49 protein-coding genes (1 of these 49 only partly in view) are annotated in these 57671 nt (G+C 35.9%); 34 read left to right on the forward strand and 15 right to left on the reverse strand.

Going from position 1 to position 57671, the window contains the following annotated elements:
• Window positions 1-1979: the 3' portion of a choice-of-anchor L domain-containing protein gene (locus KYG33_RS21675; protein ID WP_077415294.1), read on the forward strand. It extends 379 nt beyond the left edge of the window; only the last 1979 of its 2358 coding nucleotides appear in the window; its start codon lies off the left edge, out of view; its stop codon occupies window positions 1977-1979.
• Window positions 1980-2111: 132 nt separating this feature from the next.
• Here KYG33_RS21675 and rsmA read toward each other — a convergent pair whose 3' ends face one another.
• Window positions 2112-2882, reverse strand: a complete 771-nt coding sequence (rsmA, locus tag KYG33_RS21680; protein ID WP_180565480.1) for a 16S rRNA (adenine(1518)-N(6)/adenine(1519)-N(6))-dimethyltransferase RsmA — start codon at window positions 2880-2882, stop codon at window positions 2112-2114.
• 91 nt (window positions 2883-2973) lie between these two features.
• Here rsmA and KYG33_RS21685 point away from each other — a divergent pair, with 91 nt between their 5' ends.
• The 6 genes from KYG33_RS21685 to KYG33_RS21710 all read left to right on the forward strand — a co-directional run bounded on the left by KYG33_RS21685 (window position 2974) and on the right by KYG33_RS21710 (window position 8320).
• Window positions 2974-3873 (forward strand): cell division protein FtsX, encoded by a 900-nt coding sequence (locus tag KYG33_RS21685; protein ID WP_077415290.1) that lies wholly within the window; start codon window positions 2974-2976, stop codon window positions 3871-3873.
• Window positions 3874-3875: 2 nt separating this feature from the next.
• Window positions 3876-4172: a DUF3098 domain-containing protein gene (locus KYG33_RS21690; protein ID WP_180565481.1), complete on the forward strand. Its 297-nt coding sequence runs from the start codon at window positions 3876-3878 to the stop codon at window positions 4170-4172.
• Window positions 4173-4281: 109 nt separating this feature from the next.
• Window positions 4282-5100 (forward strand): undecaprenyl-diphosphate phosphatase, encoded by an 819-nt coding sequence (locus tag KYG33_RS21695; protein ID WP_077415286.1) that lies wholly within the window; start codon window positions 4282-4284, stop codon window positions 5098-5100.
• Between the two features lie 24 nt (window positions 5101-5124).
• A complete protein-coding gene (gene truB / locus KYG33_RS21700; RefSeq protein WP_219072402.1) occupies window positions 5125-5829 on the forward strand; it encodes a tRNA pseudouridine(55) synthase TruB in 705 nt (234 codons plus the stop codon).
• Window positions 5830-6210: 381 nt separating this feature from the next.
• Window positions 6211-6933 carry a 23S rRNA pseudouridine(2604) synthase RluF gene (rluF, locus tag KYG33_RS21705; RefSeq protein ID WP_077415282.1) on the forward strand — a complete coding sequence of 241 codons (723 nt, stop codon included), beginning with the start codon at window positions 6211-6213 and terminating at the stop codon, window positions 6931-6933.
• Between the two features lie 166 nt (window positions 6934-7099).
• Window positions 7100-8320: a YncE family protein gene (locus KYG33_RS21710; protein WP_180565483.1), complete on the forward strand. Its 1221-nt coding sequence runs from the start codon at window positions 7100-7102 to the stop codon at window positions 8318-8320.
• 84 nt (window positions 8321-8404) lie between these two features.
• Here the strand turns inward: KYG33_RS21710 and KYG33_RS21715 are convergent, their stop codons facing one another.
• Entirely contained in the window at window positions 8405-9667 is a 1263-nt protein-coding gene (locus tag KYG33_RS21715) for a helix-hairpin-helix domain-containing protein (RefSeq protein ID WP_077415278.1), read from the reverse strand.
• A gap of 602 nt (window positions 9668-10269) precedes the next feature.
• Here KYG33_RS21715 and KYG33_RS22655 point away from each other — a divergent pair.
• From KYG33_RS22655 to KYG33_RS21740, 6 genes are all read left to right on the forward strand, one after another.
• Window positions 10270-11400: an RHS repeat-associated core domain-containing protein gene (locus tag KYG33_RS22655; protein WP_411267034.1), complete on the forward strand. Its 1131-nt coding sequence runs from the start codon at window positions 10270-10272 to the stop codon at window positions 11398-11400.
• 6 nt (window positions 11401-11406) lie between these two features.
• The gene (locus KYG33_RS21725; protein WP_219072403.1) at window positions 11407-11880 is read left to right on the forward strand and encodes a hypothetical protein; all 474 of its coding nucleotides are present in this window, start codon (window positions 11407-11409) and stop codon (window positions 11878-11880) included.
• A gap of 407 nt (window positions 11881-12287) precedes the next feature.
• Window positions 12288-12536, forward strand: a complete 249-nt coding sequence (locus KYG33_RS22660) for a hypothetical protein (RefSeq protein ID WP_411267035.1) — start codon at window positions 12288-12290, stop codon at window positions 12534-12536.
• Complete coding sequence (locus KYG33_RS22665) at window positions 12523-12957, forward strand: RHS repeat-associated core domain-containing protein (RefSeq protein WP_411267036.1); 435 nt, start codon at window positions 12523-12525, stop codon at window positions 12955-12957. The genes KYG33_RS22660 and KYG33_RS22665 overlap by 14 nt, the downstream gene beginning before the upstream one ends.
• A 59-nt stretch (window positions 12958-13016) precedes the next feature.
• Entirely contained in the window at window positions 13017-13439 is a 423-nt protein-coding gene (locus KYG33_RS21735) for a hypothetical protein (RefSeq protein WP_219072404.1), read from the forward strand.
• On the forward strand, window positions 13439-13876 hold the full coding sequence (locus KYG33_RS21740) for a hypothetical protein (protein WP_219072405.1): 438 nt from the start codon (window positions 13439-13441) through the stop codon (window positions 13874-13876). The genes KYG33_RS21735 and KYG33_RS21740 overlap by 1 nt, the downstream gene beginning before the upstream one ends.
• Window positions 13877-14153: 277 nt before the next feature.
• Here KYG33_RS21740 and KYG33_RS21745 read toward each other — a convergent pair whose 3' ends face one another.
• Window positions 14154-14498 (reverse strand): MerR family transcriptional regulator, encoded by a 345-nt coding sequence (locus KYG33_RS21745; RefSeq protein WP_047383183.1) that lies wholly within the window; start codon window positions 14496-14498, stop codon window positions 14154-14156.
• A 210-nt stretch (window positions 14499-14708) separates the two neighbouring features.
• Between KYG33_RS21745 and KYG33_RS21750 the strand changes: the two genes are divergently transcribed.
• Entirely contained in the window at window positions 14709-15590 is an 882-nt protein-coding gene (locus KYG33_RS21750; protein ID WP_077415260.1) for an AraC family transcriptional regulator, read from the forward strand.
• Between the two features lie 143 nt (window positions 15591-15733).
• Here KYG33_RS21750 and ccoG read toward each other — a convergent pair whose 3' ends face one another.
• Window positions 15734-17176: a cytochrome c oxidase accessory protein CcoG gene (gene ccoG / locus KYG33_RS21755; RefSeq protein ID WP_077415258.1), complete on the reverse strand. Its 1443-nt coding sequence runs from the start codon at window positions 17174-17176 to the stop codon at window positions 15734-15736.
• A gap of 256 nt (window positions 17177-17432) precedes the next feature.
• Between ccoG and KYG33_RS21760 the strand changes: the two genes are divergently transcribed.
• On the forward strand, window positions 17433-18326 hold the full coding sequence (locus KYG33_RS21760) for an SMP-30/gluconolactonase/LRE family protein (protein WP_077415256.1): 894 nt from the start codon (window positions 17433-17435) through the stop codon (window positions 18324-18326).
• A 75-nt stretch (window positions 18327-18401) separates the two neighbouring features.
• On the opposite strand, the gene KYG33_RS21765 is transcribed toward KYG33_RS21760, so the two are convergent.
• Both KYG33_RS21765 and KYG33_RS21770 read right to left on the reverse strand, forming a co-directional pair.
• Entirely contained in the window at window positions 18402-19709 is a 1308-nt protein-coding gene (locus KYG33_RS21765; protein ID WP_077415254.1) for a DEAD/DEAH box helicase, read from the reverse strand.
• An 85-nt stretch (window positions 19710-19794) separates the two neighbouring features.
• Window positions 19795-21069: a carcinine hydrolase/isopenicillin-N N-acyltransferase family protein gene (locus KYG33_RS21770; RefSeq protein ID WP_219072406.1), complete on the reverse strand. Its 1275-nt coding sequence runs from the start codon at window positions 21067-21069 to the stop codon at window positions 19795-19797.
• A 278-nt stretch (window positions 21070-21347) separates the two neighbouring features.
• Here KYG33_RS21770 and rpsA point away from each other — a divergent pair, with 278 nt between their 5' ends.
• From rpsA to KYG33_RS21790, 4 genes are all read left to right on the forward strand, one after another.
• Window positions 21348-23138 (forward strand): 30S ribosomal protein S1, encoded by a 1791-nt coding sequence (rpsA, locus tag KYG33_RS21775; protein WP_077415250.1) that lies wholly within the window; start codon window positions 21348-21350, stop codon window positions 23136-23138.
• A 383-nt stretch (window positions 23139-23521) separates the two neighbouring features.
• Complete coding sequence (locus KYG33_RS21780) at window positions 23522-26149, forward strand: T9SS-dependent M36 family metallopeptidase (RefSeq protein ID WP_232539081.1); 2628 nt, start codon at window positions 23522-23524, stop codon at window positions 26147-26149.
• 125 nt (window positions 26150-26274) lie between these two features.
• On the forward strand, window positions 26275-27261 hold the full coding sequence (locus KYG33_RS21785) for an EamA family transporter (RefSeq protein ID WP_219072407.1): 987 nt from the start codon (window positions 26275-26277) through the stop codon (window positions 27259-27261).
• Between the two features lie 80 nt (window positions 27262-27341).
• Window positions 27342-28334: an alpha/beta fold hydrolase gene (locus tag KYG33_RS21790; protein ID WP_180565490.1), complete on the forward strand. Its 993-nt coding sequence runs from the start codon at window positions 27342-27344 to the stop codon at window positions 28332-28334.
• A 136-nt stretch (window positions 28335-28470) separates the two neighbouring features.
• Here the strand turns inward: KYG33_RS21790 and KYG33_RS21795 are convergent, their stop codons facing one another.
• Window positions 28471-29613: an MFS transporter gene (locus tag KYG33_RS21795; protein WP_219072408.1), complete on the reverse strand. Its 1143-nt coding sequence runs from the start codon at window positions 29611-29613 to the stop codon at window positions 28471-28473.
• Window positions 29614-29688: 75 nt separating this feature from the next.
• On the opposite strand from KYG33_RS21795, the gene KYG33_RS21800 reads away from it, so the two are divergent.
• A complete protein-coding gene (locus KYG33_RS21800) occupies window positions 29689-30471 on the forward strand; it encodes an AraC family transcriptional regulator (RefSeq protein WP_219072409.1) in 783 nt (260 codons plus the stop codon).
• Between the two features lie 200 nt (window positions 30472-30671).
• On the opposite strand, the gene rplS is transcribed toward KYG33_RS21800, so the two are convergent.
• On the reverse strand, window positions 30672-31028 hold the full coding sequence (rplS, locus tag KYG33_RS21805) for a 50S ribosomal protein L19 (RefSeq protein ID WP_047376947.1): 357 nt from the start codon (window positions 31026-31028) through the stop codon (window positions 30672-30674).
• Window positions 31029-31321: 293 nt separating this feature from the next.
• On the opposite strand from rplS, the gene KYG33_RS21810 reads away from it, so the two are divergent.
• Entirely contained in the window at window positions 31322-34060 is a 2739-nt protein-coding gene (locus KYG33_RS21810; protein WP_219072410.1) for a fibronectin type III domain-containing protein, read from the forward strand.
• A 200-nt stretch (window positions 34061-34260) separates the two neighbouring features.
• Here KYG33_RS21810 and KYG33_RS21815 read toward each other — a convergent pair whose 3' ends face one another.
• Window positions 34261-35790 (reverse strand): membrane-binding protein, encoded by a 1530-nt coding sequence (locus tag KYG33_RS21815; RefSeq protein WP_219072411.1) that lies wholly within the window; start codon window positions 35788-35790, stop codon window positions 34261-34263.
• 371 nt (window positions 35791-36161) lie between these two features.
• Between KYG33_RS21815 and KYG33_RS21820 the strand changes: the two genes are divergently transcribed.
• Window positions 36162-36863 carry a CoA transferase subunit A gene (locus KYG33_RS21820; RefSeq protein ID WP_047423619.1) on the forward strand — a complete coding sequence of 234 codons (702 nt, stop codon included), beginning with the start codon at window positions 36162-36164 and terminating at the stop codon, window positions 36861-36863.
• 49 nt (window positions 36864-36912) lie between these two features.
• Here the strand turns inward: KYG33_RS21820 and KYG33_RS21825 are convergent, their stop codons facing one another.
• Window positions 36913-38715 carry an ABC transporter ATP-binding protein gene (locus tag KYG33_RS21825; protein ID WP_180565495.1) on the reverse strand — a complete coding sequence of 601 codons (1803 nt, stop codon included), beginning with the start codon at window positions 38713-38715 and terminating at the stop codon, window positions 36913-36915.
• A 122-nt stretch (window positions 38716-38837) separates the two neighbouring features.
• On the opposite strand from KYG33_RS21825, the gene KYG33_RS21830 reads away from it, so the two are divergent.
• The gene (locus KYG33_RS21830; protein ID WP_047376943.1) at window positions 38838-39491 is read left to right on the forward strand and encodes a CoA transferase subunit B; all 654 of its coding nucleotides are present in this window, start codon (window positions 38838-38840) and stop codon (window positions 39489-39491) included.
• Between the two features lie 339 nt (window positions 39492-39830).
• On the opposite strand, the gene KYG33_RS21835 is transcribed toward KYG33_RS21830, so the two are convergent.
• Window positions 39831-40640, reverse strand: coding sequence for a DUF4197 domain-containing protein (locus KYG33_RS21835; RefSeq protein ID WP_219072412.1), 810 nt, complete (start codon window positions 40638-40640; stop codon window positions 39831-39833).
• Window positions 40641-40874: 234 nt separating this feature from the next.
• Here KYG33_RS21835 and KYG33_RS21840 point away from each other — a divergent pair, with 234 nt between their 5' ends.
• The 6 genes from KYG33_RS21840 (at window position 40875) to KYG33_RS21865 (ending at window position 47465) form a co-directional block, all read left to right on the forward strand.
• Window positions 40875-43139 (forward strand): family 20 glycosylhydrolase, encoded by a 2265-nt coding sequence (locus KYG33_RS21840; protein ID WP_219072413.1) that lies wholly within the window; start codon window positions 40875-40877, stop codon window positions 43137-43139.
• 18 nt (window positions 43140-43157) lie between these two features.
• On the forward strand, window positions 43158-43799 hold the full coding sequence (locus KYG33_RS21845) for a Crp/Fnr family transcriptional regulator (RefSeq protein WP_180565499.1): 642 nt from the start codon (window positions 43158-43160) through the stop codon (window positions 43797-43799).
• A gap of 275 nt (window positions 43800-44074) precedes the next feature.
• Window positions 44075-44869 (forward strand): sulfite exporter TauE/SafE family protein, encoded by a 795-nt coding sequence (locus KYG33_RS21850; RefSeq protein ID WP_219072414.1) that lies wholly within the window; start codon window positions 44075-44077, stop codon window positions 44867-44869.
• An 84-nt stretch (window positions 44870-44953) separates the two neighbouring features.
• Window positions 44954-46378: an MBL fold metallo-hydrolase gene (locus tag KYG33_RS21855; protein WP_219072415.1), complete on the forward strand. Its 1425-nt coding sequence runs from the start codon at window positions 44954-44956 to the stop codon at window positions 46376-46378.
• Between the two features lie 11 nt (window positions 46379-46389).
• Window positions 46390-46953, forward strand: coding sequence for a YeeE/YedE family protein (locus KYG33_RS21860; RefSeq protein WP_219072416.1), 564 nt, complete (start codon window positions 46390-46392; stop codon window positions 46951-46953).
• Between the two features lie 29 nt (window positions 46954-46982).
• Window positions 46983-47465 carry a DUF6691 family protein gene (locus KYG33_RS21865; RefSeq protein ID WP_219072417.1) on the forward strand — a complete coding sequence of 161 codons (483 nt, stop codon included), beginning with the start codon at window positions 46983-46985 and terminating at the stop codon, window positions 47463-47465.
• Between the two features lie 50 nt (window positions 47466-47515).
• On the opposite strand, the gene KYG33_RS21870 is transcribed toward KYG33_RS21865, so the two are convergent.
• From KYG33_RS21870 to KYG33_RS21885, 4 genes are all read right to left on the reverse strand, one after another.
• The gene (locus KYG33_RS21870) at window positions 47516-48916 is read right to left on the reverse strand and encodes a TolC family protein (RefSeq protein WP_219072418.1); all 1401 of its coding nucleotides are present in this window, start codon (window positions 48914-48916) and stop codon (window positions 47516-47518) included.
• Window position 48917: 1 nt separating this feature from the next.
• Window positions 48918-50075 (reverse strand): HlyD family secretion protein, encoded by a 1158-nt coding sequence (locus tag KYG33_RS21875; RefSeq protein WP_077415222.1) that lies wholly within the window; start codon window positions 50073-50075, stop codon window positions 48918-48920.
• A 5-nt stretch (window positions 50076-50080) separates the two neighbouring features.
• On the reverse strand, window positions 50081-50446 hold the full coding sequence (locus KYG33_RS21880) for a DUF3302 domain-containing protein (RefSeq protein WP_077415220.1): 366 nt from the start codon (window positions 50444-50446) through the stop codon (window positions 50081-50083).
• 224 nt (window positions 50447-50670) lie between these two features.
• Window positions 50671-51276: a Crp/Fnr family transcriptional regulator gene (locus KYG33_RS21885; RefSeq protein WP_077415218.1), complete on the reverse strand. Its 606-nt coding sequence runs from the start codon at window positions 51274-51276 to the stop codon at window positions 50671-50673.
• Between the two features lie 109 nt (window positions 51277-51385).
• On the opposite strand from KYG33_RS21885, the gene KYG33_RS21890 reads away from it, so the two are divergent.
• The 5 genes from KYG33_RS21890 to KYG33_RS21910 all read left to right on the forward strand — a co-directional run bounded on the left by KYG33_RS21890 (window position 51386) and on the right by KYG33_RS21910 (window position 57298).
• Window positions 51386-52384, forward strand: coding sequence for an isoaspartyl peptidase/L-asparaginase family protein (locus tag KYG33_RS21890; RefSeq protein WP_077415216.1), 999 nt, complete (start codon window positions 51386-51388; stop codon window positions 52382-52384).
• Between the two features lie 47 nt (window positions 52385-52431).
• Window positions 52432-52986 carry a hypothetical protein gene (locus KYG33_RS21895; protein ID WP_077415214.1) on the forward strand — a complete coding sequence of 185 codons (555 nt, stop codon included), beginning with the start codon at window positions 52432-52434 and terminating at the stop codon, window positions 52984-52986.
• A 20-nt stretch (window positions 52987-53006) separates the two neighbouring features.
• Entirely contained in the window at window positions 53007-53669 is a 663-nt protein-coding gene (locus KYG33_RS21900) for a copper homeostasis protein CutC (protein WP_219072419.1), read from the forward strand.
• Between the two features lie 114 nt (window positions 53670-53783).
• The gene (locus KYG33_RS21905) at window positions 53784-56252 is read left to right on the forward strand and encodes a beta-mannosidase (RefSeq protein ID WP_219072420.1); all 2469 of its coding nucleotides are present in this window, start codon (window positions 53784-53786) and stop codon (window positions 56250-56252) included.
• 137 nt (window positions 56253-56389) lie between these two features.
• Window positions 56390-57298, forward strand: coding sequence for an AEC family transporter (locus KYG33_RS21910; RefSeq protein WP_077415208.1), 909 nt, complete (start codon window positions 56390-56392; stop codon window positions 57296-57298).
• Window positions 57299-57671 lie beyond the last annotated feature (373 nt).

Raw genomic sequence — 57671 nt, forward strand, 5'->3', positions numbered from 1 at the left:
TTGAAGGTGGACTGAGTGATGTCAATGGTGGGGGATCAGATGCTGATCTTGCACAGATAATTGGAGTAGTGGAAAGCAGATTGAACGATGCCGTTCTTCTGGAATTCGACTTCGTTCCCACTACATCGCAGATTAAATTTAACTATTTGATTGCCTCCGAAGAATATACAGGTTCATTCCCTTGTACTTTTGCTGATGCATTTGCCATCTTATTGAGACCTACCTCAGGAGGACCTTATGTAAATATGGCTGTGCTTCCCGGAGGTGCAGGACCTGTAAGTATTACGAATATCCACCCTGCAATAGCAGGTAGTTGTGGTGCCGTAAACGAACAATATTTTGCCGGATACAACACAGGTAACGTGGAAACCAACTTTAACGGAAGAACAATTCCATTGACTGCTACAGCAACCGTAGTAGCAGGACAGCAATACCACTTCAAAATGGTAATTGCCGATTATAGTGACCATAGTTATGACTCTGCAGTATTTTTGGAAGGAGGATCTTTCAATATCGGAGTAGACCTTTTGGATCCAGCAGGTACAAAACTACCTTCTGATATCAACGTGTGTGATAATGTACCTCAGGTAATCACCGCTTCTGTAAGTGATCCTAACCTTGTATATCAGTGGTATTATAATGGTACACCGGTACCCAATGCTACAACCAACACTATTACGGCTATACAGCCGGGTACTTATACTATCGAAGTAAGTGTTCCGGGAAATCCATGTCCGGGTAAAGCTACGATTCAGATTCATGGAGGAACAACTCCGCTGGCTCAGGATGCTACATTGCTGCTTTGTACCACACCGGATATTACTACTTTTGATTTAAGTACAATTACATCTACTATCAGCCCGACACCGGGAGCTATTTTTAAGTTCTACGTAAATCAGGCAGATGCAATAGCACAGAATGACAATTATATTCAGACTCCGTTAAACTATAACGGTAATGATGGCCAGATTCTCTATGTTGTGGTTTCCAATGGTAGTTTCTGTAGTAAAATGGTTGAATTGACATTGCATAAAGAAGTAACCCCAACTGCCAAAGTAAAAGCTTCCAGAATAAAAATCTGTCCGGGAGAATCTGTAACCCTTACTGCTGAAGGGGGAGATACTTACGAATGGAGCAACTTTATGGGAACAGGAAATATACAGACTGTTACTTTATATCAGACGACAACATTTACAGTATATGCAATTGGAGCAAAAGGCTGTAAATCTCTTAATCCGGCAACAATAAGAATCGAAGTTACTCCTGAAATCACTTCACCATTAAAAGATGTTGAAATGTGTATCGGTGATAAAGTAACTCTTGATGCAGGAGCAGGAGATGGCTTTAAATACCTTTGGAGTACAGGTGCTACAACACAGAAAATTGATGTAGACCAATGGGGAATCTATTCCGTAGAAATTGATAACGGAATTTGTAAGAAAGTTTTTGAAGCCAAAGTAATGGGTGCAGCTACTCCTTTTGTGACTGGATTAAACTATGAAAGCATCAAGAAAACAGTAACGATCACGGCTGAAAACCCTCCAATGAACAATATGCCAAGTACTTTGGAATATTCTATTGACAACGGAATCAGCTGGCAGGATTCAAACGTGTTTACTAATCTTTTAGACAATACAAATTATACCGTGTTGGTAAGAAGAGTAGGTACACATTGTGTAGGATCTCTTGAATTCTTTACATTGCAGATCAATAACATTATTACTCCAAACGAAGACGGAATCAATGATGTTCTGGATCTTAAAGCTCTTGGAGAGTTTAAAAACTTTACGGGTTCTGTGTATGACAGATATGGAGTAGAGATGTTCAGATTCTCAAAAGAAAATCCTATCTGGGACGGAACAGTTGGAGGTAAGAGACTTCCTACAGCAACCTACTGGTATAAGTTCAATTTTGAGTATCCAAAATCAAAAGCTCAGATGAACTGGTCAGGATGGATCATGCTGAAAAACAGAAACTAGAATTGAATTGATAATGTAATATAAAAGAAAGCCTTTCAGATTTATTTTGAAAGGCTTTCTGCTTTTTTAGGAATAAAGGTTGTTATTAATTCAACAGAAAAGCTCCTTTATCAGAAGCTTTATTATTGAAGTTTATTGATTTTCTTTCCAGAGATTGGCGAAGTGTATAAAATCTGATACACTAAGTTCTTCCGCTCTTTTATCCAAAAACTCATGGCCTTTTAAAGCTTCAGGAATAGTTAAGGATTTCAATGCATTAGATAATTTTTTTCTTCTCTGGTTGAATCCTGTTTTTACAATCTGCTTAAAGAGAATTTCGTTGCCCGCAAGACCATCCTTAGGATTTCTTGTAAGACGAATTACCCCTGATTTTACTTTCGGAGGTGGATTGAAGACGTTCTCATGTACCGTAAACATATAAGATACATCATAATAAGCCTGTATCAGGACAGAAAGAATACCGTAATCTTTAGTTCTCGGAACGGCGGCCGTTCTCTCAGCCACTTCTTTCTGGAACATTCCTACCATTTCCGGGATCAGCTGATAATGATCTACAATCTTAAATAAGATCTGTGATGAGATGTTATATGGGAAATTACCGATAATAGTAATCTGATCATCTTTGATAAAACTGAAGTCCTGTTTCAGGAAATCTCCCACAAAAGTCTCTTCAGTAACCTTTGTATAATTTTTTTTCAGGTATTCGATAGACTCAGTATCGATCTCTGCAAGGTAAATGTTCTGATCTTTTTCAAGAAGATATTTGGTAAGAACTCCCATTCCGGGACCTACTTCCATAATATTATTATAGTTCTCAAAACTAAGACCTTCTACGATTTTTCTTGCGATGTTTTCATCTGTCAGGAAGTGCTGTCCAAGATGTTTTTTTGCTTTTACACTCAAGGTTTTTTATGATTTTATTAACAATGATTTTCTTTATTTCGTCCCAAATTTCGGAAGTTTTTTTCTATTTTAGCCAAAAATTTTAATATTAATGGCTAAATCTGTAGATGAATTTAATAAGAAAAGGCTTCGGTCCAGCAATATTACAGTAGTGATAAGTATTGCCTTAGTGTTATTTTTGTTAGGATTAATGGGGCTTATTTTAATTAATGCCCAGAAGTATTCTGACTATATCAAAGAACAATTGGTGGTAAACGCCTACTTTGATGAAAATTATGATGCTAAAGATTCTGTAAAAATTGCAAAACTGGAGGAAGAAACTTTTAAAAAGGTACAGACTCTAGCTCCAGTAAAAAAAGCAACCTATATTTCAAGAGACATGGCTGCAAAAGAAGCCAAGAAAAGTATGGGAATTGACAGTGATGCATTGTTCGAAGAAAATATCTTCCCTTCTTCTATTGAAGTTGCTCTAAAACCGGAATTCGTAGATCCAGCAAAAATTGATGAGGCTATTAAAGAGATCAAATCAGTTCCCGGGATTAGCGATGTTAAAAATGACAGTACCTTGATGGTGGATGTTTACAATAACCTGAGCAGAATCTTAAAGTGGATCTTAGGATTTTCAATTTTGTTTCTGGTATTGGCTGTTGTATTGATCAACAACTCTATCCGTCTGAAAATATTCTCGAAGAGATTTATTATTAAAACAATGCAGTTGGTAGGAGCGAAAAGAAGATTTATTCTTAAACCTTTCATCATAGAAGCTATCATTTTAGGAGCTATTGGTTCTGTAATTGGTCTTATTGCTTTAGGTGGTGTCTGGTATTATTTCACAAGCCAGATTGGTTCTGCTTTCGTACAGGACAACAACCAGTATTTCTGGTTAGTGATCTTGGTACTGGGAGTAGGAGTTTTTATTTCTGTCTTAAGTACAGTTTTCGCTACATGGAGATTCTTAAAATCAAACGTTGACGATTTATATTACTCTTAACAATGAGCAAAAAAACAAATAAATTCTCCGCTTCAGACTTTGGACATGAAGCTGAAGTACCACAGGAAAACGCTTTCTATTTCGGACCGCAGAATTTCAAGTGGATGCTGATAGGACTGGCATTTATTGTCGTAGGATTTCTACTGATGATGGGCCCGGATGCCAATACAGTAGATGGTAAATTTGACCCGAACTCATGGAATGATGAGATATTTTCTATCAGAAGAATCAGGATAGCACCTCTGTTTGTTGTTATAGGATTTGTAATAGAAGTATACGCTATCTTAAAAAGAAAATAAATAAAATAATTTTTAAGGATTAAAAAATTTAAGAATTGAAAGATTTAAGCTAAAGAGCCAGTCTTTTTTAATTCTTAAATCTTTTAATCTTTTTAATTTTTAAAAGAATATGGATTTAATCAAAGCAATTATTATTGCCATTGTAGAGGGATTGACAGAATATCTTCCGATTTCTTCTACTGCACATATGGGATTTACGGCCAACCTTATGGGGCTTGAAGAAACAGAATTTTTAAAAATGTTTCAGGTATCCATTCAGTTTGGAGCTATTTTATCAGTGGTAGTGGCATACTGGAAAAAGTTTTTTGACTTAAATAATATTCAGTTCTATTTTAAACTCGCTTTTGCTGTAGTTCCGGCTCTGGTTTTAGGATATTTATTCGATGATAAAATTGAAGCTATACTTGGAAATCAGATTGCTATTTCTTCAGTTTTGGTTGTAGGAGGGGTTATTTTACTGTTTGCTGACAAATGGTTTAAAAATCCTAAAATTGATGATGAAAAAGGAATTACCATAAGAAATGCAGTAACCATTGGTTTCTGGCAGTGTCTTGCAATGATGCCGGGTACAAGCCGTAGTGCGGCTTCTATCATTGGAGGTATGGCACAGGGACTTACCAGAAAAGCTGCTGCAGAATTTTCTTTCTTTCTTGCTGTACCTACGATGCTGGCAGTAACTATGTATTCAGTTTTTGTTAAAACATGGGGGAAAGAAACGGCAAATCCACAGAAAGGATATGAAATGATTATGGCTTCACAGGATCACATTATGATCTTTGTGATAGGAAATGTTGTTGCGTTTATTGTAGCACTTATCGCTATCAAGGCTTTCATCGGTGTGCTTAATAAATACGGATTTAAACCTTGGGGCTGGTACCGTATTTTTGTTGGAATTGCTCTGTTGATTTATTTTTATTTCTTTAAATAAGAAATCACTCATTTATACCCATTCATGACTGCTGAAGAACTGAAATCAGGATACATTTTTTTATTGGATAAGCCTTTGGACTGGACTTCCTTCCAGGCTGTCAATAAAATGAAATACAAACTTAAAAGGGAATTTAATCTTCCTAAAAATTTTAAAATCGGGCATGCAGGGACTTTAGATCCCAGAGCAACAGGACTTCTTATCGTATGCTGCGGAAAATTCACCAAGAAAATTCCGGAAATCCAGGATGCTCCCAAAGAATACTGGACGGAGATTAAGATCGGAGTGCAAACAGAATCCTACGATACTGAAAAGCCTGAAATCCTTCATCAGGACATTACTCACATTTCTGAAGAACAGGTACAAGAAGTTCTTGAAAAGTTTGTGGGCGAAATTGAACAGAAACCACCCATTTATTCAGCCATTAAAATTGATGGTGCAAGAGCTTACAATCTTGCAAGAGCAGGTGAAGAAGTAGAAATGAAGGCCAGAAAAACGACCATTCATTACATTAAAGATATTAAAATAGATTTTCCTTTAGTAAGCTTCGTGGTAGGCTGTTCAAAAGGAACCTACATCAGAAGTCTTGCACATGATATCGGGCAGGAATTGGGAGTGGGAGCCTATCTGACTCAATTAAGACGTACCAAAATCGGTGACTATACTATTGAAAGTGCTACAGATCAGTTTTTAAATAATGAGTACAGGTTTGAAAATCTGTTAAAATAAAAGAATTTTTATCTCTTCATTCAGTATTTACACAATAAAGTTAACTGCGGAATTACAGTAGTAGGCAAATGTATTTTTTTGCCTAATTTTGCATTGGAAATTGGATTGAAATATTGTTTTAGATAATAATGATGATCTGTTGTATTGGGTAATACAGCTCAAATTTTATTTTTTGTTCTGATGAAAGGCCCTTTTACAAGTTCCAACTATAACTTTTGAAGAATAAGGCTAAGAAATTAGTTTTGTTCGAAAGAATCAGTCAGGAAAGCAGAATTATGTTAGAAGTTCACAATTTCCCAAAATCTAGTGTTGCTTTTATAGGCTAAAGCTATAAAATTACATTTTCAGTAATAAAAATTATACCGGTTACGGAGAAAAATAATGGAAAAAACACGTATCAATAAATATTTATCAGAAGTAGGGTACTGTTCAAGAAGAGCGGCAGATAAGCTTTTAGAAGAAGGCAGGATCAAAATAAACGGGAGAATTCCAGAGATGGGAACAAAAGTTTCCGATGAAGATCTTGTGGAGGTAGATGGAAAGCCAATCAGAGAACCCCAGGAAAAGCCGGTATATATTGCTTTTAATAAACCGGTGGGAATTGTATGTACTACGGATACAAAACGTGAAAAAAATAATATTGTAGATTATATCAACCACCCAAAAAGGATTTTTCCTATCGGAAGATTGGATAAACCAAGTGAGGGATTAATCTTACTTACAAGTGACGGTGATATCGTTAATAAAATTCTAAGAGCCCGCAACAATCACGAGAAAGAATATATAGTTCGTGTAGATAAACCGATCAATCCTAGATTTTTGGAAAAAATGCGAAATGGAGTTCCTATTCTGGATACCGTAACAAAAAAATGTGAGGTAGAAAAGATTGATGATATGAATTTCAGAATTGTTCTTACCCAGGGACTCAACAGACAAATCCGAAGAATGTGTGAATATCTCGGATATGAAGTGAAAAAACTGAAGCGAATCCGTATCATGAATATCAAACTAGATCTCCCAATTGGAAAATGGAGAGATCTTACAGAAGATGAACTAAATGCATTGAATTCTATGCTTACAGATTCCAGTAAAACATTCAACTAAAATTTATACTATACTTTAACGGTTTACTTTCTATACTTTCCAATATCAATTATTGGAAATAGTATAAATTATTTTTATTTCATAATTTTTCACATATTGGTGTAATATATTTTATTTTTCACTAAAAATATTTTATATTTATAATAATAACTATAACCTGAAAATAATGAAATTAAATTTCAATGGAGTTCTTTTGTTTGTGACTTTGGTAATTCTTACCAGTTGTCTAAATGAACACGATCCGGATCATTCACATGATTCTTCCTTTTACATTGATTATAGAAGCTTAAAAGGATTGTCAGACGGAATTGCCGTTATAGAACTTGATCCTGAAGCCCCGGATTTTGGAAATATCAGCAGCAGACTTGAACTGGGTGTTGGTGTATTGCCACATCATATTTATTACAATCAGAATGCAAAAAAAATGTTCACAACTGCTTTGGGAGGTAGTTATCTCTATGAGATAAAAACAGGAGAGGACCAAAACGGGCTGCCAAAATTAATTGATGCAACGCCTATTGATACTGGTGAGAATACAGTAGGAGAAAATTTATTTTTCACGAATGACGGAAGATATTTTATGACCTTTATGGGAGGAGCAGGAGGCCCGAAGGATGGTAGCATAGGTGTTTTTAACGCTAATAATAATCAGCTTATCAAAACTATTAAAGCGCCAATTCAGGCTAATCCGAATCAATTTATAATGTATCCACATGGTATTTCAGTTAATGAAGAAAAAGGATTAATGATGGTAACCTCTACCATTCACCCGGATCTTACTACGGGATTAGGAAATACCTGTACTTTATTAGATCTCAATACCTATGAAATTAAGGAGACGTATCGGGTAGCGGACTCACCAACAGATATGTCCGCTCCTGTTGAGGTTTTACTGCTGCGTGGAAAATTTCCGCAATATGCACTTGCTACAACAATGATCGGGGGTGATATCTGGATTGCACCATACAATACTACCACAAAAAAATATGATGCTTTTACCAAGCTTTTTGACGGGAGTACACAAGGGCTGGGCTGGGCACTCGAAATGTATATTGATGATTCAAATAAGCTGTATGTGAGTTTTGCAGATCCTGGAAAGGTACTTGTCTTCGATTTAAGTAATCTTCCCCAGCTAAAACTTTTGAAGACTTTCGATGCTGATAAAGGGGCACATCACATGGCTTTCTTTAAAACCAAGTCAGGAAAAGAGGTTGTAGCAGTACAAAATAATTTATTGGATCTCCCTAATCTGAACTCAGGAACCATTAGTGTAATTGATATCAACACCGGAAAAACCTTAGGTACAGTCGATTTGCGTAACCGTTATGGAATACTGCCGGAATCCATTGAAGGAACCAATGGCCCGAGCAATTATATGCATCACTAGAATTTAGAATATTGTTTCATAATATGAACTGTTCCAAAATATTATTTTTGGAATGGTTGATGTTGTTTTTTATCTGAGCTTAAATTATTTTACATATAATCTCATTCTTTCTTCATACTCAGGTTTCAGTTTTAAAAGTTTCCATATTTTTCTATCATCAGGATTACTGATCCGGTAGAAAATGATTTTGTCTGCAGAATATTTGAAATAGGGATGATTTTTAAGCCATTCCTCAGGAGCATCCACTAATGAATATCTGGGTACATCTGAAGCATTCAAAGGTGCTGTTGAGATCAGCTTCTGAACAAGATCCTGATCAATATTGTATGTACTTAAAATCTGTTGCTTATTGATAAAGCCTCCTAACTTTTTTCTGAAGCCAATAATAGAACCGGCACTCCTTTCATCCAGACCAAACTCTATTAGCTGTCTGAAAGTAATCGTATTGAGATCTGTTTTTGAAAAATCTGTTTTTTCCTGTTGCTTTTCCTGAATTCTGATATAAGGTTTCATTTCCTGAAATTTCTCTGCAGAAATCACAAAACATTTCTGCAGATCTTCTATACTTTTAAAACTTCCCCGTAGATTTCTATCCCGGTAATTAATGATGGTAATGGCTTGTTTTTCTGAAAACCCAAAAGCTTTCCAGCCCTCCAGGTCCTGTTGATTAGGATCAAAAGAATGGTATTGGATTTTGGTTTTGGCAGTATTATTCTTTGTGGAATTTTGGAAAGTTTCGGGAGTTTTCACTGGCAAAAGCAAATAAGATTCAAGTTTGCTGTAATTTTCAGGAGAGATGATGAAACACTCTTTAAACTTCTCCTTGCTGATAAAGCTTCCTCCCAGATAATTCCTGTATTTTAAAATAGCTTCTGCCTGTCTTTCACTGAAACCCATTTTGAGCCAGTCATTGGCAGAAAACCTATCAGGATTGAATTTTCCTGAAATAATAATTTCTTTCTTTCCATATGCATTGTGTCCTTCTAAATTCTTTCTCTCTGCTGTTTCAGGAAGTAGAATAGATGATTCCAATTCACTGAATTTTTCTTCAGAAATAGCGTAACATTTTTTCAACTGTTCTTTTGAATTAAATTTTCCTCCTACAATATCTTTATACTTGAGAATTGTAGCAGTCTGTTTCTCTGAAAATCCAAGTTTCTGCCATTGTTCTTTGTTCAGTGTATTGGGATCAAAATCTGATAGATCCACAGAATTTGAAGAACTTGCAATGAACTTTACATCAGGGAAAGGTTCTTTTTCCCGACTGGTGTACTTTTGGTAGGCCAGTAAAATAGTCAGCAAAGTGACCATAAATGCTAATTTTCGGTAATAGTTTTTTCTCATCATATGGTAAAAATATCAATAAAAATAAAGTGTGTCAATACTTGATAATGAAATGATTAAAGATGATATGCAGATTGTGTTTAATGCTTAAAAAGGAAATGGAAATTTGATATTTTATAAGATATAATTTCGTAATTGAGCGTGAATTTTTTTTGATTAATGTTGATCTTTTTGTTTGTAATGCGACAAGTTTTGTCGTTGTGTATAGATAATTTTGCATCAGTAAAATGAAAATATCAATATAAATTAAGAGGATTTAATAATAAATAGTATGATTTACAGCATACCACATGAAAGTCATTCTCGTGTCTTAAAAAGTGTTAAATTCGCACAGTTTTAATAAACTAATTACTAACTCAGAAAACAACATTGGAATGAAAATAGTGAACAAAGTAATAAGCTATCTTATCTTAAAGAAATCGGAACCGGAAATGCAATAAGCGGGTACCCTTTGGCATCAGGAAGTACTATTCTTATGATATCAATGGAAATATGAAGACTCAACTGGATAAAGGGATTTCCTCCATCCAATATAATTATTTAAATTACCAGGAAAGATTACTCAAAACTCCAAAGTAACAGACTATATTTACAGAGCAGATGGCGTGAAAGTAAGAAAAGTTTTTGGGACAGAAACAACTGATTATCTGGACGGCTTTCAGTATACTAATTCCGTATTGAAATTCTTTCCAACGGCAGAAGGATATTTTAATGTTGAGACCGGAAAGTATGTGTATAACTACACAGATCACCTTGGAAATGTTAGATTAAGCTATGCTAAAAATGGAGCAGGAACAGAGATCATTGAAGAAAGTAATTATTATCCGTTTGGATTGAAACATGAAGGATATAATGCATTAACAGGAAATCCAGCATATAAGTATAAGTACAACGGTAAGGAATTGCAGGAGAGTGGAATGTATGATTATGGAGCAAGGATTTATATGCCGGATATTGGAAGATGGGGTGTTGTTGATCCGTTGGCGGAGAAGTCAAGACGATGGTCAAATTATACCTATACTTATAATAATCCGATTATGTTTATTGACCCGACAGGAATGATTGGAGAATTGGCAACTTGTCCAACCTGTCCTAATACATCGGAATTTAAACCATACATTGATGACCCGAAGAATGTATATGTTTATGATCCTAAAACGAAAACTGCTGAAAAAGAAATTCAAATTGACGAAGTTAAATTACAAGGATCTTCTTCTTGGAATGTAGGAACTAGAGCTTTAGGAGGTTTACAAATGATTGGAGGAACAGTTGAGGCTATTGTCGGAGGAGCTGGAGGTATTCTTACGGCAGAAACAGGGGTTGGTGCTGTAGCTGGCTGGTTTGTATTAATGAATGGAATTGATAATGCAACAACAGGAGCGCAACAGTTATGGACAGGAGAAGACGAAGAAACCTTTTTGCATCAGGGAGTTGAAGAAGGTTCATTAGCTTTAGGTGCAAGTGAAGAGACCGCTGAAAATATTGCAACAGGAGCAGATGTAGCAACAATTTTAGTTGGTAGTGGAAGCAGTTTAAAAAGTGCCAAAAACCTTAAACCAATGTACAAAAACACAAAAGGGTTAAAGCAGATTGGACTAAGAGCCACTAATACTAATAAACAATTTAGAATAGAAAGGCACGCATTACAAGGTACTGGAAGAAGGCTAACAAGAACCCATGTAATTATGGTCTGGGTGGTAAGAAACATAAGTTTTTCAAAAATGCAAAAGAATTAAGACAGTATGTTAAAGAATGATTTTATAGGGTTACTAAGTAAATATAGTTATGCAAACCGTTCTTTATTATATCAAAATCTTTTATCATTTTTAATTTCTAAATTTCTGAATTTTAAAAATGATTTTGATTTTCATTTAGAAGGAGATGAAAAATATATAAATATTTGTATAGATAACAATGGTTTATTTCTTTTTATTGATTTAGATGAAGATTCAATGAGTATAAGATATAATCAAAGCGAGTTCTATATTTTTATAAATGAAATAGCTTTAGATGAATTGAAAATGTTATTAGAGAATTTTTTTGAAGGAAAATATTTAATAAAGTCGTTTGTTGATAAAGATTTGATTGTAAAACAGGAATTGTTATTTACTAATCAATGTTTAAAAAAGTATAATCAAGTTGATATATATAGTAATAAAGATAGTACTACAATATTTGAGAAAGAAGGTTATAATTGGATTAGGAGCTTCACCTAATAGTGAAAGCCTCCGCTGGCGCTAGCAACTCGCTCGTATCCACAAATAAAACAAAACCACTGTAATCACAGTGGTTTTTTAGTATCTTGGTCAACAAAAAAAGAAAAAATGATAAAATATTTATTTATTCTTTTTCTATGTACAATTGTTTCTATTCAGGGGCAGCAAAGCATGTCAGCAATTGCTAAAACCCCCGCTGCGCAAAGTCTTCAGACTTTGAGCTTATTAAATAAACTTACCCTCTGGTTTTCAAGGTAGCATAAATAACAGCCCTTGCAAATATGGCAAGGGTTGTTCATAAATAAGGTTCTATTAATTATATTTCCATCCAATATAATTATCTAAATTTACCCGGAAAGATTACCCAAAAATCCAAAGTAACAGATTATATTTACAGAGCAGATGGAGTGAAAGTAAGAAAGGTTTTCGGAACAGAAACCACCAATTATCTGGATGGCTTCCAATATACAGATTCGGTATTAAAATTCTTCCCAACGACAGAAGGGTATTTTAATGTTGAAACCGGAAAGTATGTGTATAATTATACTGATCACCTTGGAAATACCAGATTAAGCTATGCTAAAAATGGAGCCGGAACAGAGATCATTGAAGAGAGTAATTATTACCAGTTTGGATTAAAACATGAAGGGATATAATGCATTAACAGGAAATCCAGCATATAAGTACAAGTATAACGGAAAGGAGCTGCAAGAGACGGGAATGTATGATTACGGAGCGAGGATGTATATGCCAGATATCGGGAGATGGGGGGTGATAGACCCGTTAGCTGAGACTTCTCGTAGATGGTCTCCTTATACTTACGCCTATAATAACCCTATTCGATATATAGACCCGGATGGAAGATTTGCGATTCCTCCTGATGATTATATAGATGCTTCTACTGGAAAGTATTTGGGAAGTGATGGGGCTGCAACAACTAATGCCAGGGTAATATATAAAAGCGATTGGAATAGCATTACTTCTGAAAAAGGAGGTTCTACATCAGTAGATGCTACATCAGCTTTACAAGCAAGCAGTTCTGTAATTACAGTCAATAATACTCAAATTCTGATATAAATAACGCCAATAATGAAACTATTAAAGACCAGACAAAGGAACGACAAGTTTGGGTTGGTATGGAGGTTACAAGAGGTGATACTCCTACAGCGCAAGTAACCTCTGTTAGAGGGCCAGATGGGATAGATGGAAAAACTACAACATCTATAACATCTCTTACGGATAAATCAGGAGCTACAGTAAAACAAACTTTTGATGGTACAAAATTAATCCCTGTTGCTCAAGTGCATACGCATAATACTTCGCAAAATCCTAGTCTAGTAAATATACCAGGGACATCTGCTATGGATAAATCAACATCTAAGAGTTTTAATATTCCTGTGTATGCGGTTGATTCTTATACGGGAACTCAATCAACTGGAAATGCAATACATAGAGTTATGCCAAATGGTACACAAACAAATAATATTGGAACTACTAATACTAACAATATAGGACAGGCAGCTCTAAAACATTTTATAGATAAACAAAAAACTCCATAATGAAAAAGATTCTATCAATATTATTATTGAATTTTTGCTTGTTTAGTTGTTACTCGCAAAAATCAAATTCAGATATAATATATTTTTTACCTTCTTCCGTTAATGAAATTCTTAGTAAAGAGCTTCAAAAAAGAGGGCAGAATAATGAAACCTATATAGTTTTAGATAAAGAGAATACAGATACCTATACCATATACTTGAATAGGCTCTCTAATTCTTCAGAAAATTTTTGGGTAAAACATAGCAATAGATCTGTATTTATACAAGGAAAACTAATACCTCTTTATTTTTATTCTGATGAATACTTTTCATTTGCAGAGAAAGGTGAAACAGTATTAAAGAAGTTAGGCACAGAAGAAGTAATTAAAAAGACTATTAATATCCGGGAGAATACATTTTTTATAAAATTTAAACTCGATGGAGAGATAGTAAAATAAATACAAACCCCGCTCATTGAGCGGGGTTGTTATGTTATAAAATGCTTCAATCGCATCCAATATAATTATTTAAAATTTACCAGGAAAGATTACCCAAAACGCCAAAGTAACAGACTATATTTACAGAGCAGATGGTGTGAAAGTAAGAAAGGTTTTTGGTACAGAAACAACTGATTATTTGGACGGCTTTCAGTATACTAATTCCGTATAAAAATGTATTTTTACAAAAACTCCGCTGCAATTAATTGCAGCGGAGTTTTTTATATTTTCAAAGAAGTTATTCTTCCTCTCTTTCTCCCAAAGACTCCTTCAGTTTAATAAGCTCAGCTTTTACAAACTCAAGTCGGTCGATAAGAGTGATGGTTTCGGAGATTTTACTGTTTGTGGTCAGAGCAATACGGGCTCCGTCCAGCGTGTATCCTTTTTCTTTTACCAGATGGTAGATCATCTGAAGGTTTTTGATATCCTCAGGAGTGAAATATCGGTTGCCTTTCCTGTTTTTTTTAGGCTTGATAATTGGGAATTCCTGTTCCCAGTAACGTATTAATGAAGTGTTTACGTCGAATGCTTTTGCCACTTCTCCTATAGAATAATACAGTTTATCAGCTAAATTTATTTTCATTTTTCAACTCCTAAACTTCAAAGATAAAAATTTTTTAAAGTTTCATCCAAAATATATTACAAAAAGTGCAGTCAGACTTTATGTAAAGGGAAAATATAAAGATAAAGCGGTCATGAAATACCTCTGTTTATATAACAGATAGGAAAGGCTGCAGTATACCAGTTCTTTTTTGTCTAAATTTGTGAATCCTTACCATACATAATATAAGTGATGAATCCTATCTCTGTTCTTCATATCGATCTTTTCCAGGCAGGTAAAAATACGTCAGATTTTTATTTTAATACGATGAAGAATCATTTGGTGGTAGGACATCGTCATATAGAAAAGCCCCACAGACATGATTTCTACGCTGCTGTTCTTTTTACCAAAGGAGCAGGGGTACATGAAATTGATTTTCAGAAGTATGATGTTTCTGAGGGAAGCCTTTTCTTTCTATCGCCGGGGCAGATTCACAGCTGGGAGCTTTCAGAAGATATCGATGGTTATATTTTCTTTTGCTCTCAGGAGTTCTATGAAATGCATTATGTGAATCAGAAACTGAGAAACTTTCCCTTTTTCGGATCGGTGTCTTTTCCTAGAAAACTTCAGCTGGATAGTTTGGAACTGAAGAAAAATATAACTTTATTTCAGGAACTCGGAGAAGAACATCGGGCTAAAAATATAATGAAAGAAGGTCTTATTCTGTCATTGATGTCGCAGATCTTTATTAATTCCAGCAGATTATTTTCAAGAGATTTTGATACACAGGCTTCTGCTGCCGGACTTTCTTATTTTAAACATTATCAGGATTTTGAAAATTTGATTGAACAGCATTTTGCAGAACATAAATCGATTGCCTATTACGCTTCTTTATTAGGTGTTTCATCCAAACATCTGAACAGGATTGCACAGACTGTTGTTCAAAAAACAGCTACAGATGTTATTACAGAAAGAGTAGTGTTGGAAGCCAAAAGAATGTTGATGTATCTGGATGAAAGCCTGGTTGAAATTGCTTTCAGATTAGGATATGAAGAATATTCCTACTTTGTAAGAGTATTCCGGAAAAACTCCGGAATGACTCCCACCCAGTTTATGAGGAAATATAAAGCTTAATGAGTTTAAAGTTTATGGTTTAAAGTTGCTGGTTGCCATGTATTTGATTTTAAATACTTCCTATCAATATTTCACAGAGTATTTTCCCTAATCCCTAATCCCTAATCCCTAATCCCTAATTCCTGCAACCTATCATCTGCCACCTACAAAGCTAACTTAAACGGTCCTTCAAAAGTCGTTTCAAACGAATCTACGAGTTTTCCCTTTTCATCAAAAACTCCGATGACCATATTTTGTTTTGAAAACTTAATGTCTTCTTCAGGGAAGGAAATATTAATGTTCCCTTTCAGGATCTGGTCTCCTTTTAAGATGATTGTTTCAGAGCCGAAATAAGTGATTTCAGCATTCAATGGGGTGATAACTTTGATGTTCAACGTCTTTTTTTCATTAGATTTATTAAGAAGAGTATAAATAAAGGTATTGGTGATTTTACCGTTTTTAACGAAAAATGTAGAGCCTGCCGGTTTGATAAATTTCGCTTCCATAGAACCGCGATCATACATTAAAAATCCAAGGAATCCGATCAGCAATGCCAGAATAACGGTCGTTGCCTTCATTCTTGGTGTAAATCTGAACTTTTCGCGGTTTTCAATTTCTGATTCTGTAGCATAACGAACTAATCCTTTAGGTAAACCTACCTTTTCCATTACTTCATCACAGGCATCAATACAAGCTGTACAATTCACGCACTCCAGTTGCTGCCCGTTTCTGATGTCAATTCCCGTAGGACAGACAACAACGCATTGGTTACAATCAATACAATCTCCCTTACCAGCAGCTTTTCTATCTTCATTATTTCTCCATTTTGAACGGCCTTCTCCTCTTTTAAAATCGTAATATACGTTGATTGTCTGTTTATCAATCAGAACTCCCTGAAGCCTTCCGTAAGGGCAGACCAGAGTACATACCTGCTCGCGAAGCCATGCAAAAACAAAATAGAAAGTCATCGTGAAAAAGATCATCGTAATAAACTTTAAAGGATGTTCTGAAGGCCCTTCAAGCATAATCTGGAAAACCTGTTCATAGCCTACGATATACATAAACATAAAAGTAGAGCAGAGCAGGGAAATCAAAATAAATACGGACCATTTTGTAAGTCTCTTCCTTATTTTTTCAGCATCCCATTCCTGTCTGTCAAGTTTCATCTGTTTATTTCGGTCTCCTTCAATCCAATATTCTATTTTACGGAAAACCATTTCCATAAAAAGAGTTTGAGGACAAAGCCAGCCGCAGAATATCCTTCCGAAAACTACCGTAAATAACATCACAAAAATAACGGAAGTTACTGCTCCCAATGCAAGGATAAAAAAATCCTGCAGATAGAAAGGCTGCCCGAGGATAAAGAATTTCCTGTCGATAACATTGATGAGCAGAAAAGGATTGTTGTTGATCTTTACAAAAGGCAGTCCGAAAAAAAGGGCAAGAAGAAAATAGCTGGTGTAATTCCTGTAATTGGTGTATTTTCCTTTAGGCTTTCTGGGGAATATCCACTTCCTTTTTCCGGTTTCATCCATTGTTCCCACTGAATTTCTGAAATCTTCACTTTCAATTTCCAAAGACTTGATATTGTTGGACTCTGCGCTCATTATTGTATGCTATAAAAGTATTTTGGTACTATTTTCAACAGGATCATTCTCATTTTTTTAATTGATTTTTCATTTAAAAAAGTGATCAATCCTGTTACTGCAAAGCTCCGGATTATATCTCTGCAGTACTAATATGATCTACTTCAAAAATAGGATAATTGGGACATTTTGTGTTTTTGATTTTTATTGTATCAAAACGGGAAAATATTTTGAAACCTGTAGGTCATATTGTAAATTGCAGGTTTAAAAATGAAGTATGAAGAATATATTTAAAATAGGCATGATTGGTTTGGTTTTCGCATTGGTAAACTGTCAATCAGTAAATTATAGTAAAATGTTGTATGAAGGAGTAAAGCCGGAAATGGTTTCTGATACGTTCAGTTTCACAGAAGGACCATCAGCAGATAAAGAAGGGAATGTTTACTTTACCGATCAACCCAATGATAAGATCTATTATTGGGACTGGAAAAGCAATAAGGTAATAGAGTTCTTAGACAAGACGGGAAGGGCAAACGGAACACACTTTGATAAAGACGGATATTTGATTACCTGCTCGGATGATCAGGGAGAGATCTGGAAAATTTCCAAAGACAAGAAAGTAGAAGTTCTGCTTAAAGGTTTTGAAGGAAAAAGGTTGAACGGTCCCAATGACGTTTGGAATGATGAAGCCGGAGGAATGTACTTTACAGATCCACTGTACGAAAGAGATTATTGGATCGGTTTTAAACAGGAACTGCAACACAAAAGCCTTTATTACAGAGATAAATCAGGGAAAGTTATCAAGCTGGATACATTTACCCAGCCAAATGGAATTGTAGGCAGTGAAAAACTGAAAAAATTATACCTTTCTGATATTGATGCCGGGAAAACTTATGTATATGACATATTGGGTGAAGGGAAATTGTCAGAAAAAAGACTTTTCTGTGAAATGGGATCAGACGGAATGGAGCTGGATAAGCACGGAAACCTTTATCTTACAGGAGATGGAGTACATGTTTTTAACCGTTCCGGAAAGAAAATTTACCATATTCCTATCCCTGAAAAATGGACTTCCAATGTAACTTTTGGTGGAGAAAATAATGATATACTTTTCATTACCGCCTCAAAATCTGTGTATACTTTTCCTACCAAAGTAAGAGGAATAAAATAAGATGAATGTCATTGCGGAAAGCGATCTCTGCATTTCGCAATGACATATATATTGTTTGTCTAAAGAATCATATTTTTAATAAGCAACTTCCATTTTTACTTTCTTTCCTTTCAGCTTTTCGTTCTGAAGCTTTCTTAAAACAGCATTTACTTTGCTTCTGGAAACAGCAACATAAGAAGTTGTATCCTTTACTTCAATCAAACCGATATCTTCTTTCTGAAGTTCTCCTTTTTTGATAAGATATCCCACAACATCCACTTTGTTGACCTTATCTTTTTTTCCGGCACTGATATAAATAGTCTGGAAAGGTGTTTTTTCCGGAACTTTAGTAAATCCGGCAACACTTTCTTCAGGAGTATTATTTTTAATGAACGGGAAGTTTTCGTCCTCTGTCATGATCAGATATACAAAACCTTTGGCATTCATTCTTGCAGTACGCCCGTTTCTGTGGATGAAAGCATCTTCTTTGGGAGGAAGCTGATAATGTACAATAGATTCTACTTCCGGAACATCAAGTCCGCGGGCAGCAAGATCTGTAGTAATAAGAATTCTTGCAGAATCATTTCTGAATTTCAGCAATGCACGTTCTCTTTCGTCCTGCTCCATACCGCCATGGAAGGTTTCTCTGTCGATTCCCATCTGATGAAGAAGTTCAGAAATTCTGTCAACAGCCTCACGGTGGTTACAGAAAATAAGAGTCCTTTTATTTCCTATTTTACAGATTAAATTAAACAAAGTATCCAGCTTTTCCTCAGAAATTGTCATTACTTTTCGCAATTGGATATCTGGTTTTACTTCACTTAGTTTTAAAAAATCGATGGTTTTTTCATTTTTTAGACCAGTAAACGATGGAATTTCATCCATTGTCGTAGCTGATGTTAAAATTCTTTGAGAAAGGCCTTTTAATGAGCCTGCAATAAACTCCATATCTTCATGAAAACCTAGCTCCAGAGCTTTGTCGAATTCATCAAGAACGAGTGTTTTAATCGTTTTCGGATCAAAATTATTATTTCTTACGTGGTAAGCAACCCTTCCCGGAGTTCCTATTAAAACAGCAGGAGCTTCAATTAAATTGTTAACCTCGATTTTTTTATCATGTCCACCATAACAAACAGATACTTTAAAATCCGTTCCCATAGCTTTGAAAACCTGCTCAATCTGTAAAGCCAGTTCTCTGGCCGGAACCAATATCAATGCCTGAACTCCCTGAACATTTTTTTTCAGATTCCGAAGAACCGGGAATAAAAAAGCAAGAGTCTTTCCAGATCCTGTAGGAGAGAGTAAAACAATGTCTGTATTGTTTTCAGACGCATTATAAGTAGATTTCTGCATCTGATTCATATCCTGAATCTGCAGCTTCTGGTAGATTGATTGTAGTTCCATGGTGCAAAGGTAGTGAATTTTGAAGGTTTTAGAGTTGAGGATATCAGGGTTTATAAGTAATACAGTTTCCCCAATTTTCCTTTTCTTACTTTTTTATATCCTTCATTCTGTTAAGTATTTCTTTTCCCCGGATTAATGTTACACTATAGGCTTTATCGGGATTAGTTACTGCTTTCTCATAAAATTCTTTTGCCAAAATTTTGTCTCCCTGCGTAAGATTGATAAACCCAATCATTTCATACATGAAATTCTGAAGTTTAAGATCTGTAGTTTCCTTGGAAGATAAATACTTTAAAAGTTTTTCTGCTGAAGTAAGTTTTGTGTCTTTGTATTGCTGTACATCATATCCATAAGGTTTACTGAACCAATAGTACCACATACTGCCATTATTGTGCTCGTTCCAGGAATATTTAATGAGCTGTAATGCTGCTTCCAGCAAGGCAGAATTTAATTTTTCATTTTTTGGAGATAATTTTTCACTTTCTGAAATATAATGGTCGATTGTTCTATCTATACCTTTATTTTTCATCTCCTGAAAAATAGATTCTTTAAGGTATAAAGAATGGTTCTTTGAAAAATTTTCATAAGCAAAAGAAGCTGGGAAATGATCCGCAAGGTTTTCTATTCTGTATCCTTTTTTTAATTCAGTTTTCAGATCAATAATATAGACTGTATTATAATCATGGAAAAGATAGACATAAATAATGCCTTTTTTTAAATCGAAGATTGTAGAGTATAATGTATTGAGTTCACCTTCCTGATGGGTTTTATCCAAAATTTTTTTTAGAAATTCCACACTGTTCTCTTTCGATCCGGAAAGCATTTCATTAGCAATTTCTGGCCGCCTGCATGATAGCTTCCCATTAATCATATTGCAGTTTGAATTCACTTGAAAGTCTCCATTCTTTTCAGTTATTCCTTTGGGGCTAACTAATACAGAATTACCATACTTATCCGCTATTAGAGCTTGGGAGTAAGATATGTAGTCATATTTTTTTAATATAACAATGGCTTCTTTTACAGTTTTGCATGTTCCTAGGATTTCCCACATGATATCTCCGGGATAGGGATTGGTCAGGTTCAATTGGGTGAAATCATAATTCGCTGCTGCAAAATCAAAGAATAGTCCGTATTCATTCATGGCTGCGGCTACCTGCATGTCAGGGGCTCCGAAGCAAACGGAGGCATAGCGATTTGAGCTGGCTGGGTTATACCAAATTCTGGTAAAGGGAGTGGTATCGTCTTCGTTGGCTGCAACAAATGTTTCACCTCCTCTTGAACAGGAAAAAATTGTACAGGCTTTTATATTGATGGTATAGAAAAGGATACCAATTAAAATAAAAATATTTTTTTTCTGCATAGCTATTTTGTTTATCAGATCTCTTGAATTTGATACTATTTAATTATTAAACAATTCTGCTGATCAATCTATTACATTCATTTTAAAGATTCGATTGATTTTAATTAAATATGAATAAAGCTTCATTGTTGATGTTAAATAAAAAGTGTATCTTTGCATCCACTTTTGTGGCGAAAAGGTTTGATGGGTAAATTACTTAAAATTAATTACTTCCGTATTTTTTAATCCGCATTTATTCAAACCGTTAAAAAAGAAGGAATACAAATTTTTATTAGAAAATGTCAAAAGAGACAAATTCAGCAGAGGTTTTATTAAACCAAAACGTAGCACCGGAACAATTTGATTGGGATTCTTTCGAATCAGGTCTTGATGCAGATGCGAGAAAAGAAAAAAGCGATTTAGAAGAAATCTATAACGGATCTCTTAACAGCCTAAACGATAATGACGTTTTAGTTGGTAGAGTTGTAAGATTAACTGACAAAGAAGCTATCGTAGACATCAACTTCAAATCTGAAGGTGTTATTTCTCTTAACGAATTCCGTTACAACCAAGGCCTAAAAGTAGGTGACGAGGTAGAAGTAATGGTTGACAAGAGAGAAGACAAAACTGGTCAGTTACAATTATCTCACAGAAAAGCTAGAACGCTTAAAGCTTGGGATAAAGTAAACGAACTTCACGAAACTGGAGAAATCGTTAACGGTTTTGTTAAATCAAGAACTAAAGGTGGTATGATCGTTGACGTTCACGGAATCGAAGCATTCTTACCTGGTTCTCAAATTGACGTTAAGCCAATTAAAGATTACGATCAGTTCGTAGGAAAAACTATGGAGTTCAAAGTTGTGAAAATCAACCCTGAGTTCAAAAACGTAGTTGTATCTCACAAAGCATTGATCGAAGCAGATATCGAAGGTCAGAAAAAAGAAATCATCGCTCAGCTTGAAAAAGGTCAGGTTCTTGAAGGTACTGTTAAGAATATTACTTCTTACGGTGTATTCATTGACTTAGGAGGTGTTGATGGATTGATCCACATTACAGACCTTTCTTGGTCTAGAGTGAACCACCCATCTGAAATCCTAGAGGACGGACAGACTGTAAAAGTTGTAATCCTTGATTTCGATGATGAGAAAACAAGAATCCAATTAGGTATGAAGCAATTAGAAGCTCATCCTTGGGATGCTCTTTCTGCTGACTTGAAAGTAGGTGACAAAGTAAAAGGAAAAGTAGTAGTTCTTGCTGACTATGGTGCATTCGTAGAAATCGCTCCAGGTGTAGAAGGATTAATCCACGTTTCTGAAATGTCTTGGTCTACTCACTTAAGATCTGCTGGAGATTTCGTAAAAGTAGGTGATGAAGTAGAAGCTGAAGTATTAACTTTAGATAGAGAAGAAAGAAAAATTTCTCTTGGTATCAAGCAATTGTCTAAAGATCCATGGGAAAACATCGAAACTAAGTATCCTGTAGGATCTCAGCATGTAGGAACTGTAAGAAACTTCACTAACTTTGGTGTATTCGTAGAGTTAGAAGAAGGTATCGACGGATTAATCTACATCTCTGATCTTTCTTGGACTAAGAAAATCAAGCACCCATCTGAATTCTGTGCAGTAGGTGATAAATTAGATGTTGTAGTTCTTGAATTGGATATCCAAGCTAGAAGATTATCTCTAGGTCACAAGCAATTGACTGAAAACCCATGGGATAAATTCGAAACTAAATATGCTGAAGGAACTATCCACGCTGGTAAAGCTGTAGAAGTTCACGATAAAGGAGCTTCTGTTCAATTCGAAGATGCTGAAGTAGAAGCATTCTGCCCTTCAAGATTATTAGAGAAAGAAGATGGATCTAAAATCAAAAAAGGTGAAGATGCTCAATTCAAAGTAATCGAATTCAACAAAGAATTCAAGAGAGTAGTAGTATCTCACACAGGTATCTTCAGAGACGAAGAAAAGAAAAACGTTAAAGAATCTTCTTCTAGAAACGTATCTTCTTCTTCAAACAACGAAGAAAGATCTACTCTTGGAGACATCGATGCATTAGCAGAGTTGAAAAGAAAAATGGAAGAAGGTAAATAATCTTTGAACCATTGATACATAAGGAGCCGCTCGTTTGAGCGGCTTTTTTTATCTAAATATATATGATAAATATAAAATTTGATAATAGAAAAGAATAAATTATAGAGCTTTTTCAAAAAAAATATTACATAAGTCAATAATTGTTAAAAAATATACATTGATGTAAGATTTGTTTAATGAAATAACCACATCAAAAATATATTAAAGCGGGATAAATATAATGTGGTAGGAGTAAATTTATGGTGACGTTCTCTTTATTGAGAAATATGTAAAGTCGTATTAATTCGATGGTTTTTCAAGTATTCATTTATTTTTAAATTTTAAATAAAAAAAATATTGAAGATTTGTGAATTATTTGTAGATTAGCGGCTTTAATAATGGATATGAAAAATAAAGCTCTACCTCTTTTATTTGCGGTATTTTCTGCATTTCCAACAGTATTGTTTGGACAGGATAATGAAAAACTGATTAAAGATTATATTTCTCAAAATAAAATAAGAGAATATAAAAAATCTGATCTTAATAATATCATTGTTGATAATGTAGATCCGTCAAAATCATTGAATGGTAATGTTGTTAAATTTCTACAGACATATAATGGTTTACCCATTTACAGCTCTGTAGGTACAGCATTGATTAAAGACAGTAAAATTGTTTATTATACAGATAATTTTGTAAAAGACTATACTGCATCTACATCGGGCACGGCTGTTATTAATAAAAATACAGCTCTTCAAAAAATTGCTGAAGACCTGAAAAACCCTGATATTGCAAATTTTACAATTCTTGAATATCTTGAAAAGACTCAGAAAAAAGCAACATCAGCCAATCAAAGACTTGTATATACCAACGACGAGAGTGGAAACCTGCGTTTGGCTTATGAATATACCTTAACAGAACCAAAGTCTCCAAATTTCTGGAATATTTTAGTAGATGCCAACAATGGGAATATTCTGTTAAAAAATAACCTGACTTTATCTTGTAATTTCAATCATGATGCTTACAGCTCAGATGCTGATTATAGCCATGCTGATCATTTTGAAAATACCCTAATGGGGCCTCAAAATAATGTAGCACAGAATAACATTCCGTTACTTTTACCGGATAATGCATCATATAATGTATTTCCATTGCCTATTGAAGCACCTACTTTTGGTTCAAGATCAATCATTACTAATCCTTGGATATTAAGTGCTTCTCCTGAAGGATGGCATTCTGATGGTACTAATCATTATACTGTCACAAGAGGAAATAATGTTTTTGCTTATGAAGATGCTGCAGGAACAGCTTTAACAGCGCCTGATTATCTTACAGGAGCTCCGGCAGATGGTGGGGCCACAAGAAATTTTGATTTCCCTTTTAATATCAATGAAACTCCGTTAAGCAACAGGAATGCTGCTATTACGAATTTATTTTATCTGAATAATAGAATTCATGATGTTTTCTACAAATTTGGATTTACAGAATCTGCCAGAAACTTCCAGCAGAACAATTTTGGTAATGGACCTGTAGGAGGAGATGATGATTCTGTATATGCAGAGGCGCAGGATGGCAGCGGATTAAATAATGCGAATTTCTCTTCAGGGCAGGATGGTTATAATGGTAAAATGCAGATGTACCTTTGGTCTCCAGTTGGAAGGGTATTCTACTATAATGCACCTACTGCAGCCGTTTCCCGTACACCGGGAGCTGGAACTGCACAGTTTGGTGCTCCATTACCTATGAGCGGAATAACAGGAGATGTAGCTCTTTCATCAGTTTTGGATGGTTGTACAGCTTTGCCTGTAAGTTCATTGACTAATAAAATAGGACTGGTTGAGAGAGGAACATGTTCTTTTGCTATTAAAGTGAAAAACCTTCAGGATGCCGGAGCTAAAGCGGCTATTGTATATAATAACGCAGCGAATGGAGCTACTATAGGTAATATGGCAGGGAATGATCCAACAATTACAATTCCTTCAGTACTTATTACCAATGCAGAAGGAGAATATATCAAAACTCAGATGGCAGCAAGTACAACTGTAAATGTTACCCTAAAAGGAAATATGACTCCTGATGGAAGCTTTGATAATGGAATCGTAACTCATGAATATGGTCACGGAATATCCAACAGAATGACAGGTACAGGATATAACTGTCTGAATGCAGGAGTGAGTAGAGAACAGATGGGAGAAGGATGGTCTGATTTCTTCGCTTTAATGCTGACTAATAAAGCTGGAGATAATGCTACTGTAGCAAGAGGTACAGGTACTTATGCATTAGGTCAGGCGATAACAGGTGCTGGTATCAGACCTGCAAAATATTCAACAAGTCTTGCTGTTAACGGATTTACATATGGAGATACAAATGGAATGGAATACAATAATGGATCAGCAATCGTTCCCGATGTACACTCTATTGGTTTCGTCTGGGCTACTATGCTATGGGATCTTCACTGGAAATATGTTGAAAAATATGGTTATTCTTCAGATGTATTATCTACAACGCCTAACGGAAGTACAAAAGTATTACAGCTGGTAACAGATGCTCTGAAGCTTCAGACATGTAACCCTAGCTTTATTGATGGAAGAAATGCAATATTAGCTGCTGAGTTGGCAACAACTGGAGGTGTTGACAAATGCATGATCTGGGGCGTTTTTGCAAGAAGAGGTTTAGGAGTGAATGCATCAGCAGGAGTAAAAAATAATATTAATGATCAGGTTCAGGACTTCAATGTACCAGAGACATGTTTATTGGCTACTAATGAAGTGAATGGTGATAAGAATAAGAATATTTCTATCTATCCAAATCCTGCTAAAGACGAGTTTTATATCAACTTCCCAAGCAATACTCTTGGAAAAGTAAGTGTAGAACTTTATGATATGTCAGGTAAATTGGTTTCTTCTGAAGATAAAATTTCACCGGATGCTAAGAAAGCAATTTCTACAAGCAATCTGGTAAACGGAACTTATATGGTTAAAATCAAAGGACTTGGTTTTGAAGCAGCTTCAAAAGTAATGGTTAAAAAATAATTTACTTATTAATTAATTTCAAAATCGCCGCAAGCTTGCTTGCGGCGATTTTGTTTATCTATCATTATAACACTTCAGATAGGTTTAATTTATATGTTGTACCTTTGCAGGCTGTTAAAAAAATTATGAAGAAGAAAAATATACTAAAAGGTGTTTTATTTGTAGGGATTGGAGCTAGTATATACGGTATGTTGGCCACTTTTGTGAAAATGGCATACCATGATGGTTTCACCACTTCGGAAGTAACGACTTCCCAGTTTGTATTAGGTTTGACAGGACTTTTGATCCTCAATCTTATTCAGACTCTAACCTCAAAACAGAAGTTATCGCTGCCAAATTCTAAAGAAGTCAGAATGCTACTGCTTGCCGGAACTTCTTTAGGAGGAACAAGCTTATTCTATTATATTGCTGTACAGTATATCAATGTTTCAATTGCTATTGTATTGTTGATGCAGTCGGTATGGTTCAGTGTAGTGGTGGAAAGTATCATTACAAAAAAACTGCCTAACGCGAGGAAAGTAGTTTCTGTAGTTATTGTATTGCTGGGAACAGTTTTGGCAACTAATCTTATTAATATGGAGATAGAGCTAGACTGGCATGGGGTTTTCTGGGGATTAATGGCAGCCGCTTCATATACCTTGACGATGTTCACATCCAATACACTGGCTACCCATCTTCCGGTTTTCAGAAAAAGTATTATCATGTTGGCTGGTGGTTCTGTAGTGGTTTTTGCATTTTTATTCTTTGCTCAGATTGGGCCTATGTATTTTGATGGTTTAAAATCATTATACTTAAATTTTATAGAAAATACAGAGCATATTCACTCATTCAATTATTCAATATTCCTGACATATGGATTTGTGTTGGCTCTTTTTGGAACCATTATCCCACCGATTTTATTCAATGTAGGATTTCCGAATGCAGGATTGGGACTGGGAAGTATTGTTTCTTCACTGGAACTTCCGGTTTCCGTAACGATGGCCTTTGTTTTACTGGGTGAGAAAGTATTTCTGATCCAATGGATAGGAATTACCCTGATCCTTTTTGCTATTGTTCTGATGAATTTACCGTCAAAGAAAGAAAAAGCAGTTTCAATGGCAGAATTGTCTTAAAAATATTTAAATAAAATAATAGTTGAAACCGTTCCTTTTGGAGCGGTTTTTTTAATTTTAATCCTTTAAATAAAAGTTTCATGAAATATTTCAGAAATATAATGGCCGCTTTTACATTGACGGTCTCAGGTTTTATGTTTTCACAGGTAAAACCTCTGGATGCAATGCTGTCTGATTATCAATATCCCTATGAAGTTCATTTTTTTAATTTCAAGTCGCAGGGCGAAGAGTTGAAAATGGCTTACATGGATGTAAAACCACAAAAGCCTAATGGAAAAACAATAATGCTTCTCCATGGGAAAAACTTCAATGGGGCTTATTGGGAGAGGACAGCGAAAGATCTTTCTGCTAAAGGATTCAGAGTGGTGATTCCTGATCAGATAGGATTTGGAAAGTCTTCAAAACCCCATGATTACCAGTTTTCTTTTTCACAGCTGGCAGAAAATACGAAAGGAATTCTTGATGAACTAAAGATTGATAAAGCAATCGTTCTGGGACATTCAATGGGAGGAATGGTAGCGACCAGATTTACATTACTATATCCAGGGAAAGTACAGAAACTGATTCTTGAAAACCCGATCGGACTTGAAGATTATAAAACTTTTGCTACTTATCAGACCATTGATCAGGCGTATCAATCTGAACTTAAAAATACATCGGAAACCTATAAAAGTTATCAGCTGAAATTCTATTATGATAACAAATGGAAAGAAGAATATCAACCATGGCTTGACTTAATTGCAGGGTGGACGCTTCATAAAGATTATCCTCAGGTAGCCTGGGATGCAGCACTCACCTCAGATATGATTTACAACCAGCCCGTATGTTATGAATTTAAAAATATAAAAGTTCCTACACTCCTTATTATCGGAACAAGAGATAGGACTGCAATCGGGAAAGATAGAGCTCCCAAGGAACTTCAACCGAAAATGGGGCAATATCAGGAGCTAGGAAAGAAAACTCAACACGAAATTGCCGGTTCAAAGCTTGTTGAGCTTGACAATGTAGGACATCTTCCTCATATAGAAGTATATCCTCAATTTTTTGAAGCTCTATATCATTTTATACAATAGAATAAGCTTAATAACTATAAAATATTTGAAACATTAAGTTGGATAAGTGATTAGAATATTAAGTTATTTTATTTACTATTTTATCTTTAATGAAATTTAACCATTCTGACTCTTTATTAAACTTAATGTTTCAAATTTATTGCTCCCTGTGATTAATGAGTAGTAAAGCACACACACCAATTCCCGAAAACAAGATACAGGAAATTCCTAAATTCTGTATAAAACCAATGCTTATAAGGCCTAAACCTATCAGGATATAATAAATAAGTCCCAGCAAAGCTCCGGCACTTCCGGTTTCGTTTTTATAATTGATGAGTGCAGTACTCAGAATATTAGGAATTACAGTGCTGAATGCCATCACAATGAAGAAATATGGAATTAAAAAGTATATCCCTTTACTTGCCAGAATCCATACAAAAATAGAGGCGATAAATGCAGTAAATGTACCTGCTTTAACTAAATGTTTAGGTTGTAGATTCCTCAATAACAGGAATCTGTTAAGTTTTGCTCCGGCAAATGTTCCACCAGCCAATATAACACTACTGTATCCGAAAACATAAGAGGAATAATGATATTCTTTAAAGATAAACGGAGCCAGTGAGTAGTAAGAAAACAGCAAGACATTAAAACTCATAATCAGTAAGCAGCACTTTATGATTGCTCGGTCACAAAGCATCCTCTTTAATAAATCAGTTAAAATACCCATGTTGATTTCTTTTACTGAATGGTGGGTTTCTGAAATTTTCTTCCGGGAAAGAATGAAAAACAGCCCTGCAAGCAGGCATAAGGTTATAAAAATTCCCTGATGTCCAACAGAAGAAGCCAATACTGATCCGGTAATCATTCCTATTACAGGACTTATGGATAAACCAATCCCGATCCAGGAAAATACTTTGCTGATGTTTTTTTGATCATAAGTATCTCTTAAAATCGTTTGGGTTACAATAGAGCCGACGGAGATTCCAAATGCAGAAATAATCCTGGCACTAAGGAGAATCATGAAATTAGGCGCAAAAACAGCTGTCAGTGTTCCAATGCCATAGGTGATAAGCCCATATTCAAGGGATTTTTTCCTTCCGATTCTGTCACATTGAATTCCCCAAAATGCAACTCCCAGAGCAAATGCTATAAAATATAAGCTAATCGTAAGGGCAACAGATTCTTCTTTCACTCCGAACTGTTCCTGAATCATTGGCAAAACCGGGCTATAAATGGTTTCTACAAACTGAGGAAGCATTACAAGTACAGTCAGCAGCCAGATAGGATTTGTCTTTTTCATTTTTTTCTGCAAAGTTTCCAAAATTTCAATGTATATTTATAATGATATAAAAACAAAAAATATCAAAAATAAGACATGGCTGTATTGGAACAAAATGAAGAGTTTGATGCGGATTCTATTCGGGAAAAAGTCATTGGAATAGCTTCTGATATGGTGATGCATGATTCCGGCTTTCATTTTCATACAACGAAAGCTCAGCTGCTATATGCACCTTCTGGCTGTATGACAGTCACTACTTCTGACAGGCAGTTCGTTCTTCCTCCATTCAGAATGCTTTGGATTCCTGCCAATGAGAGGCATAGGGTAAATTTTAGAAATATTGTAGCTTACAGATCAGTCTATTTTGATAAATGCTATGCAGAAAAATATATGAACTCCAGCCTTAAAGTTCTGCATGTAAATCCATTATTAAAAGAAATTATAGAAAGGATCTGCTTTTGGGAATGGTCAGATCTCAGAAATGATCAGGTCAGTCTGCTGAATGTATTTTGGGATGAAATAAGCAGAGCTCCGGAGGAAAAGCTGGAACTTAAAATACCGCAAGACAGACGTTTAAAGAAATTTTCAGAAGAGTGGACTCTGCGCTATGCTATGCCGCCGATGTTGAAAGACCTTGCCGAAAAGGCTGGGGCAGTTGAGAAAACAATCAGCCGTATTTTTAAAAAAGAAACAGGGTTGTCTTACCAGGAATGGAGGCAGCAGTGGCGGTTGCAGCGATCGATTGAACTTTTGGTAGAAGGTAATTCAATAGGAGAAGTGTCTCATATTTTAGACTTTTCATCAGACAGTGCTTTTATAGATTTTTTCAAAAAACAGACGGGAACCACACCTTTGCAATATCTCATAAAACATGAGTAATATTTTTTGTAGGTAATAAATAGTTCGGATAGTTCTACACCCTGTCAAGGTTTTAAACCTTGACAGGGTGTACATCGTTGAATGATATTGATAATTTAGAAACAAAAAGGAACTTCAAATAGAAAATAAAGAATGTTTTAAACAAGAAAAGAGACTGTTTACGGATAAACAGCCTCTTTTTGTATGTATTGTTGTCTGAATTATTTCTTCTTGTAAGCAGCGTCTTTGATTCTTGCTTTCTTACCTCTAAGGTCTCTGAAGTAGTAAATTCTAGCTCTTCTAACTCTACCTTTTCTATCAAGCTCAATTTTTTGAAGCGCAGGCAGGTTAATAGGGAATACTCTTTCTACACCTACATCACCACTCATTTTTCTGATAGTGAAAGTTTTTGTAGAACCAGTACCTCTTAATTGGATAACTGTTCCTTTGAAGAACTGAGTTCTTGTCTTTTGTCCTTCTTTAATTTCGTAATACACAGTAATTGTATCACCTGCTTTGAATTCAGGGAATTCTTTTTTCGCAATGTACTTGTCTTGTACGTACTTTAATAAATCCATTATTAATAAATAAAATGTTAAAGCTAAGCAACTTACACGTTCTTCGTCAGAGGTTGAATAACAGGTTGCAAATGTACAAAATAGTTTTCAAATATGCCAAATAATTAATGTACTAAAAACTATAATTTTTTCATTCAGGTTTTGCTGAAAAATTAATGGTTTCTTTAAAATACCATCAGACAGAGTTTATATGGGAAACCTACTTTTGCCCGAAGTAAAAAATCCGAACAGCGATTTTTTAAATTCCTGATTCACAACTTAAAACTATATGTTATTTTAAAACTAAAGCTATTATGAAACATTATTTCTTCTTTTTTTGTTTCGCGGTCCAGATGGCTTTCGGACAGGTTTTGTTTCCATATTTACAAAACCCAACCCCGAATTCTATGATCGTCAATTGGAAAACAGCTTCCAATAATGAAACAACTGTAATCTACGGGAATTCTCCAACGAATTTGAACGTGACGGTAACAGGGACAACCAATATCTTCTCAGATACCGGATATAATAACAACTATTATTATCACACAGCAAAGGTTACCAATTTGCAGCCGAACACTAAATATTATTATAAGATAAAAACGGGAACCAGTGAATCTGCCGTTTATAATTTCAGAACACTTCCTTTGCCGGGACAGGCCGTAACTGCCAATGGAAAGATCCGTTTCCTTATTATGGGGGACAACCAGATCAAAGCAGAGCCAAGATATGATACGCTTACTTTGAATGCGTATAAAAAATTAAAGGAAAAATTCGGAGCTGCTTCAGATCCGTCAGATAATATTGCCCTTACTTTTATGGTGGGTGATCAGGTGGATGTAGGAACATTGGACCATTATGAGAATGTTCACTTTAAAAAGAACATCAAATTATCACCTTATCTCCCTATCCAGACAACAGTAGGAAATCATGAAACCTATGGAACGATGGGAATGAATTCTTACTATGCCCATTTTTATATTGATGAAATTAGTTATAAAGGGATAAGCTCAGGTAATGAAAATTATTATGCTCAGCAGGCTGGGAACGTGTTATTCGTAAGTTTAAGCTCAGAACATACGGGTTCTGCACAGCAGACATGGCTTCAGCAGATCTTAACAGCAGCTAATAATGATACTACAGTAGACTGGATCATTTCTTTGAGCCACAGACCTTATCAGGCTGAGCAGTATGTAGGAGATATCTCTACATGGGTAAGAGAAAATGCAGTACCGCTTCTGGTAACTTCGGATAAATATTTAATGCACGTTGGTGCTCACCACCATTTATATCACAGAGGTCAGCTGAAAAATACACCGAATTATCAGATTATTTCCGGAGGAACTGCTTGGGATCAGTATTGGGGAATGTCTAATGAAAAAGATTTTGATGATGTTCAGAAAACCTTGACAGACTGGACGTATCAGATCGTAGAAGTAGATATTCCGACAGGAAAAGTGGATATTGAATGTTATTCTATCGGAGGAGTATACAACAAGAAAAATAATGTACTGGTAGATTCTTTCTATAGGTATAAAAATCAACCTAAACCGGCAAAACCATCCATTACAAACACTTTTACGGGTACTACTACTTTACCTTTGACATTGAATGGAAGTGCATTTTCTTCTTCAAATAATGAACTGTTGAACACGACACAGTTTCTGATCAGTAAGACATCCAATTTTTCTGTGATTGAAAAAGAATTTTACCGTGATTTTGAAAACTGGTTCGGAAAAGACGGAAACGGAACTCCTGATAAAACCAAAAATCTGAATGATGGAGTAGACATTACAAAAGCAACACTGGCTTCGAACTCTATTCCAAACGGAATTTATTACGTGAAAACCCGTTACAGAGACAGAAACCTGGAATGGAGTGACTGGAGTGATGTGAAACAGTTTGAAATCACGGGAAGTGTAGTTTCAAATCCTACATTTACTTTAAATAAAACAGAATATGCCCAAAATGAAGCCATTACCGCTACTTTCACAGGAGGTCCCGGAAATCAGCAGGATTGGGTAGGAATTTATAAAAAAGGGCAAACGCCGGCCAGTACTACTTCACAAGTGTACAGTTATACTAATGGACAGGTAGCAGGAACGGTTACGTTTAATAATGGTATGGCAAATAAAGGTCAGTATTTTGCAGGATTTTTTGCTAACGGAGGGTATACAGAAATCACTCCAAGAAAAGAATTCTATGTAGGTCCGAAAGTTCAGCTGCAGACAACTTCTGATACGTATCCCGTAGGAGGAACGGTTGTTCTTAATTTTACAGACGGGCCTAATTTACAGAAAGACTGGATTGGAATTTATAAAATGGGACAGACTCCGGGAACTACAGCTTCTATCAAATGGAGCTATGTAACGACTGCATCAGGAACATTGAATTTTACAGGGCTTCCGAAAGGATACTACTACGCTCAGTATCTGCTGGAAGACGGATATAACGGAATCGGGGAGAAGGTATTCTTTAAAGTAGGAGATATCGTTACAGATCTTTGGATCAATAAACCGGTATATACTTTAGGAGAAAACATTACCGCTTCATGGACAGATTCCCCGGGAATTATCAAAGACTGGTTAGGAATCTACCCTCAAAGTGTTCAGACACCGGATGATAATTTTGTTTCTTATACATATTTTGACGGTGTAACTCAGGGGACAAAAACTATTCAGGGAACAGCAGTGCCTGCCACACCAGGAAACTATTATATGGTCATGTTTACCAATGATTCTTATACAGAAGTTTCAAACAGGGTACAGTTTCAGGTAACCTCACCAACATTAGGAACGGAAGAAACAAGAAGTACAGAGAAAAATGTAGTGTTGTATCCAAACCCAACCAAACCGGGACAGCCTACTTTCATCAAAAGTGATTACCCAATTGAAAAAATTGAATTGGTCTCAGCTTCTGGAGAATTACTGTATGTGTCAAAAAATATCAATAACCAACGTTTCTCTTTGGTGAATGAGAATCTTCCGACGGGCGTTTACTTCGTTAAAGTACACGGAAGAAAACTATTTACTTTAAAGCTGATTATTCAGTAATAGGTAAACGAAACCCAATTATAATTTAGAGACTGCTGAAATAGCGGTCTCTTTTTTATTGTTTAAACATAACGCCTGCTCAATCTGAACAATTTGCAGAAATGTTTACCACAAACATTTGTGAAAATCTGTGTCATCTGCGTTTAAATAAAAAGGCGATTCCAAAAATTGAAACCGCCTTTCATATGTTTATGCAGTGATTAGTCTAAATATAGATCATCTTCGCTTAATGCCGCCGGATTTTCGGTAGAAGCATATTCGTCCGGAATATCAGCCAGTATTTTGGTTTCCTGAAGAAGCCTTCCATCCGTACTGTAAAGTTTTAAGAGTACCCATTTTCCATTGCGTTCAAGTTCTTTAACTCCGTTTAAGGTGTTGAACTTTATTTTTCCGCTTTGTAAGATACCTGCTTTTACAGAAGATTTATTGGCGGGTTTCCCTTTTACATACTGTACAATTTGTGCTGTGAAAAAGTAATCATTATCTCCGTCTTCACTCAAAGGCTGGCTGTAAGTGTATAAGAGAATACCTTTATTATCATAGATAGTGGCGTCGTAAGCTGTTTGTTTAGAATTTAATTTCTTCTCAGATTTCAGCTTTTTCTCTTCAGTATATATTTTAGTATTCACTAAAACGCCTTCCTTATATTGAGTTTCGGTAAATCCTTCATAGGCTGTACCATTATAAGGCATTTCATCTTTATAGGTTAAGGTAGATTTCAGTTTTCCATCCGGAGAATAATATTTAATCTCCTGGGTAACATCGTCTTTTAAAATTTTCTCAGATGATAATTTTCCTTCTTCGTCAAAATATTTACTGGTGATGATTGAGCCGTTTTTATATACATCAATAGAAGATATCAGTGCATAATCATAATTAAGCTGATAATCTTCACCCTCTGTCGGCTGGTAAATATCATTCTCTTTATCGTACTGATAAATAAGGTGGCCTATTTTTTTACCGGATTCATCATAAGTGGTTTTATAACCGTCTTTTTTGTTTCTCTTCTGTTCCTGAAGCAGCTGTCCATTTTTAGCATAGATGATACTTTCCTTTATACTGCCGTCACTTTTAGTTTTTTCGATTTTCGAAATCCTCATTGGATTCGGATAATAATCTACCTGCAGTCCCTCTCCTGAACCCGAAGGAGATGTACCAATAAGTTTCCCTTTCTCACCGTAATATTTAGTCTCATAATTACCGTCTTTGTCAGAAGTGGTTTCATATCTGATTCCTTTAATATCATCATCATAAATAATGGTCTTTATGGGCAGAGAATTTTCATAATTGGTTATCGTGTTATAAAAAGATTCATTTTCAGGATCCTTGTATGACACCATTTTTCCAGTAAAGTTACCGTCAGCTTTGTAGACCATATCTTCTGTAATCCGGCCTTTATCATCATAAGACTGAGAATCTCCCACCTGCTTTCCGTTAGAATAAGTTACGGTACTCATGATCTTTCCTTCAGGAGTGTACCAGACTACTTTTCCGTCAAAAACTTCACTGTTGGGAGTTGCATCAGAAGCAAGTCCTTCCATTTGAAGTTTTCCGTCCTTATAAAAATCTTTGATAAGGGTGAGTTTGCCTTTAGGAGTCGTTTCACGGTAATATTCCATTTTATCCTGAGTGGTTTTTTCCCAGTTTTCATCAAAATATGTTTTTTCTTGTGCATACATATTGATGCTGAGTACCAGGGCAAGTAATGCTGAGGTAAATAATTTTTTCATGTTTTATTTAAGGTTTGATTTTGTATATGATTAATGTGATGGTATAATGTTGAAATATTCTCTGAAGAGATCAGAAGAAGTAAAAGGGCAATAATGGTCTGCCGTAAAATAATTTTTATATTTAAAATTGTGTTTAAGTCAATGATATCCGAAATAAGAATACACTGTATCTCTGGATTTGAAGCCTCAAATATAAATCAAATTGACGAAAAATACCACAAAAACGAACAGACTTGTTCATTTGTTTTGATAAAAGTTTGATTTTTATAGTTTTAAATATCGAAAAAAAGGATTCTATTCAGGATCATTTTGGTTCATCGGATATACCGGAAAATTTATTAAATTTAGCCAACAGAAAAATCTAATATTTCATGATAGATAAAAGAGTAAAAAATGCAAAGGAGGCCATCGAAGGAATTCAGGATGGAATGACACTGATGCTTGGCGGATTCGGACTTTGCGGTATCCCGGAAAACTCAATCAATGCTTTGGTAGAAAGTGATGTGAAAGATCTGACTTGTATTTCAAACAATGCAGGAGTAGATGATTTCGGATTAGGATTACTGCTTCACAAAAGACAGATCAAGAAAATGATCTCTTCTTATGTAGGAGAAAATGCTGAATTTGAAAGACAGATGCTTTCAGGTGAGCTGGATGTAGAACTTACTCCACAAGGGACCTTAGCTGAAAAATGCAGAGCTGCCCAGGCGGGAATTCCTGCTTTTTATACCCCTGCAGGATACGGAACTGAAGTAGCAGAAGGAAAAGAAGTAAAAGAATTCAAAGGGAAACCTCACATCCTGGAGCATGCTTACGAAGCAGACTATTCTATCGTAAAAGCATGGAAAGGAGACCACGCCGGAAACCTTATCTTCAAAGGATCTGCAAGAAATTTCAATCATCCTATGGCAGGAGCTGCGAAGATCACGATTGCTGAAGTAGAAGAACTGGTAGAACCGGGACAATTGGATCCCAACGAAATTCATATTCCGGGAATCATGATTCAAAGAATTTTCCAGGGAGAAAAATTTGAAAAAAGAATTGAGCAGAGAACAGTAAGAACTAAAGAATAAGCTCGAATAATAAAATAAAAAAGCGCTGAAAATATTTTCAGCGCTTTTTTTATGCTTGAGGATTCAGTGTTTTTCTTTCTCCGATTTGTTGTCTCCACATGGCGTAATAAAGGCCTTTTTCGGCAATCAGATTGCTGTGGGAGCCTGTTTCCACTACCTGCCCACGTTCAAGAACATAGATTTTATCAGCATGCATAATTGTACTTAAACGATGTGCAATAAGTACTGTAATTTGTTCTCTCTCTTTTGATATGTCCTTAATGGTTGTAGTAATTTCTTCTTCAGTAATACTGTCCAACGCAGAAGTAGCTTCATCAAATATCAGCAGATGAGGTTTTCTTAAAAGCGCCCTTGCAATGGCAATTCTTTGCTTTTCACCGCCACTCAGCTTCAGACCGCCTTCACCAATAACGGTTTCAATTCCTTTTTCAGCCCTTTCCAGCAATGCTGTACAGCTCGATTTCTGTAAAGCAACAGCCAGTTCCTCTTCAGTAGCTGAAGGATTTACGAAAAGAAGGTTTTCTTTAATAGTTCCTGCAAATAACTGGGTATCCTGCGTTACAAAACCAATTTGATTTCTCAGTTCATCAAAATCAAACTCCTTTCCATTAATTCCATTGTAAAAAATATTCCCTTCCTGAGGTCTGTACAGTCCAACCAGCAGTTTTACCAATGTACTTTTTCCGGAACCGCTAGGCCCTACAAAAGCAATAGTTTCTCCGTTTTTAAGATCAAAAGAGATATTATTCAAGGCTTTATACTGAGCAGACTGATGTTTGAAAGAAACATGTTTGAATTCCAGCTCTTCAATAGCGCCAATTTGTTTTGGATGAAGAGGCTTTTCTTCTACTTCTTTTTTCATTAAACGGTCAAAATTCTGAAGAGAAGCTTCTGCTTCACGGTAAGAAATAATGATGTTCCCGATTTCCTGCATAGGCCCGAAAATAAAGAAACCATAAAACATCAGAGACAGATACTGCCCTGGAGTCACAATATTTTTAAAAATTAAATACAATAAAGTCAGGGTAATCATTTGCTGGAGAAAATTCACCATCGTTCCCTGGATAAAACTTAAAGAACGGATGCTTTTTACCTTTCTCAATTCAAGACCAAGGATTTTATAGGTATTGTTATTTAAACGGATTACTTCCTGATTGGTTAATCCTAAACTTTTAACAATCTCAATATTTCTTAAACTTTCTGTAGTACTTCCGGCTAACGCTGTTGTTTCAGTAACAATGTTTTTCTGAATTACTTTTATTCTCTTACTCAATAAATTGGTGACAATAGCAATAAAGAAAATTCCAGAGATATAAACCGGCATAATAGACCAGTGTAAACGGATCGCATATACTGAAACGAAGATAATACTCACCAGAATTCCGAAGAAAATATTGATGAAATTAGTAATGAATTTTACCGTATCTTCTCTTACTTTCGTTAAAATAGACAAGGTTTCACCACTTCTCTGATCTTCAAACTCCTGAAAAGGCAGCGCCATGGAATGTCGAAGACCATCTGTGAATATTTTTGCTCCAAATTTTTGGGTAATCACACTTACTACATAATCCTGAAAAGCTTTTGCAATTCTACTTACCATGGCCGTTCCGATAAGTAACCCTAGAAAATAAAATGCGCCATGGTATACTGTGCTGCCGTAGAGATATTCGTTAAGGTTTCTGGGCAGCAGTTTTTCTTTATCAAAAAAATTAGGGTGAGTAACCAGCTGATCCAGGATATTTCCTGTAATAGCCGGCGCAAATAAAGAGAAAACCTGATTAATAGTAGCCAAAAATAAAGAAATGAGAATCAGCCACTGATAAGGTTTAAGATATTTAAAAAGTATTTTCATTCTGTTAAAATAATGAGGCAAAATTACAGATATTATTTTAACTAACAGTGTTAATTATTGAACACAACAAAGCTCTTTTGTATTCAAGTGAAAATAATTAAATTGCAGTCTAAGTTTTTATTATGCTTACAAAAGAACAAATTGCCAAAAGAATTTCAAAAGAACTGAAAGATCGTTATTATGTAAACCTGGGAATTGGGATTCCTACTTTGGTTGCCAACTATGTTCCGGAAGGTATTTCCGTAGAATTCCAGAGTGAGAACGGAGTTTTGGGGATGGGGCCTTTCCCTTTCGCAGGAGAAGAGGATGCTGATATCATCAATGCCGGAAAACAAACCATTACTATTTTAGAAGGAGGTTCATTCTTTGATTCTGCATTCAGTTTCGGGATGATTCGTGGTCAGAAAGTAGACCTTACTATCCTTGGAGCCATGGAGGTTTCAGAAAACGGAGATATTGCCAACTGGAAAATCCCCGGAAAAATGGTGAAAGGAATGGGAGGTGCTATGGACCTTGTAGCTTCTGCTGAAAATATTATTGTTGCAATGATGCACGTGAACAAAGCGGGAGAAAGCAAAATCCTTAAGAAATGTACTCTTCCTTTAACAGGAGTCAACTGTGTAAAAAAAGTGGTTACTGAATTAGCTGTTCTGGATGTAACTCCGGCAGGTTTCAAACTCGTGGAAAGAGCACCGGGAGTTTCAGTAGAAGATATTATTAAAGCTACAGAAGCAGATCTGATCATTGAAGGTGAAATTCCTGAAATGCAGTTCTAATCTGATACAATATAACAGTTTCGGCCTCACTTTGTGAGGCCGAAACTGTTTTTAATGACATAGGAGATCGGAGCGTCAAAAAAATAACTCCTGTGAACGTTAAGAAAATTCTCCTGTCCGAAGCGCTAGACGAATTCAGTACCAATTAAGAAATAATGATTTCGCGCAAGTTTAGAATTTTTAGAGAGCAGGAATTATTTTTAGCGGAGAGATCCCAGTCTTGAATTTTTGTTTCTTTTGTTTCAAGACAAAAGAAATTAAAACCCAACAAAAAAGCTGCCTCATCAATGAAACAGCTTTTATATATTTTAACGGTTAGTAGGTCATTCAACCTCTTAATTATTTCCCATCCTGAGCCCGAAATACCTTCTGCAAAATGCTTGTCGTCCTCATTGCAGGTGTATTTCTGATTCCGCTTTCTTTATCGGCTACCATTTTGAATACGCCGTTGATGGTTTCTGTAGTAACATATTCGTTAAGATCTGTTGTTACAGACTGTCCCGTAAAAGTATTATATTTTGAAATCAGATTTTTCCAAAGCGTATCGGCACCTACTTTTCCTAATGAAGCCTTTACTTTAGGCTGAAAAGCACTGAACAGCTGAGATTGGGTTTTTCCCTGAAGATAACTTGTTGCTGCGTTATTACTGCCCAATAAAATATTCTTGGCATCCGTAATGGTCATAGAGGTAATAGCGTTGGTGAAAATAGGAGCAGCTTCCGTTACGGCATCTTCAGCAGCTCTGTTTAATAATTTCACACCTTCATCAGCAAGGCTTCCCATACCGATGGAACGTAAAGTAGTGTCGATCTTTCTTAATTTTTCAGGCATTAAAATTTTTACCGCTTCATTTTTAAAAAAACCATCTGTAATCGCCAGTTTTTTGACTCCGTCCGTTACCCCCATGCTTAAAGCTTCTTTTAAACCTGAAGAAATCTGGGTAGAAGTAAGGTTTCCAAGATTGGCAGATGAATTATTAGTCTGACTGGAAGTTGTGGTGGTAGTGGTTTTAGTACCGTTAGTTTTTACCGGAGCATTCAGATCTACACCTGTTTTATCTTTAACGGCAGATTTTATGATATCGAAAATCTGTGCCTGTGTTGACATTGAGAATAATAATCCGGCTGCCAGAAAAATGTTTTTTTTCATCTTATTTTTTTACAAATTTAAATCTTTTAATTTTTTTAAGTCGTCTAAGTTGATCAAAAAGCAAACCATAATGTACAGAATATAATAGAAGAATATCTAAGAACATGTTTTAGCAAATGGTAAATTGTCCATTCACAAGAATCTAAACAATTTAAGGTGCTTAAATTTTGTGTTTAAAAAGACCCCAAGAGTTTTGAAAAATAATTATCTTAGCTCAAACCTTAACCACTTCCAATGATACGGACTTTTTTAGTATTTTTTGTATTGATTTCAAACGTGATTTTAGCCCAAAATAAATTGAATCTAATCCCTTACCCTCAAAAAGTTGAATCTTTACAGGGAGAATTTATCATTCCTGAAAAATTCGTATTAAGTGGTGATCTGCCAAAAGAGGAAACAGAATATTTCAAAAAAAGGATAGGATCTCAGTTAGAATTTCAATATGCTCAGAAGAGTGGTGGTATTCATTTAACGAGTTCTATGATTCCTCCGCTTTCTCCGGCAGATGCTGAACAGAAAAAAGAATATTACTCAATAGAAATTTCTCCAAACCAAATTCATGTAAAGTCTTATACCAAGCAAGGATATTTTCTGGCTCTTCAAACTTTAGTTCAGATTATTGAGCAGTTTAAAGAAACAAAAAAAATTCCGGCAATGAAGATTGAAGATCAGCCGAAGTTTGCCTGGAGAGGAATGCATCTGGATGTATGCCGTCACTTTTTCACAGTGGATGAGGTGAAACAGTATATCGACTATCTGGCCATGTACAAACTGAATACTTTCCATTGGCATTTAACAGATGACCAGGGATGGAGAATTGAAATAAAAAAATATCCAAAGCTTACTCAGATTGGATCAAAACGTAAAGAATCCATGATTGGAGCTTATGTTGATAATACTTTTGACGGAAAGCCATACGGACCTTATTTTTATACCCAGGAACAAATAAAAGAGGTGGTAAAATATGCTCAGGACAGACATATCACAGTAGTTCCGGAAATCGAAATGCCGGGCCATGCTTTGGCTGCTTTATCCGCATATCCTGAATTGGCCTGTACAAAAGGGCCTTTTGAAGCCGCTACGAAATGGGGTGTTTTTGATGATGTTTTCTGTCCGAAGGATGAAACATTTACGTTCCTGGAGAACGTTTTGGACGAGGTGATGAAGCTATTCCCATCCAAATACATTCACATCGGCGGTGACGAATGCCCGAAGACGAGATGGAAAGAATGTGCACACTGTCAGGAATTAATTAAGAAAAATAACTTAAAAGATGAGCATGGCTTACAAAGCTATTTCATTCATAGAATTGAAAAATATGTCAACAGCAAAGGACGAAAAATCATTGGCTGGGACGAAATTTTAGAAGGAGGATTGGCACCCAATGCTGCTGTAATGAGCTGGACTGGTGTAAACGGAGGTATTGAAGCTGCAAAATCAAAGCACTTTGCTGTAATGACGCCCGGAGCATATTGTTATTTCGACCATTATCAGGGAGATCCGCAGTCAGAGCCAAATGCTTTTGGAGGTTTTACTCCTTTAGACAAAGTATATTCTTATAATCCTATTCCTTCCGAACTGAATGCAGAACAGGCAAAATATATCATGGGAGTTCAGGCCAATTTATGGACAGAATATATTTTAGACTTTAAACAGGTGCAATATATGATCTTTCCAAGATTAATGGCACTTTCTGAAGTAGGCTGGGGAACATCGGACCCCAAAAATTATAAAGAATTTGAAAACAGGGTAATCAACCAGTTTAAAGTTCTGGATAAGATGAAGGTGAACTATGCAAAGAGTATTTATAATATCACCGGAAAAGTAATTCCTTCAAATAACGGAATTGCTTATGAACTGTCAACTTCACAAAACTCAAGTGGGATCAGGTACACGTTGGACGGAACAGATCCTTCCATCAATTCTAAAACCTATCAGAATGCTGTACAGATTCCTAATTCTTTAACGATAAAATCTGCTTATTTTGAAGACGGCCAGTTGAAAAGCGCTGTTTCTACTCAACAATTTACCATTTCAAAGACCACAGGGAAAAGTATAAGTCTTGAACAGCAGCCCAGTGAGAATTATTCTTTCGGAGGCGCTTTTACTTTAGTTGACGGTATTATTGGAAATGTAAAACAGTTGGGTAAAACATGGCTTGGTTTTCAGGGGAAAGATGTGGTGGCAACTATAGATTTTGGACAGAAAACAGCTTTTTCAGAAGTTTATTTCAATACTCTTGAAAATAAAGGAAGCTGGATTCACCTTGCCAGATCTGCAAAAATTTTCGTTTCTGATGACGGTAAGAATTTTAAAATGATCAAGGAAATTGCTGCTGCAGAGATCCAAAATGCCAAAGGAAAAGTCAAATTGAACGTAAGAACACAAAATGCAAAATTCCTGAAGGTAAGTATTGAAAATGCAGGAATCATTCCGGCAGGAAACCCAGGAGCAGATTCAAAAGCATGGTTGTTTGTTGATGAAATTGGTGTAAATTAGCTTTATTAGAAATAAAAAATGCAGGACGATACCGTACTTTCTTCCGAATTTTCATCATCACCGGATCTGGTAGAAAAGCTGTATCAATATGGTACAACCAAAAGCTATCATGAAGGAGATATTATATTAGATGAAAATGCTTCCATTCGTTCCATTCCTATTGTGATGAAAGGAATGCTGAAAGTCATCAGGACAGAAGAAGACGGACGTGAAATTTTACTGTACTACATCAAAGCGGGAGAAAGCTGTATCATGTCTTTTCTTGGCGGGATGCACAATGAAAAAAGCATTGTAAGGGCCGAGATTGAGGAAGATGCGGAAATCCTTTTTCTGCCTGTAGACAAAGTGTCTTTATTCATCAAAGAACACCCGGAATGGTTAGACTATATCTTCAGATTGTATCATAAAAGATTTGAAGAACTATTGGATATCATCAATGCCATTGCTTTCAAAAAAGTAGATGAAAGACTGTTGAATCTGCTGCAGAAAAAATCAGAACTTATCCATTCTGAAACCATTAACACAACTCATGAGCAGCTTGCGAATGAGCTGGGAACCGCAAGAGTAGTAGTTTCCAGACTCCTAAAACAGCTTGAAGAAGAAGGAAGACTGAAATTAGGCAGAAACAAAATCACCCTTTTAAAAACCCTCAATTCATAAACTATACCTCATTTTAATAAAGGATACTCAAATTCCCATCCTTTGGAGGGGGCAAAAATTCAGAGAATTTTTGACGGGATGGTCAATGATCATCACAAACCAAAAGTAAAGCAATCTCAAAGTTGAAAGATTACTCTATCTCCCAACATAATCTCTTGTGTCCTTTGTGAACATATTAGTGCTCATTCGTGTTAAACCTTTCCTTATGTAACAAAAGTAGCTGTAGCCTTCCCCTCACTTTCCCATTTTTGTATCAGAATTATTTGAATAGTGAAATGGAAATTATAGGATATGCAGCAGCAGTTTTAATCGGGATCTCTCTCGGTCTGATCGGAGGTGGAGGAAGTATTCTCACCGTTCCCGTTTTGGTTTATCTCTTTGGTCTCGATGCCTTTCTGGCAACGGAATATTCCCTTTTTATAGTGGGAGTAAGCAGTTTGGTGGGGTCAATGTCGTATTTTAAAAAAGGGTTGGTCAATTTTAAAATGGCAATGATATTTGGAATTCCTTCTGTGATTTCCATTTTTCTGACCAGAATATATCTTCTTCCTTTTATTCCGGAAGAGGTGCTCAGAGTGCAAAACTTTATCATTACCAGAGATATTTTTTTATTATTGGTTTTTGCAGGTCTGATGATTCTGGCTTCTTATAAAATGATAAAAAGTAATGTTTCAGAAAAACTTCCAGAAAGGACTTTGGATAAGAATAATGCTTTGCTGGCAGCTGGGCAGGGTTCTGTTGTAGGCGTTCTGACCGGATTGGTAGGAGCAGGAGGTGGTTTTATGATCATTCCTGCGTTAGTCAACCTTTTGAAAATTCCAATGAAGATTGCGATAGGAACTTCTTTGGTCATTATTTCCTTCAATTCTTTGATAGGCTTCTTCTCTTCTGTAAATCAAGTAAAAATAGAATGGAAACTATTGATCTCTATTACAACAATTGCCATTGCAGGAATTGTAATAGGTTCACAGTTATCAAAAAAGATAGACGGTAAAAAACTGAAACCGGCATTCGGATGGTTTATCCTTATCATGGGCATTTATATTATGTCTAAAGAAATATTCTTTTAAATTTCTTATGTAACAAAAGTAGCTGTAGAGGAAAAAATAAAGCAGGAAATTTGTATCAGATAACAAAATCAAAAAAAATATATAATGAAAATAGAACAGATTTATACAGGATGTCTTGCGCAGGGAGCTTACTATATTACTTCAGCTGGGGAAGCAGTAATTATTGATCCTTTAAGAGAAACACAGCCTTATATCAACAGATTGCAGGAAGATGGAGTACAGTTGAAATATATTTTTGAGACTCATTTTCATGCAGATTTCGTAAGCGGGCATCTTGATTTAAGCCATAAAACCGGAGCTCCGATTGTGTATGGACCGAGCGCAAATCCTGAGTTTAAGGCCATCATTGCAGAAGATCATCAGATATTTGAAATAGGAGATATTAAAATTAAAGTCCTTCATACACCTGGACACACTCTTGAGAGCTCATGTTATCTCTTGATGGACGAAAATGGCGTTGAAAAAGCACTTTTCAGCGGTGATACCTTATTCCTTGGAGATGTAGGCCGTCCGGATCTGGCACAGAAAGGAGCGAATATGACTCAGGAAGAACTGGCAGGACTTTTATATGACAGTTTGTATCATAAAATTTTGCCTTTACATGATGATATTACTGTATATCCTGCCCACGGGGCCGGTTCTGCCTGTGGTAAAAATATGCAGAAAGAAACGATAGATACATTGGGAAACCAGAAAAGAACCAATTATGCTTTGAATCAAAAAGACAGACAAAGTTTTATAAAAGAAGTAACAGATGGACTTTTACCTCCTCCTGCTTATTTTGCAATGAATGTTATGATGAATAAAAAAGGATACAACAGTTTTGATGAAGTTCTTTCTCAGGGATTGCATGCTCTTGCTCCGGAAAAGTTTGAGGAAATTGCTGAAGTTTCAGGAGCTTTAATTTTAGATGTAAGAAACAATCGTGAATTTGCAAAAGGTTTTATCCCACAGTCGGTAAATATAGGACTGGATGGTGATTTTGCCCCTTGGGTAGGAGCTTTAATTGCTGATGTAAACCAACCTATTCTTCTGGTAACGGAAAAAGGAACTGAAGAAGAAGCGGTAACAAGATTAAGCAGAGTGGGATTTGATCATATTTTAGGATTTTTGGAAGGTGGATTTAAAGCTTGGGAAATGAGTGGAAAAGAAACAGACTTTATCAACCGAATTTCTGCAGAACAGTTTGAAACCGAAATAAAAGGTAATGAAGAAAAAATCATTGATATAAGAAAAGAGAGTGAATACAATGCAGAACATATTCATGAAGCCTACAGCATGCCTTTAGCGTATATTAATGAATGGATTAATGAATTACGGGCGGAAGAACATTTTTATATGCATTGTGGAAGCGGATACAGAAGTACAATGGCCGCAAGCATCCTTCAGGCAAGAGGATATAGGGATTTTACAGAAATTGAAGGAGGTTTTAAAGCTATTGCATCCACTACAAGTATTCCTAAAAGTGATTTTGTGTGTCAGACTAAAATTTTAAATAAATTAGATTAAAAAAAGAAAAAATGCTGGAGATTATAAAAGAACCGTGGCCATGGTATATTGCAGGCCCATTAATTGGTCTTACCGTTCCTGCCTTATTGCTGATGGGAAATAAATCCTTTGGAATAAGCTCTTCGCTGAGGCATGTCTGTGCTGCCTGTATACCGGCAAATGTGAACTTTTTCAAATACGACTGGAAAAAAGAAGCCTGGAATTTATTTTTTGTACTAGGAATCTTCTTCGGAGGGATGATTGTTGCCAATTTTTTGCTTAATCCTGCAGAAATAATAGTTAATCCTGATCTGAAAACCGAACTGGCAGGCTACGGAATTACAGATTACAGCAGTCTGATCCCGGTACAACTGATGAATTTTGAAAATCTGCTGACCTGGAAAGGATTTATCACAATGGTTGGTGGTGGTTTTTTAGTAGGTTTCGGAACAAGATATGCAGGAGGATGTACCAGCGGGCATGCAATTATGGGGCTTTCCAATTTGCAGTGGCCTTCTTTGGTGGCAACAATCTGTTTTATGATCGGAGGTTTTGTAATGGCCAATCTTATTCTGCCTGTGATCCTTTCCCTGTAAGTTTAATTTGTAAAGAGAATTTTGAAATAATGATAAAAGAAAAAGATATACGCCTTCAGGATACTGTTTGTGTAAATGAAAGTAAGCTTACGCATCAATGGTATCACAACCTGAAATACCTTGCTGCAGGAGTTATTTTCGGAATTATATTTGTGAAAGCAGAAGTCATCAGTTGGTTCAGAATACAGGAAATGTTCCGTCTGCAGTCTTTCCATATGTACGGAATCATCGGAAGTGCTGTATTAGTGGGAATGATTTCTGTAGAGTTGATCAAGAAATTCAAGATAAAAACAATATATGGCGAACCCATTACACTGGCTCCCAAGAAGTTCAATAAAGGTCAGATTTATGGAGGATTGATATTTGGTTTTGGATGGGCCATCACCGGAGCTTGTCCCGGACCTCTTTTTGCTCAGATCGGAACAGGAGCTTTGGCAGTATCTGTTACTCTGTTGAGTGCTGTTGCAGGAACATGGGTATATGGATATTTCAGAGACAGATTACCCCATTAATATCTTAAAAAAGACTGTAGAAAATAATCCGCAGTCTTTTAAGTATAAAATTATGAATAAATGAAGTTCTCTGCGCCTAAAGCCATATAAAGATTAATGCGCTCTATTCTGTACTGAAGTTCCAGACTGATGAGGTTCATTTCGTTTTTCAGGAGATCCCTCTGTTTACGGATCAATACAAAACTGTTGTTTGTGCCTACTTTTATTTGTTTCTCGGTGAGCGTAATATTATTTTTCAGCTCATTGACGGCCTTAGTAGTAAAAGTAATCTGTTTTTCAATAGAACGGAGATTGGCCAAAGAAGACTCCACTTCGTTCAAAGCATTCAGAACAGCTTTTGAATATTCTTCAACAACCTGTTTCTGCTGGGAAGTTTTTATTTCCACATTCTTTTTTAATTTTCCGCTGTTGAATAGCGGAGAAACCAATCCGCCACCCACTTTTAATAAGGGACTTGAAAATAAAGAATTGATAGATTCCACATTACTTCCGGCAGATCCAAGAGATGAAGTTATGTTCAATGAAGGAAGTCTTGCTGCCTTTGCCTGCTGTACTTCATAAAAAGCCTTTTCAATCTGAAAATGACTGGCCTGTATGTCTGATCTGTTTTCCAAAAGTTCAAGAGGAAAAGACTCAGGAATACTATTCCCGGCAGGATTAAAAAAGTTTTGGGTTGCCAGTTTCCCTTCCGGATATTTTCCGGTGAGCAGTTCCAGTGATCTTCTGGATTGTGCATTCGCATTTTTTACCTTTTCCAGATAGCCTTGCAGGGAAATAATCTCTCCTGTTATATTAGAGATATCCAAAGCATTTGCTGTTCCAACCTTCTTTTGAATAACATATAGCTTTTCCAGGTCTTTAGATTTCTGAATGTAACTTTCAATCTTATCTTCCTGAATATTTCCTGCGATATTCAGAAAATAAGCTTTAGCAATCATCCCGGCGATAGATTGATGCAGCAAGGTATTCTGATGTTTTGCAGAAAAATAATTGCTGGTGCTTGCCATCTGTGAAGATTTGTTTTTCCCCCAAAGATCAATCTCCCAATTAGCTTTTAATGCAAGACGCCTGATCTGGCTGTCACTTACTAAATTATTAGAAGTATTGGCTACTGCGCTTACACTGGGATAAAGATCACTTCCTGCAATTTCCATTGCCAGTTCAATCTGATTCAGTTTTTCCTTTACAATAATCAGATCAGCATTGTATACCATTCCTTCATTAATCAGGGTTTCCAGTTGAGGTGTTTTAAGATCATTGATCCAGTCATAGGAAATGGATCTGGAGTTCGCTTTTCTGTCGAAGATCCATTCATCCGGGATTTCTATATGAGAAGCAATTTCACTCTTTTCTTTAAGCTGGTTTATATTTTCCTTAGTTGGCTCTTTATAGCCAAGGCATGAACTTAAACTTACGGAAAGTACACCCAATAAAATTAATTTCTTGTACATGTTAATGAAGTTTAGGAATCAGATAGTTGATTTTACTGCTGACACGTACCATTACTTTTCGGATAAGATGAAGCGGTTTGATATGGTCAGAATAAATGACAGCCGTTCCCCTTGCCCCGACGGTAAGCTGTTTCTGGCTATCTTCCAATACAAACTTGGCGATAAGTTTCCCATCAGTTTCCGGTAATTGTCTCGCAGTATCAGGAAGCCCCGCTGTAGAACCGTTTCCTCCCAACATTCCTCCTGCATTATTCATAATTCCCTGGCTGGTAGCATCAATCACGTATTCAAGTCTGGCCTTCACTACTTTTCCCGGTTCTGTTTTAAGAGCCAGCTCCACTTCATCACCGTTTTTTACCGTTTCCAGTTCGTTCTGGGCAAAAAATCCAATCACTGACTGTTGCTTCTGAATCAGAACGAAAGCAGATTTAAAAGGTGCCATGATTGCTCCTTCATTCAACTGAACATTGGGAATTACTCCATCGGTGGGAGCCAGAACAACGGTTTGGGAAAGATTCCATTTTGCCTGATCCAGCTTTGCCTGAATTTCAGATACCGATGAATTTTCTCCACCATAAGAAGCATTGGATTTAGTCTCCAAAGATTGTTGCTGTGACTGTGCAGCACTGATTCTGGACTGCAGATCCTGTACATTGGTGACTGCCTGCTCAAGATCAAATTTATTAGCCGCTCCTGCTTCCACCAATTCCTTATACTGAACTGCTCTTTTATTAGCTAGATCCAGCTGTGACTGTAAACCTGCAATATTTTTCCTGGAAGCTGAGATGTCTGTATTATAAGAACTTACAGTAGCTTTCATATTGCTTAGTTTAGCTTCCAGAGATTTGATTTCCTGTACATAAGGCTCTCTGTCCAGTACAAATAAAGTGTCTCCCTTTTTTACTTCCTGATTAGTGGTGACATATACTTTTTTCACTTTCCCTAAAACCTGAGTGGTAATATCCACACTCCTGTTTCCCACCTTTACATCAGAAGTGATAGGACAGTAGTAATTTAGGCTTAATATCAAAGCAATAGATCCGAAGATAGGTAATGAATATACCACCACCTGTGTGGTAAATGTCCAAGGGATCAGTTTTAATTTTTTAATAAGGAGCCAGCATATTCCGGCATATATTGCGACGAGTAGTTCCAGCATATTTGTTAATTTTCGAGGGTTTTAAATTCTTCTTCAGTAGAATCTGTGTTATCCATGTCTTTTTTAGGGGGTTCTGGGTTTCCGTAATCATAGTTGGCCCAGATTAACGCAATCGGCCATAAAAGGCCTCCGAAAACAAGGGAAAGGAGGCACATACTTTTTATGGCGTTCAGCTGAGGATGTTTTTTTTTCTCAGCTACTTTTTCCGGATAGATATGAACTTTCCAGAAAAGATAAATTCCTGCAATAGGTAAAACAAGTAAAATTAACCAAGAAGCAGAATTTGCTATATTATCTTCTAAGCTGCCTGTTGATGCCTGAACAAAATTGCATGATAATAACAGGCAAAGAAGTAAGGATATTCTTTGCATAAAATAATTGTATGAGGTAATAATAAAATGTAAACAAGGTTGTAACCTGGCGGTCAGTATTTAACCTGCCGATTACTGTGAATCTTAAGAAATATTAAAGGTAATTCAATAATAAGTCGTTTTTTTAGGTGATATTTTTCTCATTTTGCTTTTTAATTAATGGTATAATAGTGTTTTGAGTAAGCAAAAATAGAATGAATAAAGTGAGAAAAAGTATTCCTAAGTTATTTTTTTCTTTCGTTCCTTTTTTTATGGATACGGGCTGTCATTCTTGAAAGTGAGTTGGGAGTGATACCCAGAAAATTAGCAATATACTTTCTGTTGGCATTCTGTGAAGTAAAAGGACGGGTTTCCAGAAACTCTTCATACCGGGAATGCGGGGAAGTAGAACAAAACTGTTCTGTACGTACTTTTAATATACTGATGATCTGTTTCAAAGATTTGAGATATACATTATAAATCCCTCTGTTCTGAAATGCAGCTTCTTCAAATTCATTCTTGTTGAAAAGGAAAATCTGACTTTCCAATACGGCTTCTATAGTATATTTTCCTTCATTTTTATTAGCATATGACTCCGGGCTTTCCATAATGGCAGCTTCCTTTTCAGAAGGGAGAAAAAGATTGCTTTCAACGCCGTCTTCATCATCAAAGAAAAACCTTAATAATCCATGGGAAAGAATGAATAATTGATTAAAAGACTTGCCGGGTTCTGTAAGCTTTTCTTTTCTTTGAAGCAATTTTGGGGTACTGATATTAACCAAAATAGTAATTTCTTCATCAGAAAGTTCCTGAAAAAAAGAGATATTTCTGAAAGTTTTAAATGAGTCCATTACAGCAGTAAAGATAAATAAAAATAATACACGGATATTCGTTGAGCCGCCATGAGGATTTCATAGAAGTTTTTTTTAGATTTGTGGGTATTATACAATTTGAGATACCATGAACAATAACCGAAGAAGTTTTATTAAAAAACTGGGAATTGCAACAGCCGCACTTGCCGTAAACCCACTGGATCTAATGGCTGCCGAATTACCTGAACCTATTGTCACAGCTGTAAATAAACCGATTGTCCTTTCTACCTGGAATTTCGGATTAAAAGCTAACGAAGAAGCATGGACGATCCTTGGAAAAGGAGGAAAGGCTTTGGATGCAGTAGAAAAAGGAGTTCGTCTTGTAGAATTAGATCCTAAAGAAAGAAGTGTGGGGTATGGAGGCCGTCCGGACAGAGATGGAAGAGTAACGCTGGATGCCTGTATCATGGATGAAAATTATAATATTGGTTCAGTAGCATGTCTGGAGCATGTGAAAAACCCTATTTCCGTTGCCAGAGCAGTTATGGAAAAAACACCCCATGTTATGCTGGTAGGTGACGGAGCATTGCAGTTTGCCCTTTCACAAGGATTTAAAAAAGAAAATCTTCTCACTCCGGAATCTGAAAAAGAATGGAAAGAATGGTTAAAAACCAGCCAGTATAAACCCATAGCCAATATTGAAAATCACGATACCATAGGAATGATCGCGTTGGATGCCCAGGGAAACCTTTCCGGAGCATGTACAACCAGCGGAATGGCTTTTAAAATGCATGGAAGAGTAGGAGATTCCCCCATTATCGGAGCAGGCCTGTTTGTAGATAATGAAGTAGGAGCGGCTACGGCAACCGGTCATGGCGAAGAAGTGATAAGAACGGTAGGAACCCATCTTGTGGTTGAACTGATGAGACAGGGTAGAAATCCACAGGAAGCCTGCAAAGAAGCAGTAGACAGAATTGTAAAAATCGCACAGCGAAGAAACAAAAACCTAAAAGACATTCAGGTAGGCTTTATTGCGATTAATAAACAGGGAGAATATGGTTCTTACTGTATTCAGGACGGATTCAACTTTGCCGTTTATGATCAGAAAGGAAACCGCCTTGAGAAACCGGAATTTGCTTTGAAATAATTTAAAAATTCAATAGGAATGAGCTTTAGCCAAAACATACAACAAATATGAAAAGAACGATTATCGCTTCTTTATTTCTGATTATTGCATGCAAAGAAGAAAAGAAGGAGATGAAAACAGCCATAGAACCACAGCAGACAGAAGAAAAAGTAGTTTTAAATAATGAATCCAATGAAGCAGAAGATGCAAAAAAATGGTTGGAAAAGAGCATTGTTGATTATTTTAAAGCTGATATCGGAAGTGAAGAAAAGAGTATGCAGAAGATCACAACCAAAGATTATTTCGATTATAAAACGGATGCAACAAATGTAGATATGGATGTAGATGGAAGCCTTACAGAAAAAGAGTTTCAGGATAAGTGGAAATCGAAATTTGATACGAGTAAATCAGGGATTGGAGTAGGTTTCTTAATTACAGCTCAGGATTGGAATAAGATTGAAGTCGGAAGCTGTGATTTAAAATCTTCCTCAAAAGATGAATATACCTTTAATGTAGTGTTGGTTGATGATGGTTTTAAAGCGAAATATCCTTCAGTAATAAAAGTAGTAAAAGAAAACGGTTCCTTTCTCATTGCAGATGTATTGCAGGACGAACCAAAATAGAATTAAACAGATATAATACAATGTCAAAGATAGAAATAGCGTGTTTTAATCCTGAATCAGCAATGATTGCTTTTGAAAACGGAGCTGACAGAATAGAATTATGTGACGGTCTCAGTGAAGGTGGTACAACCCCGGATTTTGAAACTATGGAAAAGCTTCGTGAAAAAATTAATATTCCGGTTTTTGTAATGATCCGTCCTAGAGGAGGAGATTTTACTTATTCTGATTCAGAATTTGAACAGATGAAAAATGATTTGGTTTATTTGAAATCTTTAAAGGCAGATGGCTTTGTATTCGGTATTCTCGACGAAAATGATGAGGTTAATATTGAACAGAATAAAACATTAGTAGAACTGGCTGCACCGCTTCCATGTACTTTCCACCGTGCCTTTGACCGTGCTGCAAGCCTGGAAGAATCGTTAGAAAAAGTAATTGAATGCGGCTTTACAACCATTCTTACTTCCGGCCAGAAACCCAATGTATCAGAAGGAAAAGAAAATCTGAAAAAGCTGGTTGAACTTTCCGATGGAAGAATAGAAATACTTATAGGAGGTGGACTTCGTTCATCCAATATTGAAGAAATAAGAGCAACTACAAATGCAGATTACTTCCATTCTTCTGCAATTACTGATGGCGGGGCTTTTGCCAATCCGGATGAGGTGGCTGCATTGAAGAGTAAATAATAAATGATATACGCTCAGTTTGTCATTCCAAGCGCAGCAGGAATCTAAATTCTTAGAGTAGAAATTCCTTCGTTCCTCGGAATGACAAAATAATGATACAAAACAAATTTATTGATGAATAGAACGATCCTTTTTGCTTTTCTTTTCACGCAGAATATCCTTTCTGCACAGTTTTCCCAGAGAAGTTTATCTTCCGAAAACTGGCAGTTTAAAAATTCAAAAGATCAAAACTGGCTTCCTGCGAAAGTACCGGGAACAGTTCATTTGGATCTGATGAATAACAAGATTATTCCTGATCCTTTTAAAGATGAAAATGAAAAAAAAGTACAATGGATAGAAAATGAAAATTGGGATTATCAGACTCAATTTACGGTTTCATCTCAGGAATTGAAAAATGATAATATTGATTTGGTTTTTAATGGTCTGGATACATTTTCTGAAGTTTATCTTAATGGAAAGCTCTTAAAAAAAACGGATAATATGTTCAGGAAGTGGAATATTCCTGTAAAACAATATTTAAAAGCAGGTAATAATATCGTACAGGTAAAGTTTCAATCTGCCGTCAATACCGGAAAAGAACTGGCTAAAAAAATCTCGTTTACGATGCCGGAATCACCAAGAAGCTTTGTGAGAAAAGCACAATATCAGTTTGGCTGGGATTGGGGACCAAGGCTTGTTACTGCAGGAATCTGGAAGGATGTTCAATTAGAATTCTGGAATAATGCTAAAATTATTACCGTTAAAGATATTCAGAACAAAACTTCTAAAACTATTAATGATTTACGTTTTGACGTAGAAATTTATGCAGAAAATACAGGTGATTACACCTTAGATCTTAATAAAATTCACCAAAAAATATCTTTAAAAAAAGGAATCAATACAATTTCGGTTCCTTACGAAACAAAAGGAATGAAGCTTTGGCAACCTAACGGACGTGGTGATGCTAATCTTTATGATTTTAAAATAAAACTTTCAAAAGATCTTAAGAATATTGATGGTAAAAATATCAGGATAGGATTAAGAACGGTTGAATTGGTACAGGAAAAAGATGAAAAAGGAAAGTCGTTCTATTTTAAAGTGAATGGACATCCGTTATATATTAAAGGAACCAACTGGATTCCGGGAGACAGTTTTTCACCTAGAATGACCAAAGAAAAATACCATCAGCTGATCAAAGATACCAAAGACGCCAATATGAATATGATCCGTATCTGGGGCGGAGGTATTTATGAAGACGATGAGTTTTATAAAGCATGCGATGAAAACGGGATTTTAGTCTGGCAGGATTTTATGTTTGCAGGAAGTTTCTACCCTGCAGACGAAGCATTCTTGAACAATGTAAAAGAAGAAGTAAAAGACCAGGTCAGCAGACTTCAGAATCATCCTTCGATTGCTTTGTGGTGCGGGAATAATGAAATTGATGAAGCTATTGTCAACTGGGGGTATCAGAAACAGTTTAAATATTCAAAAAACGATTCGCTGCAGGTTTGGAAAGACTATAAAAAGTTATTCCATGATGTGATTCCCAATGCATTGGCAGAAAGCCTGAAGTCAGATAAAAATATATATTGGCCGAGTTCGCCGTCCATTGGCTGGGGACATAAAGAAAGCCTTACAGAAGGAGATTCTCATTATTGGGGAGTTTGGTGGGGTGAGCAGCCATTTGAAATTTACAACGAAAAAGTAGGGCGTTTCATGTCTGAATATGGTTTTCAGGGAACACCCAGCCTTGAAACTACAAAATCCATGTTTTCAGGAACTCCGGATTTAAATCTACAAAACTCAACCATCAAAGCGCATGAAAAGCATGCCCGTGGCTGGGATATTATTAATGAATACCTGAAACGCGATTATAAAATTCCTGCAGATTTTACACAATACAATTATGTTTCACAGCTATTGCAGGCAAGAGGAATGCAGATCGCGATTGAAGCTCACCGCCGTGCAAAACCTTATAATATGGGAACACTGTATTGGCAGCTTAACGACTGCTGGCCTGTAGTTTCATGGTCGTCTATAGATTATCTGGGAAACTGGAAAGCCTTCCATTATCAGGCAAAAAGAAGCTTTGAACCTGTATTGGTATCAGTTGTAGAGACCGAAAAAAACTATGATATTTATCTGATAAGCGATCTGTTGAAAGAACTGAAAACAGATATAAAGTTTGAACTCATTGACTTCAAAGGAAAAACACTTTGGAAAGCCAATCACTCAGATGTTGTAAATGCCGATGTAAGTAAGAAAATTAGAAGCATTAACAAATCAGAATTGGCTCAGTTTAATCTGTCTGAAACTGTTTTAAAGATCAGTTCCGAAAAAGATGCAGCACTTCAAAAACTGTTCTTTTTCAATAAACCAAAAGATATAAAGCTCCCAAAACCTGAGATTAAAATCAGAAAAATATCACCCACTGAAATTGAAATGTCAACAGATGTCTTGGCAAAAGATATCTATCTGATCGGAGATACTCATTTCAGTGATAATTTCTTTGATCTGTTACCAGGAACTTCAAAAAGAATTACCCTTTCCAAACCTTTGGAAAAAATTGAAGTCATGAGTCTTTGGGATGTGATGAAGGACTAATGTTTTTCTAACGCTCTCAAGTAGTCAAACCATGTCAAGGTTCTAAACCTTGACATGGTTTATACCTAAAAAAATATAAATTTTACCCTTCCAACTCAAAAATCAGCCGTAAATTTGCATCATATTTCTTTATAATTATGGTAAATTTTGTTCTGATTGCAGTGTGTATCATTGCAGGAATGATATTCAAAGCAACAAAATCTATCCACCCCGATGCCCACAAGGGTATCAATACCTGGATTCTTTATCTTGCTCTTCCGGCAGTTTCGTTTAAATATCTGCCTAAAGTAAAATGGACAACAGAAATGTTGTTTCCGATTGCAGCCACATTTTTAATTTCTGTGTTCTGCTTTTTCTTTATGATGTTTTACAGCAAGAGCAGGGGATATTCAAGGCGTTCAAGAAGTACTTTGGAACTGGCAAGCGGTTACAGCAATACATCATTCATAGGATTTCCCTTAATCAGTGCTTTTTATGGAGAAGGTCTCCTGAGTATTGCCATTATTTGTGATCAAACAATGTTCTTTGCCCTTTCAACCCTCGGAATTATTGCTGCAGTGAAAGGAGGAAGCAGATCAGGAAAAGTAAGTGCAGTATTTATTTTAAAAAGGCTTATTACGTTTCCACCATTAATTGGCTGTATCTCCGCTTTAGTATTATCGCAGTTCATTGATTTTACCGTTGCAGAACCGTTTTTTGATAAGCTTGCAGCTACGGTAAGTCCATTAGCCCTGTTTTCGGTTGGACTACAGCTGAAATTTAACGGATGGAGAAAACTCATTCCGCAGATGTCGATGTCAATGCTTTATAAGCTTATTCTGGCACCGGCAATTGTTCTTGGGATGGCTTTATTATTGGGAATAAAAGGAGATTTAGCTAAAATTACTGTATTTGAAGCGGCAATGCCAACATTGGTTACCTCGAGTATCATTGCAGAACAGTTCAGACTCAATACAAAACTGACCAACCTGATCATTGGAGTCAGTATCATTGTAGGATTTTTTACTTCTGTATTTTGGTATGAGATGACCGAATACTTTTTTTAACGATAAGATGGCTCTTTCTCAATACTGTCAATTGATATCGGTTTTATACATGTTATTTGTCATTCCGTAGGAATATCTTAGCTAAGTGAAACGCCTTTGCGAACGAATTAAACCAATTAATAATACCTTTGCGAATATTGCGTTGTAATCTAGGTTTTGGCTAAAGCCAATTGAAATTTTAATTTTTATCAAACGGACTAAAGTCCGTTCCTATTGAATTATTATTGATTTTTTTTGCAAATTTCGCTGATTGAACAGGTTGTATTCCTGAAGTATATCAAACCAATTGTCATTCCGATTTCTATGGCAAAATGAAAGGTGGGAATATACCTCATAATTCTTAAGTAGGATTCTAAGGTTTGTTAAAGAGCAT

Source organism: Chryseobacterium sp. D764, from assembly GCF_019317325.1.
GTDB lineage: Bacteria > Bacteroidota > Bacteroidia > Flavobacteriales > Weeksellaceae > Chryseobacterium.

What these genes read in the sequence shown, in the direction of transcription:
- KYG33_RS21715 (WP_077415278.1), bottom strand. Translation starts at nt 9,667, where the DNA reads ATGATGAGAAAAAACTATTACCGAAAATTAGCATTTATGGTCACTTTG.
- KYG33_RS21870 (WP_219072418.1), bottom strand. Translation starts at nt 48,916, where the DNA reads ATGTACAAGAAATTAATTTTATTGGGTGTACTTTCCGTAAGTTTAAGT.
- KYG33_RS21825 (WP_180565495.1), bottom strand. Translation starts at nt 38,715, where the DNA reads ATGAAAATACTTTTTAAATATCTTAAACCTTATCAGTGGCTGATTCTC.
- rpsA (WP_077415250.1), top strand. Translation starts at nt 21,348, where the DNA reads ATGTCAAAAGAGACAAATTCAGCAGAGGTTTTATTAAACCAAAACGTA.
- KYG33_RS21725 (WP_219072403.1), top strand. Translation starts at nt 11,407, where the DNA reads ATGTTAAAGAATGATTTTATAGGGTTACTAAGTAAATATAGTTATGCA.
- KYG33_RS21785 (WP_219072407.1), top strand. Translation starts at nt 26,275, where the DNA reads ATGAAGAAGAAAAATATACTAAAAGGTGTTTTATTTGTAGGGATTGGA.
- KYG33_RS21830 (WP_047376943.1), top strand. Translation starts at nt 38,838, where the DNA reads ATGCTTACAAAAGAACAAATTGCCAAAAGAATTTCAAAAGAACTGAAA.
- KYG33_RS21710 (WP_180565483.1), top strand. Translation starts at nt 7,100, where the DNA reads ATGAAATTAAATTTCAATGGAGTTCTTTTGTTTGTGACTTTGGTAATT.
- KYG33_RS21875 (WP_077415222.1), bottom strand. Translation starts at nt 50,075, where the DNA reads ATGCTGGAACTACTCGTCGCAATATATGCCGGAATATGCTGGCTCCTT.
- KYG33_RS21840 (WP_219072413.1), top strand. Translation starts at nt 40,875, where the DNA reads ATGATACGGACTTTTTTAGTATTTTTTGTATTGATTTCAAACGTGATT.
- KYG33_RS21735 (WP_219072404.1), top strand. Translation starts at nt 13,017, where the DNA reads ATGGAGGTTACAAGAGGTGATACTCCTACAGCGCAAGTAACCTCTGTT.
- KYG33_RS21855 (WP_219072415.1), top strand. Translation starts at nt 44,954, where the DNA reads ATGAAAATAGAACAGATTTATACAGGATGTCTTGCGCAGGGAGCTTAC.
- KYG33_RS21780 (WP_232539081.1), top strand. Translation starts at nt 23,522, where the DNA reads ATGAAAAATAAAGCTCTACCTCTTTTATTTGCGGTATTTTCTGCATTT.
- KYG33_RS21860 (WP_219072416.1), top strand. Translation starts at nt 46,390, where the DNA reads ATGCTGGAGATTATAAAAGAACCGTGGCCATGGTATATTGCAGGCCCA.
- KYG33_RS21885 (WP_077415218.1), bottom strand. Translation starts at nt 51,276, where the DNA reads ATGGACTCATTTAAAACTTTCAGAAATATCTCTTTTTTTCAGGAACTT.
- ccoG (WP_077415258.1), bottom strand. Translation starts at nt 17,176, where the DNA reads ATGAGCGCAGAGTCCAACAATATCAAGTCTTTGGAAATTGAAAGTGAA.
- KYG33_RS21890 (WP_077415216.1), top strand. Translation starts at nt 51,386, where the DNA reads ATGAACAATAACCGAAGAAGTTTTATTAAAAAACTGGGAATTGCAACA.
- KYG33_RS21790 (WP_180565490.1), top strand. Translation starts at nt 27,342, where the DNA reads ATGAAATATTTCAGAAATATAATGGCCGCTTTTACATTGACGGTCTCA.
- rluF (WP_077415282.1), top strand. Translation starts at nt 6,211, where the DNA reads ATGGAAAAAACACGTATCAATAAATATTTATCAGAAGTAGGGTACTGT.
- KYG33_RS21765 (WP_077415254.1), bottom strand. Translation starts at nt 19,709, where the DNA reads ATGGAACTACAATCAATCTACCAGAAGCTGCAGATTCAGGATATGAAT.
- KYG33_RS21690 (WP_180565481.1), top strand. Translation starts at nt 3,876, where the DNA reads ATGAGCAAAAAAACAAATAAATTCTCCGCTTCAGACTTTGGACATGAA.
- KYG33_RS21810 (WP_219072410.1), top strand. Translation starts at nt 31,322, where the DNA reads ATGAAACATTATTTCTTCTTTTTTTGTTTCGCGGTCCAGATGGCTTTC.
- KYG33_RS21750 (WP_077415260.1), top strand. Translation starts at nt 14,709, where the DNA reads ATGAATCCTATCTCTGTTCTTCATATCGATCTTTTCCAGGCAGGTAAA.
- KYG33_RS21880 (WP_077415220.1), bottom strand. Translation starts at nt 50,446, where the DNA reads ATGCAAAGAATATCCTTACTTCTTTGCCTGTTATTATCATGCAATTTT.
- KYG33_RS21800 (WP_219072409.1), top strand. Translation starts at nt 29,689, where the DNA reads ATGGCTGTATTGGAACAAAATGAAGAGTTTGATGCGGATTCTATTCGG.
- KYG33_RS21905 (WP_219072420.1), top strand. Translation starts at nt 53,784, where the DNA reads ATGAATAGAACGATCCTTTTTGCTTTTCTTTTCACGCAGAATATCCTT.
- truB (WP_219072402.1), top strand. Translation starts at nt 5,125, where the DNA reads ATGACTGCTGAAGAACTGAAATCAGGATACATTTTTTTATTGGATAAG.
- KYG33_RS21745 (WP_047383183.1), bottom strand. Translation starts at nt 14,498, where the DNA reads ATGAAAATAAATTTAGCTGATAAACTGTATTATTCTATAGGAGAAGTG.
- KYG33_RS21740 (WP_219072405.1), top strand. Translation starts at nt 13,439, where the DNA reads ATGAAAAAGATTCTATCAATATTATTATTGAATTTTTGCTTGTTTAGT.
- KYG33_RS21850 (WP_219072414.1), top strand. Translation starts at nt 44,075, where the DNA reads ATGGAAATTATAGGATATGCAGCAGCAGTTTTAATCGGGATCTCTCTC.
- KYG33_RS21845 (WP_180565499.1), top strand. Translation starts at nt 43,158, where the DNA reads ATGCAGGACGATACCGTACTTTCTTCCGAATTTTCATCATCACCGGAT.
- KYG33_RS21695 (WP_077415286.1), top strand. Translation starts at nt 4,282, where the DNA reads ATGGATTTAATCAAAGCAATTATTATTGCCATTGTAGAGGGATTGACA.
- KYG33_RS21895 (WP_077415214.1), top strand. Translation starts at nt 52,432, where the DNA reads ATGAAAAGAACGATTATCGCTTCTTTATTTCTGATTATTGCATGCAAA.
- KYG33_RS21835 (WP_219072412.1), bottom strand. Translation starts at nt 40,640, where the DNA reads ATGAAAAAAAACATTTTTCTGGCAGCCGGATTATTATTCTCAATGTCA.
- rplS (WP_047376947.1), bottom strand. Translation starts at nt 31,028, where the DNA reads ATGGATTTATTAAAGTACGTACAAGACAAGTACATTGCGAAAAAAGAA.
- KYG33_RS21865 (WP_219072417.1), top strand. Translation starts at nt 46,983, where the DNA reads ATGATAAAAGAAAAAGATATACGCCTTCAGGATACTGTTTGTGTAAAT.
- KYG33_RS21820 (WP_047423619.1), top strand. Translation starts at nt 36,162, where the DNA reads ATGATAGATAAAAGAGTAAAAAATGCAAAGGAGGCCATCGAAGGAATT.
- KYG33_RS21815 (WP_219072411.1), bottom strand. Translation starts at nt 35,790, where the DNA reads ATGAAAAAATTATTTACCTCAGCATTACTTGCCCTGGTACTCAGCATC.
- KYG33_RS21910 (WP_077415208.1), top strand. Translation starts at nt 56,390, where the DNA reads ATGGTAAATTTTGTTCTGATTGCAGTGTGTATCATTGCAGGAATGATA.
- KYG33_RS21770 (WP_219072406.1), bottom strand. Translation starts at nt 21,069, where the DNA reads ATGCAGAAAAAAAATATTTTTATTTTAATTGGTATCCTTTTCTATACC.
- KYG33_RS21685 (WP_077415290.1), top strand. Translation starts at nt 2,974, where the DNA reads ATGGCTAAATCTGTAGATGAATTTAATAAGAAAAGGCTTCGGTCCAGC.
- KYG33_RS21900 (WP_219072419.1), top strand. Translation starts at nt 53,007, where the DNA reads ATGTCAAAGATAGAAATAGCGTGTTTTAATCCTGAATCAGCAATGATT.
- KYG33_RS21795 (WP_219072408.1), bottom strand. Translation starts at nt 29,613, where the DNA reads ATGAAAAAGACAAATCCTATCTGGCTGCTGACTGTACTTGTAATGCTT.
- KYG33_RS22665 (WP_411267036.1), top strand. Translation starts at nt 12,523, where the DNA reads ATGAAGGGATATAATGCATTAACAGGAAATCCAGCATATAAGTACAAG.
- KYG33_RS21760 (WP_077415256.1), top strand. Translation starts at nt 17,433, where the DNA reads ATGAAGAATATATTTAAAATAGGCATGATTGGTTTGGTTTTCGCATTG.